49 protein-coding genes and 2 pseudogenes (1 of these 51 only partly in view) are annotated in these 57,126 nt (G+C 72.6%); 23 read left to right on the top strand and 28 right to left on the bottom strand.

Features of this window, described 5'->3' with window-relative positions:
- Both AMA02S_RS37740 and AMA02S_RS37745 read right to left on the bottom strand, forming a co-directional pair.
- The coding region (locus tag AMA02S_RS37740) for a HAMP domain-containing protein (RefSeq protein WP_157431096.1) at positions 1–754 on the bottom strand (754 nt) is incomplete at its 3' end.
- Positions 751–1,440 (bottom strand): winged helix-turn-helix domain-containing protein, encoded by a 690-nt coding sequence (locus AMA02S_RS37745; RefSeq protein WP_067469211.1) that lies wholly within the window; start codon positions 1,438–1,440, stop codon positions 751–753. The genes AMA02S_RS37740 and AMA02S_RS37745, both read right to left, overlap by 4 nt.
- A 101-nt stretch (positions 1,441–1,541) precedes the next feature.
- Here AMA02S_RS37745 and AMA02S_RS37750 point away from each other — a divergent pair, with 101 nt between their 5' ends.
- Positions 1,542–3,320: a hypothetical protein gene (locus tag AMA02S_RS37750; RefSeq protein WP_067469214.1), complete on the top strand. Its 1,779-nt coding sequence runs from the start codon at positions 1,542–1,544 to the stop codon at positions 3,318–3,320.
- Between the two features lie 3 nt (positions 3,321–3,323).
- Here the strand turns inward: AMA02S_RS37750 and AMA02S_RS37755 are convergent, their stop codons facing one another.
- From AMA02S_RS37755 to AMA02S_RS37795, 9 genes and pseudogenes are all read right to left on the bottom strand, one after another.
- Positions 3,324–4,418, bottom strand: a complete 1,095-nt coding sequence (locus AMA02S_RS37755) for a baeRF3 domain-containing protein (protein WP_067469217.1) — start codon at positions 4,416–4,418, stop codon at positions 3,324–3,326.
- Between the two features lie 69 nt (positions 4,419–4,487).
- Entirely contained in the window at positions 4,488–5,426 is a 939-nt protein-coding gene (locus tag AMA02S_RS37760) for an LLM class F420-dependent oxidoreductase (RefSeq protein ID WP_067469220.1), read from the bottom strand.
- A gap of 18 nt (positions 5,427–5,444) precedes the next feature.
- Positions 5,445–6,101: a response regulator gene (locus tag AMA02S_RS37765; RefSeq protein ID WP_067469223.1), complete on the bottom strand. Its 657-nt coding sequence runs from the start codon at positions 6,099–6,101 to the stop codon at positions 5,445–5,447.
- Positions 6,098–7,336: a sensor histidine kinase gene (locus tag AMA02S_RS37770; RefSeq protein ID WP_245668014.1), complete on the bottom strand. Its 1,239-nt coding sequence runs from the start codon at positions 7,334–7,336 to the stop codon at positions 6,098–6,100. The genes AMA02S_RS37765 and AMA02S_RS37770 overlap by 4 nt, the downstream gene beginning before the upstream one ends.
- 70 nt (positions 7,337–7,406) lie before the next feature.
- On the bottom strand, positions 7,407–9,482 hold the full coding sequence (locus AMA02S_RS37775) for a bifunctional copper resistance protein CopD/cytochrome c oxidase assembly protein (protein ID WP_067469226.1): 2,076 nt from the start codon (positions 9,480–9,482) through the stop codon (positions 7,407–7,409).
- Between the two features lie 27 nt (positions 9,483–9,509).
- A complete protein-coding gene (locus AMA02S_RS37780) occupies positions 9,510–10,175 on the bottom strand; it encodes a copper resistance CopC family protein (protein ID WP_067469229.1) in 666 nt (221 codons plus the stop codon).
- Between the two features lie 113 nt (positions 10,176–10,288).
- Positions 10,289–11,539 (bottom strand): DUF5685 family protein, encoded by a 1,251-nt coding sequence (locus AMA02S_RS43305; protein WP_067469231.1) that lies wholly within the window; start codon positions 11,537–11,539, stop codon positions 10,289–10,291.
- Between the two features lie 113 nt (positions 11,540–11,652).
- Complete coding sequence (locus tag AMA02S_RS37790; protein WP_067469234.1) at positions 11,653–12,951, bottom strand: helix-turn-helix domain-containing protein; 1,299 nt, start codon at positions 12,949–12,951, stop codon at positions 11,653–11,655.
- A 14-nt stretch (positions 12,952–12,965) separates the two neighbouring features.
- Positions 12,966–13,283 (bottom strand): annotated as a pseudogene (locus AMA02S_RS37795) (PucR family transcriptional regulator); the annotation flags it as partial.
- A 180-nt stretch (positions 13,284–13,463) separates the two neighbouring features.
- Between AMA02S_RS37795 and AMA02S_RS37800 the strand changes: the two are divergent.
- From AMA02S_RS37800 to AMA02S_RS37820, 5 genes are all read left to right on the top strand, one after another.
- Complete coding sequence (locus AMA02S_RS37800; RefSeq protein ID WP_067469241.1) at positions 13,464–14,909, top strand: NCS2 family permease; 1,446 nt, start codon at positions 13,464–13,466, stop codon at positions 14,907–14,909.
- Between the two features lie 239 nt (positions 14,910–15,148).
- On the top strand, positions 15,149–16,330 hold the full coding sequence (locus AMA02S_RS37805) for a glycerate kinase (protein WP_369688430.1): 1,182 nt from the start codon (positions 15,149–15,151) through the stop codon (positions 16,328–16,330).
- Positions 16,331–16,477: 147 nt separating this feature from the next.
- The gene (gene ald / locus AMA02S_RS37810) at positions 16,478–17,593 is read left to right on the top strand and encodes an alanine dehydrogenase (protein ID WP_067469247.1); all 1,116 of its coding nucleotides are present in this window, start codon (positions 16,478–16,480) and stop codon (positions 17,591–17,593) included.
- Positions 17,594–17,617: 24 nt separating this feature from the next.
- Positions 17,618–18,208 (top strand): histidine phosphatase family protein, encoded by a 591-nt coding sequence (locus tag AMA02S_RS37815; RefSeq protein WP_067469250.1) that lies wholly within the window; start codon positions 17,618–17,620, stop codon positions 18,206–18,208.
- Positions 18,209–18,321: 113 nt separating this feature from the next.
- Complete coding sequence (locus tag AMA02S_RS37820) at positions 18,322–18,621, top strand: metal-sensitive transcriptional regulator (RefSeq protein ID WP_067469253.1); 300 nt, start codon at positions 18,322–18,324, stop codon at positions 18,619–18,621.
- A 193-nt stretch (positions 18,622–18,814) separates the two neighbouring features.
- On the opposite strand, the gene AMA02S_RS37825 is transcribed toward AMA02S_RS37820, so the two are convergent.
- The 3 genes from AMA02S_RS37825 to ggt all read right to left on the bottom strand — a co-directional run bounded on the left by AMA02S_RS37825 (position 18,815) and on the right by ggt (position 22,119).
- Positions 18,815–19,711, bottom strand: a complete 897-nt coding sequence (locus tag AMA02S_RS37825) for an oxygenase MpaB family protein (protein WP_245668015.1) — start codon at positions 19,709–19,711, stop codon at positions 18,815–18,817.
- A 135-nt stretch (positions 19,712–19,846) separates the two neighbouring features.
- Positions 19,847–20,206: a divalent-cation tolerance protein CutA gene (gene cutA, locus AMA02S_RS37830; RefSeq protein ID WP_067469255.1), complete on the bottom strand. Its 360-nt coding sequence runs from the start codon at positions 20,204–20,206 to the stop codon at positions 19,847–19,849.
- Between the two features lie 50 nt (positions 20,207–20,256).
- Positions 20,257–22,119, bottom strand: a complete 1,863-nt coding sequence (ggt, locus tag AMA02S_RS37835; protein ID WP_067469258.1) for a gamma-glutamyltransferase — start codon at positions 22,117–22,119, stop codon at positions 20,257–20,259.
- 393 nt (positions 22,120–22,512) lie between these two features.
- Between ggt and AMA02S_RS44495 the strand changes: the two genes are divergently transcribed.
- From AMA02S_RS44495 to AMA02S_RS37875, 8 genes are all read left to right on the top strand, one after another.
- Positions 22,513–24,891: an APC family permease gene (locus tag AMA02S_RS44495; protein WP_067469262.1), complete on the top strand. Its 2,379-nt coding sequence runs from the start codon at positions 22,513–22,515 to the stop codon at positions 24,889–24,891.
- Positions 24,892–25,060: 169 nt separating this feature from the next.
- Complete coding sequence (locus AMA02S_RS37845) at positions 25,061–25,894, top strand: NUDIX hydrolase (protein ID WP_067469265.1); 834 nt, start codon at positions 25,061–25,063, stop codon at positions 25,892–25,894.
- Positions 25,891–26,925: a molecular chaperone DnaJ gene (locus tag AMA02S_RS37850; protein WP_067469268.1), complete on the top strand. Its 1,035-nt coding sequence runs from the start codon at positions 25,891–25,893 to the stop codon at positions 26,923–26,925. Before AMA02S_RS37845 ends, AMA02S_RS37850 begins: the two co-directional genes overlap by 4 nt.
- A gap of 43 nt (positions 26,926–26,968) precedes the next feature.
- The gene (locus AMA02S_RS37855; protein WP_067469272.1) at positions 26,969–27,940 is read left to right on the top strand and encodes a hypothetical protein; all 972 of its coding nucleotides are present in this window, start codon (positions 26,969–26,971) and stop codon (positions 27,938–27,940) included.
- 12 nt (positions 27,941–27,952) lie between these two features.
- Positions 27,953–29,251 carry an adenylosuccinate synthetase gene (locus tag AMA02S_RS37860; protein ID WP_067469275.1) on the top strand — a complete coding sequence of 433 codons (1,299 nt, stop codon included), beginning with the start codon at positions 27,953–27,955 and terminating at the stop codon, positions 29,249–29,251.
- Between the two features lie 7 nt (positions 29,252–29,258).
- Entirely contained in the window at positions 29,259–29,978 is a 720-nt protein-coding gene (locus AMA02S_RS37865; protein WP_067469278.1) for a 3-keto-5-aminohexanoate cleavage protein, read from the top strand.
- 101 nt (positions 29,979–30,079) lie between these two features.
- Positions 30,080–30,793: a neutral zinc metallopeptidase gene (locus tag AMA02S_RS37870; protein WP_067469281.1), complete on the top strand. Its 714-nt coding sequence runs from the start codon at positions 30,080–30,082 to the stop codon at positions 30,791–30,793.
- Positions 30,794–30,903: 110 nt separating this feature from the next.
- Positions 30,904–31,287, top strand: a complete 384-nt coding sequence (locus tag AMA02S_RS37875; protein ID WP_067469284.1) for an STAS domain-containing protein — start codon at positions 30,904–30,906, stop codon at positions 31,285–31,287.
- Positions 31,288–31,333: 46 nt separating this feature from the next.
- On the opposite strand, the pseudogene AMA02S_RS37880 reads toward AMA02S_RS37875, so the two are convergent.
- Both AMA02S_RS37880 and AMA02S_RS37885 read right to left on the bottom strand, forming a co-directional pair.
- Positions 31,334–31,624, bottom strand: a pseudogene (locus AMA02S_RS37880) (MTH1187 family thiamine-binding protein); the annotation flags it as partial.
- Positions 31,625–31,645: 21 nt separating this feature from the next.
- Positions 31,646–32,035, bottom strand: a complete 390-nt coding sequence (locus tag AMA02S_RS37885; RefSeq protein WP_067469290.1) for a DUF7715 family protein — start codon at positions 32,033–32,035, stop codon at positions 31,646–31,648.
- A gap of 217 nt (positions 32,036–32,252) precedes the next feature.
- Between AMA02S_RS37885 and AMA02S_RS37890 the strand changes: the two genes are divergently transcribed.
- On the top strand, positions 32,253–33,026 hold the full coding sequence (locus AMA02S_RS37890) for an enoyl-CoA hydratase-related protein (RefSeq protein WP_067469293.1): 774 nt from the start codon (positions 32,253–32,255) through the stop codon (positions 33,024–33,026).
- A gap of 7 nt (positions 33,027–33,033) precedes the next feature.
- Here AMA02S_RS37890 and AMA02S_RS37895 read toward each other — a convergent pair whose 3' ends face one another.
- The 11 genes from AMA02S_RS37895 to AMA02S_RS37945 all read right to left on the bottom strand — a co-directional run bounded on the left by AMA02S_RS37895 (position 33,034) and on the right by AMA02S_RS37945 (position 47,134).
- Positions 33,034–33,756 carry a carboxymuconolactone decarboxylase family protein gene (locus AMA02S_RS37895; RefSeq protein ID WP_084266016.1) on the bottom strand — a complete coding sequence of 241 codons (723 nt, stop codon included), beginning with the start codon at positions 33,754–33,756 and terminating at the stop codon, positions 33,034–33,036.
- Positions 33,753–35,192: a flavin-containing monooxygenase gene (locus AMA02S_RS37900; protein WP_169806964.1), complete on the bottom strand. Its 1,440-nt coding sequence runs from the start codon at positions 35,190–35,192 to the stop codon at positions 33,753–33,755. The genes AMA02S_RS37895 and AMA02S_RS37900 overlap by 4 nt, the downstream gene beginning before the upstream one ends.
- A gap of 58 nt (positions 35,193–35,250) precedes the next feature.
- Positions 35,251–36,534, bottom strand: coding sequence for a M20/M25/M40 family metallo-hydrolase (locus AMA02S_RS37905; RefSeq protein ID WP_067469301.1), 1,284 nt, complete (start codon positions 36,532–36,534; stop codon positions 35,251–35,253).
- The gene (locus tag AMA02S_RS37910) at positions 36,527–37,735 is read right to left on the bottom strand and encodes a M20 family metallopeptidase (protein ID WP_157431097.1); all 1,209 of its coding nucleotides are present in this window, start codon (positions 37,733–37,735) and stop codon (positions 36,527–36,529) included. The genes AMA02S_RS37905 and AMA02S_RS37910 overlap by 8 nt, the downstream gene beginning before the upstream one ends.
- 168 nt (positions 37,736–37,903) lie before the next feature.
- On the bottom strand, positions 37,904–39,076 hold the full coding sequence (locus tag AMA02S_RS37915) for an SGNH/GDSL hydrolase family protein (RefSeq protein WP_067469305.1): 1,173 nt from the start codon (positions 39,074–39,076) through the stop codon (positions 37,904–37,906).
- Positions 39,077–39,082: 6 nt separating this feature from the next.
- A complete protein-coding gene (locus AMA02S_RS37920; RefSeq protein WP_169806965.1) occupies positions 39,083–40,273 on the bottom strand; it encodes a CaiB/BaiF CoA transferase family protein in 1,191 nt (396 codons plus the stop codon).
- The gene (gene hutU / locus AMA02S_RS37925) at positions 40,270–41,829 is read right to left on the bottom strand and encodes a urocanate hydratase (RefSeq protein WP_245668016.1); all 1,560 of its coding nucleotides are present in this window, start codon (positions 41,827–41,829) and stop codon (positions 40,270–40,272) included. The genes AMA02S_RS37920 and hutU overlap by 4 nt, the downstream gene beginning before the upstream one ends.
- Complete coding sequence (locus AMA02S_RS37930; protein ID WP_067469314.1) at positions 41,822–42,484, bottom strand: PadR family transcriptional regulator; 663 nt, start codon at positions 42,482–42,484, stop codon at positions 41,822–41,824. The genes hutU and AMA02S_RS37930 overlap by 8 nt, the downstream gene beginning before the upstream one ends.
- 89 nt (positions 42,485–42,573) lie before the next feature.
- The gene (locus AMA02S_RS37935; protein WP_067469317.1) at positions 42,574–44,274 is read right to left on the bottom strand and encodes a thiamine pyrophosphate-binding protein; all 1,701 of its coding nucleotides are present in this window, start codon (positions 44,272–44,274) and stop codon (positions 42,574–42,576) included.
- On the bottom strand, positions 44,271–45,704 hold the full coding sequence (locus AMA02S_RS37940; RefSeq protein ID WP_067469320.1) for an aldehyde dehydrogenase family protein: 1,434 nt from the start codon (positions 45,702–45,704) through the stop codon (positions 44,271–44,273). Before AMA02S_RS37940 ends, AMA02S_RS37935 begins: the two co-directional genes overlap by 4 nt.
- A gap of 170 nt (positions 45,705–45,874) precedes the next feature.
- Complete coding sequence (locus tag AMA02S_RS37945) at positions 45,875–47,134, bottom strand: PucR family transcriptional regulator (protein WP_067469322.1); 1,260 nt, start codon at positions 47,132–47,134, stop codon at positions 45,875–45,877.
- A 370-nt stretch (positions 47,135–47,504) separates the two neighbouring features.
- Between AMA02S_RS37945 and AMA02S_RS37950 the strand changes: the two genes are divergently transcribed.
- From AMA02S_RS37950 to AMA02S_RS37985, 8 genes are all read left to right on the top strand, one after another.
- Complete coding sequence (locus AMA02S_RS37950) at positions 47,505–48,404, top strand: ABC transporter permease (protein ID WP_084266019.1); 900 nt, start codon at positions 47,505–47,507, stop codon at positions 48,402–48,404.
- Entirely contained in the window at positions 48,401–49,288 is an 888-nt protein-coding gene (locus tag AMA02S_RS37955) for an ABC transporter permease (protein WP_084266020.1), read from the top strand. Before AMA02S_RS37950 ends, AMA02S_RS37955 begins: the two co-directional genes overlap by 4 nt.
- Positions 49,285–50,445 (top strand): ABC transporter ATP-binding protein, encoded by a 1,161-nt coding sequence (locus tag AMA02S_RS37960; RefSeq protein WP_067469327.1) that lies wholly within the window; start codon positions 49,285–49,287, stop codon positions 50,443–50,445. The genes AMA02S_RS37955 and AMA02S_RS37960 overlap by 4 nt, the downstream gene beginning before the upstream one ends.
- Positions 50,446–50,600: 155 nt before the next feature.
- On the top strand, positions 50,601–51,389 hold the full coding sequence (locus tag AMA02S_RS37965) for an enoyl-CoA hydratase/isomerase family protein (protein ID WP_067469329.1): 789 nt from the start codon (positions 50,601–50,603) through the stop codon (positions 51,387–51,389).
- Positions 51,389–53,632: an acetate--CoA ligase family protein gene (locus AMA02S_RS37970; RefSeq protein ID WP_067469332.1), complete on the top strand. Its 2,244-nt coding sequence runs from the start codon at positions 51,389–51,391 to the stop codon at positions 53,630–53,632. Before AMA02S_RS37965 ends, AMA02S_RS37970 begins: the two co-directional genes overlap by 1 nt.
- The gene (locus AMA02S_RS37975) at positions 53,632–54,792 is read left to right on the top strand and encodes an acyl-CoA dehydrogenase family protein (protein WP_067469334.1); all 1,161 of its coding nucleotides are present in this window, start codon (positions 53,632–53,634) and stop codon (positions 54,790–54,792) included. The genes AMA02S_RS37970 and AMA02S_RS37975 overlap by 1 nt, the downstream gene beginning before the upstream one ends.
- A gap of 78 nt (positions 54,793–54,870) precedes the next feature.
- A complete protein-coding gene (locus tag AMA02S_RS37980) occupies positions 54,871–55,974 on the top strand; it encodes an ABC transporter substrate-binding protein (protein ID WP_084266022.1) in 1,104 nt (367 codons plus the stop codon).
- Positions 55,975–56,033: 59 nt separating this feature from the next.
- A complete protein-coding gene (locus AMA02S_RS37985; RefSeq protein ID WP_067469339.1) occupies positions 56,034–56,840 on the top strand; it encodes an SDR family oxidoreductase in 807 nt (268 codons plus the stop codon).
- Here the strand turns inward: AMA02S_RS37985 and AMA02S_RS37990 are convergent.
- On the bottom strand, positions 56,781–57,126 hold the 3' portion of the coding sequence (locus AMA02S_RS37990; RefSeq protein WP_067469341.1) for a carboxymuconolactone decarboxylase family protein. It continues 269 nt past the right edge of the window; only the last 346 of its 615 coding nucleotides appear in the window; its start codon lies beyond the right edge, outside the window; it ends in the stop codon at positions 56,781–56,783. The two genes, AMA02S_RS37985 and AMA02S_RS37990, sit on opposite strands and share 60 nt — an antisense overlap.

Genomic DNA, 57,126 nt, shown 5'->3' on the forward strand with positions numbered 1-57,126 from the left:
CGAGGTCGGCGAGCTCGTCCCGGCCGCGCACCGACACCCGCGTCTCCAGCTCGCCCTCGCCGAGGGCGCGGGCCGCCGCGCCGAGACGCCGCACGGGGCGCAGCACGCCGCGGGTCGCCAGCAGCGCCAGGACGAGCGCGGGCACCAGGGCCAGCGCGTTCTCGATCACCAGGACGCGGGTCAGCAACGCCAGGTCGGCGGACTCCCGGCGCAGGCTGGCGGTGACGAACACCGTCGGCGGCGTGGTCCTGGCGACCCAGCCCTCCCCGGTCCGGTAACCGGTGACGTGCGCGCCGACCAGCAGGTACGGGGTGCCGTCGCGGATGATGCGCTGGAAGACCACGCCGGTCTGCGCGCGCCGCGCGAACCCGATGCTCACCGGCACGTCGAGCCGTCCCGGGGCCGGAACGGCCGGCGAGCCGTCCAGCGGCATTGGCACGGCCACCGCCTTGCGGCCCGGGGGCGCGGCGAGGGCGTCCTCCAGTTGCGCGCCGAGCAGAGCGCTGACGTCGGGCGGCAGCTCCGGCGGCACCTGCCGGGCGAGGGTCTGGCGGACGTCGCTGAGCACGGCGTCCTGGGCGCGCTGGAGCGTCGCGCGCCGCAGCAGTACGTAGGCGGCGCCGGAGGCGAACATCGACGCCAGCAGCGCGACCGCGGTGAACGCGGCCGCCAGCCGCACCCGCAGCCCGGTGAACCACCGGCTCCGTACGGCCTCGCCGCGCCACCGCACCCGGCTCCGCAGCCCGCCGCTCACGTCGCCGCGAACCGGTAGCCGAAGCCCCGGACGGTCTCGATCAGCCGCGGCTCGGCGGGCTCGTCCTCGATCTTGGCGCGGACGCGCTGGACGCAGGCGTCCACCAGCCGCGAGTCGCCCGGGTAGTCGTGCTCCCAGACCGCCGAGAGCAGGTGCTGGCGGGTGAGCGCCTGTCCGGGGCGCCGGGTCAGCTCCAGCAGCAGCCGCAGCTCGGTCGGGGTAAGGCGGATGTCGGTGCCCGCCTTGGTCACCTTCAGCGACGTCCGGTCGATGACAAGGTCGCCGTGGCTGGAGCGGTCGAGCCGGGTCTGGTCGGTGCGGCGCAAGACCGCGCGGATCCGGGCGTCCAGGACACGCGGCTCGACGGGCTTGACGACATAATCGTCCGCGCCGGCTTCCAGGCCGAGTACCACGTCCAGGTCGTCGCCGCGCGCGGTGAGCAGGATCACCGGGAGTCCCCCACCACCGCACAGGTCGTCGCGGCGGATGAGGCGGCAGACCTCGATCCCGTCGACGCCCGGCAGCATCACGTCCAGGATCGCGATCTCGGGGAGCCGGGCCCGCAGCGCCTCCAGCCCGTCCTCGCCGGTGGCACGGGAGGTCACCCGATGCCCCAGGCGGGTGAGCGCGAGCTCCAGTGCCGCCCGGGCCGAGGGATCGTCCTCGACGAAGAGAATGCTCGCCATCCGGACATTATTGGACACAGGTGGTACCGCTCCCCTCCATGTCACGAGATCCAGACATTTCCCAGACAAGATCATGACAAGTCGCCGGGACGGTGGAGCGCATGTCGCTCGCGATCGTCCCGCCCCGGCGGTCAGCCCCGCCCGCTCCCCCGCTGCCCGCGCGCCCGCGGCCGACCGCCCTGCCGTGGCTGCTGGCCGCGGGGGTCCTGGCACAGGCGGCCGTCCGCCTGTGGTTCGCCCGCGCCCGGACGGCGCCCGCCGCCAACCCCGACGAGACCGGGTACCTCGTCGCCGCCCGCTGGCTGGCCGGCGGGCCTGGCGGCGACCTGTCCGGCAACACCTTCTACCAGGGCGGATACCCGCTACTGCTCACCCCGGCGTACTGGTTCAGCCATGATCCGGCGACGGTCTACACGACCGTTATGGTGATCAACGCGGTACTCGGCGCGGCACTGTTCCCGCTGGGGTACGCGGCGGCCCGGCGCTTCGGGCTCGGCCGGCGGCCCGCGCTGCCGCTCGCCTGGGCCACCGCGTTGCTGCCGGCCACCACGTTCTTCGGCGCGTTCGCGCTCACCGACGCCGTCCTGCCGACGCTCGTCCTGGCGTGGCTGCTGACCCTCGACCGCTTCGTCCGGGACGGGCGGTGCTCCTGGGCCGTGCTCGCGAGCCTCCTCGCGTCCTACACCTCGGCGGTCCACACCCGGGGAACGGTCGTGCTCGCCGTCCATGTCGCCGCCCTGACCGTGCCGACCGTGATCACGTTCTGCCGGGTCCTCCGCCGAAAGGGCGCGCCCGGACCGGGAGCGCTACGGGGGGCCGGGGCGGCAGCGGCCGGAATCGCCACCGCGGGCGCCGGGTACGCGGCCGGGGCGGCGCTGAACGCGCGGGTGCGGGCGGAGTTGTACCCGGACGGCGTGCGGGACCTCGCCGGGATCATGGGATCCCGGCTCACCACGACCGCCGGGCAGCAGTGGGCGCTGTCGGGTGCCGCCGGCCAGTTCTGGTACCTGATCGTCTCCACCTGGGGCCTTGCCGGGGTGGGGCTCGTCGCGGTCGCCGCGTCCCTGGCGCGCCGCCGGACGCCGACCCCGCAGCGGACCATGGCGGCCGTGCTGCTCGCCGCCACCTGCGGCATCTCCTACGCCTCGTCCGCCGCGCTGCCCGACGAGCACCGCGTCGGCAACTTCGCCTACGGCCGCTATCTGGCGTGCCTGGCGCTGGTGTACGCGCTCGCCGGGGCCGCGGTGCTGCTGCGGTCCCGGGCGCGGGAGGCGACCCGGCCGGCGGCGGCGGCCGTGCTGCTGCTCGCCGGTGCCGGGGCGTGGGTCACCGCCTACGCGGGCGACCGCCTGCGCACCCATACGTTCATCGCGTTCGACTTCCCCGAGACCACGTTCCTGACCCACGACCGCGGCGCGCTCGACCTGCCCGCCGTCACGCTCACCGTCACCGGGCTGCTCTGCGGCCTGCTGGTGCTGACCCGGCCGCGCCTACCGCGCGGCGCCGCCGCGACCGCCGTCGCCCTCGCCGGGATCAACGTCGCCGCCCTGACGTTCGCCATGGGACCGGCCCCGAAGCGGGTCCGCCCGGCGGCCCCGCTGCCCGGCCCTGCGGCGGGCGGGGTCGTGGTGGACCGGTCGCTGCACTGGGCGGTCAAGACCATGCTCCTGCACCCGGTGTGGTGGACCCGGGTCGGCGCCGTCGACATCCGTCAGGGCCGTCCGCCCGCGCCCGGAGTGTGCACGGTCGTGGTGCCCTTTCCGGATGGGACGTCCCCCGAGGCGTCTTGGCCCGCCCGCCCGGCAGGCTGGATTCCCCACCCGGGACACGCCTGGTCGGTCGGCTGGGTGAGCTGGCACGACCCGTCCTGCGACCGCTAGGTCTCAAAAGCGCGTGACGAGCGCGATGCGTTCGTGGTCGATCAGGAAGCCGTCGGCCACGAACGTGACGTCGCCGCCGTACTCCAGTGCGGTTTCGATGACGTCGTCGACGGCGTCGTCCACGACGTCGGCGCCGTGGAGCACGCCCGGCATCCCCTCGACGGGCACGAGTTCGCCTTGGGTCTTCACCGCGGGCGCGTAGTATCCGCGCTCCACGACGAGGTGTTCGCCGCGCCCCTCCGCCACCAGCCGCGCGACCTCGCACAGCCCGCCGCCGTAGCGCTGGAGACTGCGGGCCGCCTCCAGCTCCGCGAGCACGCCGACCTCGCGCAGGTCCTCGTAGGCCGCCAACGCGGGACGGGCCGCCTCGACGAGCGTGCCGGCAGAGGCGCCCTCGTAGCTGCCGTCTACCCGGCCCGCGACGGCGATGTGCTGTCCGGCCGCCTCGTCGAAGAACGCCTGGTGCCGGGTGACCCCCGCGACGATCAGGGGCCTGCGGTCGCGGGCGAGGACATGGTCGAGGGCGGCGGAGACCTCGCGCATCATCCGGCGGTGGCGCTCATCGCCGTTCTGGCCGCCGTGCCGTGAGTGCCGTCCCGAGCCCTCGTCCGCGGGCGGGGCGTAGTCGACGGGGAAGCCGTCGCGGGTGTGCTCGGTCAGTTCGGCGCCCTGCCCGTCCCAGAGCCGTGACCGCTGGTCCGACAGCGACAGCAGCCAGTAGCGCGGGAGGCGCGTGTAGGCGGCGACGAGGTCGCGGGTCGCGAACCCGGTGTCGACGATCACCCGTTCGTCCACGTGCTGGCCGATCGCATACGCGTGGTGCTCACCGCCGGGTGCGGCGAACAGGACCAGGCCGTCCGCCGCGTGACGCGAGTCGTTCTCCTGGACGGCCTGCTCCAGGCCGTGCATGACCTCCTCGGCGGTGTCCGGCGCGACCCGGACGTCCTCGTGCAGGCGGCGCCGTGCCTCGGCGAGGAGGTTGCGGAGCCGGATCGGGTCCTGGCGGTTGCCCGGGGCGGTGCGGTGGGTCGGCATCAGCACCGAGACCGCCGGGTAGGTCCGCGGCTTGCGCAGTTCGGACAGGGTGGCAGAGTCCATATCCCATTTCTACCGAACCATTGGTAAATGAGGTGCAAGCGCCGGTTGAGTTCTGGACCGTCCGATATATCAGCGCAGCCGGGAGATGATCGGGCCGAGCAGGTCCATGAACGGGGAGTGCACGGTGACATAGGTGAACCCGAACCGGTCGCGCCGCTCCTGGAGCTGCTCGGCGATCTGCGCCTGGGTGCCGATCAGCACGAACGGGGTGTTCAGGATCTCCTCGACGGTCAGATCCCGCAGCTGGGTCGTGTGGAGACGCTCGGCCTCGGCGCGACGGTCGGGGGTTACCGCCACATGCTGGACGAGGACGTTCCACTCGATGCCGTCGACCCGGGCCCCGGCATGCTCCCGGACGAACAGGACCCGCTCGGCGGCCTGCTCCGCCGTCCCCAGCCGGAACGTCCCGGGCGGCGCCCCCTTCACCTGGTAGGCGCCCGCGATCCCGACGATGTCGGCGTGCGCGGCGGCGGTCCGCAGCACCGTGTCGCCGGTGCCGCCGACGAGCAGCGGCGGCCCCGCCCCGTCGAACCCGGTCCGCTGGACCGGGGTGAGCGCGGCCAGACCGAAGTGCTCATCCAGCGCCTTGCGCTGCTCGTAGCCGCCGGCACGGAATAACCGCCCCAGCTCCTCGACCGTTTCGGCCAGCCGGGAGGCGCGCGCACCGAACGGCTCCCACTTGATCCCGGCCGCGTCGAACTCCCACTTCATGTGCCCGGCGCCGAGCCCGAGCTCCAGCCGTCCGCAGGTGAGGCGGTCGGCGGTGGCGACCTCGCGGGCCAGCAGGTGCGGGTTCCAGAAGGGAACGTTCAAGACGAGCGTGCCGACGCGCAGCCGGCCGGTCGCCTCCGCGGCGGCGACCATGGTCGGGAACGGCGCCGGGGAGCCCAGATGGTCCGGGACGAGGGCGACGTCGTACCCGTACCCCTCCGCCCGGCGGCACCGTCCGGCGAGGTCCGCACGGGAGCCGACGTCGAAGAGGTTGAATCCGAAACGGAAGTCCCTCATGGCATCATCCTGCACCGTTCAGCCCGGGGTGATAAACCCCGTCTCGTAGGCGAGGATGACCGCCTGTGTGCGGTCGCGTGCCTGGAGCTTGCCGAGGATGTTGCCGACGTGCGTCTTCACCGTCTGCGGGCTGACGAACAGCTCCCCGGCGATCTCCGCGTTGGAGTGGCCCTTGGCCATCAGCCCCAGCACGTCCGCCTCCCGCTCGGTCAGCTGCCCGTGCCAGCGGACGGCGCGCTCGACGCCCGCGGCGGGCCCGTGTGAGGCCGCCAGCGCCCGGATCGCGGCCGGGAACAGCAGGCTGTCGCCGTGCGCGACCATCCGGATCGCCTGGAGGATCTCCTCCGGCCGCGTCCGCTTGAGCAGGAAGCCGTTCGCGCCCGCCTTGAGCGCGTCGTAGACGTACTCGTCGTTCTCGAAAGTGGTGACGACGATGATCCGCGGCGGCTCCGGGACGGTCTCCAGGATGCGCCGGGTGGCCTGGATGCCGTCCAGCCTCGGCATCCGCACGTCCATCAGGACGACGTCGGGGCGCAGCCGGGCCACCTCGCCCGCCACCCCGGTGCCGTCCTCGGCCTCGCCGACCACGGTGAGATCGTCCTCGGCGTTGATGATGGCGGCGAGACCCGCGCGGATCAGCCGTTCGTCGTCGACCAGCAGCACCGTGACCGTCATGCTCCGGACCTTAGCGGGAGCGAGACGCGGACCCGCCAGCAGTCGGCGTCCCCGTCCGGGCCCGCGGCCAGATCGCCGCGCAGCACGGTGACGCGCTCGCGGATGCCGTCCAGCCCGCGCCCGCCGCCGTGTCCCCTCCCCTCCCCGTCCGGCGCGCCCAGCGGGTTGCTGATCTCCATCTCCAGCCGCTCCCCCACGACGGCCAGGCGCAGCCGCACCGGGACCTTGCCCGCGTGCCGCAGCGCGTTCGTCAGCCCCTCCTGGACGATCCGGTACGCCTCCCGGGACACCGCGGCGGGCACGTGCCCGACCTCCGGCGCCACGTCCGAGTCGAGCTTCACCCCGGCGATGCGGGTCTGCTCCAGCAGCCGGCCGAGGTCGGCGAGCGTCGGCTGCGGAGCCGTGCGGGACGGGTCCTCCCGCAGCAGCCCGAGGACGTGGTCGAGGTCCTCCAGCGCCGCGCGGGCCGACTCCTCGATCGCGCTGAGCGCCTCCCGGGCGAAGGCCGGATCGCTGTCGAGCACCCGGCCGGCCGCGCCGGCCTGGAGCGTCACCACGCTGAGCGCGTGCCCTACCGAGTCGTGCAGCTCGCGGGCGAGCCGGTTCCGCTCGGCGAGCTTGACGGCTCGCGCCTGTACGTCGGCCAGTCTCTCGGCGGCCGACGGCCCGAGGAACCAGGGCGCCAGCCGCGCCAGCAGGCCGCCCGCCAGCACGATCACCGCGAGCAGCGCGGCCAGCGACGCCAGTCCCGCGATCGGCATCGTCCACAGCGGCCAGGTGTCCCGCATCCCCCAGCTCTCAAGGAACTGCGCGTCCCAGCCCACCAGGGGGCCGACGACCAGGACGAACGCGAACGGCGGCACCGTCAGGCTGAGCCCGCTGATCACCACGCCCGCGAACAGGTGCAGCCCGAACCAGGCGCCGGTGCGCACGCGGCTCTCCCACGACCGCGCCGAGCCGGGGACGAGTGCCGCCGCGGGCCCCGCCAGCAGCTCTCTGGCCAGCGAGGCCTCCAGCAGCCGCACGGTCGGGACGAGCCCGGTGACGAACGTGGCCGCGCCCGGCAGTACCAGCAGGATCAGCAAGATCTTGACGACCTGGGTGCCGATCGTGAGGACGGGAGTGAGGCTGATCGCGAGGAACCAGTACGGCATGAGCAGCGCACCGCCCACGACCAGATGGGACCACCGCCGCCAGGTCGTCCGCTCGATCAGCGGCCGCAGTAGACGGATCACGTCCCCGATTTTCGCAGATCAGCGCCTCGCGCCATTCCCCCGTGCGAGGGAGATGGGCTGGTTCACCCGCTCAGGACTTGGCCTTCCCGCCGTCCTCGTCCTTGGCCAGCCGGTCCCGCTCGGCGAGCTTGGCCAGCCGTGCGTTGTAGACGGCCAGCTCGTCGTCCTCGGGGTCCCCGCCGCCCTTCTCCGCACGGTCGGCCTTGCGGTCCATGCGCCGGGCCTGCCGCTGGTCGTCGAAGTACCACTGGAACGCCAGGAAGAGCAGGACGATGAACGTGGGGATCTCGCCGAAGCCCCACGCGATGGCGCCGCCGGTGTGCTGGTCCCGCAGTGCCGTGGTGCCCCACGGCGGGTCGACGGCCGTGTACCAGCCGCGCGCCAGCGGCTGGCTGAGGTTCATGAGCGCGATGCCGAAGAACGCGTGGAACGGCATCGTCACGAACAGCAGCAACAGGCGTCCCGGGTAGGGCAGCTTCCGCGGCGCCGGGTCGACGCCGAGCAGCACCCAGAAGAACAGCGATCCCGCGAGCAGGAAGTGCAGCGTCATCGCGATGTGCCCGAGATGGTTGCGCATCGCGGACTCGAACAGCGAGGTGAAGTACAGCGTGAACGTGCTGGCCACGAAGATGATCGTCGCGACCGCGGGATGCGCGACGAGCGCGGTGAAGCGGCTGTGCAGCGCCGCCGTCAGCCACTCGCGCGGGCCTCGGTCGCCGCGGACCGCGGCGGGTTTCAAAGCCCGCAGCGCGAGGGTGACCGGCGCGCCGACGACCAGGAAGATCGGCGTCAGCATGTTCAGCACCATGTGCTGGGCCATGTGGACGCTGAACAGGATCGGCGCGTACTTGGCGATGCCGGTCTCGGTGACGGCCACGATGGTGATCAGGCCGACGAACCAGGAGACGGTGCGTCCCAGCGGCCAGGAGTCCCCGCGGCGCCGCAGCCGGACGACCCCCGCGAGGTAGATCCCGCCGAGGACGGCGACCAGCACCGCGAAGAAGAAGTCGAACTGCCAGAGCGTCGCCAGCCGCGCCGGTGTGAGCGCGGGCGGCATGTCGTACCCGATCAGCGCCTTGACGGGCGTCTCCTCGCCGGCGGGCGCGGGCGGCGCGGTGCGGGCCAGCGCGACGGCGAGGCCCATCGTGGCGCCCATCACCGCCACCTCGACGCTCGCCAGCCGGGTGAACGCCCACGGCCGGCGGTCGGCCAGGGCGGGGAGCGTCCGGCTCCGGTGCCACCAGCCGAACCAGCCCAGCGCGGTGAACAGGACGATCTTGCCGAGTGCGAGCCGCCCGTAGTCGGTGTTCAGCAGCTCGGCCGGGTCCGGCAGCCGGGAGATGACGTTCACCATGCCGCTGACGCCGACGGTGACGTAGCACCACAGCGCCATGCGGCTGAACCGCTCCGCCATCACGGGCAGCTTGTCGCGGCCGAGCAGCGCATGCGTGCCGACCAGCGCGAGGCCGCCGACCCAGGGGGCGATGGCGGCGACGTGCAGCGCCACCCCGGTCACGGCGACGGAGTGGTTCGCGGCGGACGCCGAGTGCCCGGTCAGCGGCGGCGGCAGCAGCGCCACCCCCGCCATCGCCAGCAGCCCGAACGCGGCGGCGGGCGTCACGGTGGTACGGGCCAGCAGCGCGACGACCACGGCGAGCAGCACCACCAGCATCAGCGCGGTGCCCTGCGGCAGCGACCCGACGTAGCTGCTCAGCTCGCTGCCGGTGAGGACCTCGCCGACCGGCTGGCCGAGCACGTCCGCGACGGTGAACACCAGCGTGGCGGCCGCCGCGGCGGCCCAGACGGAGGCGAGCCAGGACGCGGCGCGCAGGTAACCGATCGCGTCCGCCGACAGCGCGCCCGCGCCCTGCCGCCCGCCGCGCCCGCCCTCCAGCGGGAGCAGCGCGGCGGCGGCCAGGAGGGCACCGACGGTCAGCGCGGCCCCGAGGTCCATCGCCATCCGGGAGGCGGGCAGCCCCCACCGGGTGACGACGCCCGCGTCGCCGAGCCCGGGGATGACCTTCTCGGTGACCGACCCGCCGAGGACGAGTCCCGCCACCAGGAGGGCGAGGGCCGCGACCACCGCGATCACGGCGGCCCAGGCGACGCCCAGGCCCCCGCTCCTACTCACCGCTGTCTTGCTCATGCACCGCTGCCTTCTCTCACCGCCGCCTCACTCACCGCCGGCGGCCACCGGGTGCTTGCGCTTGGCGCGCAACACGATGGCCACGCCGATACCGATGCCGACCAGCACGCCCGCGCCGATCAGGACCCACAGCACCATGCCGGAGCCGCCGTCGTCCTTCTTCGCCTGCTCTTGGTCGATCTTGAGCGGCTGCTCGTTGGACGTGGCGGCGGGCCCGGTCTGCTCCTGGGCGCCGACACCGCCGGTGGTCGGCGCGGCCTGGGGCTGCTCGCCCGTCCCGCCGTCCCCGGCACCGCCCGCGGCGGTGGCGGTGAAGGTCAGGCCGTCGCCCTCGATCGGGTGACCGTCCTCGCCGACCACCCGGTAGGCGACCGTGTAGGACCCGGCGGGCAGCGCGCCCGTCAGCTTCTGCGTGACGGTCGTCCCCGCCCGCGTGGCCTCGCCCGCCTGGAACGTCTTGTTCGCCTTGTCCTTCACGACGACCTTCGCGACGCGTATCTGGTCGCTGAAGACGAGCTTGATCTCCGTGACCGGACCCGCGGTGGCCCCCTTGCCAGGGGTGCTGCTCACCAGCTTCGTGTGGGCGAGCGCGGGGGGCGCGCTGACGGCGCCGAAGACCAGGGTCGCGCCGAAGGCGAGGGTGGCGGCGAGGCCGAGCCGGCGCAGCGAGCGGCGGGGCGTGTGGGTATTCATAGGGGCCGGGTTCTCCAGAGGTTTCGGGGTGGCGGCCCCTAGCCTACTGACGCCCCGACGCTGAAGCGTCCAGGGCCGGCAAGTGCCTGGTCGGTCCGGTCAGGAGTCGCCGGTCAGCAGTCGCACCCGCAGTCACAACAACCGCAGTCACAGCAGTCACAACAGCCACAGTCGCAACTGCCGTCGCAATGACGGGTGCACCAGCAGCGGTCGCTGCAACTCTGGGCGTGGTACTTGCTCCATTCGGGCTGGAACAGCCCACAGGTGATGCAGACGCCCGTCCCGGTGAAACAGGGGACGGGCCAGCCAGGACGGCGTCCCGGCGGCCGGTGCCCGTAGCCCCCGCCACCACCCCAGCCGCCACCACCGCCACTGCCACCACCCCAGTCGCCCCCGCCGCCGGAGCCTCCGTGCGGCGGCCGGCCGGGCGGCGAGTACTGACCTGGCGGCGGATAGTGGCCGGCCGGGCCGTATGGAGCGTTCCCTTGCGGAGGCTGCCCGGGCGCGGGTGGGTAGGCGGCGAACACCTGGTCGACCGAGCGGCGCACCTCGCGTCCGAGCAACGCCCTGACGAGCCGGGGGTTCCGCATCTCCACGTCCGCCAGCGCGAGCCGCAGCCCGTGCAGGGCGTCGTCGGCGTACAGACGCGCTTCGGCGGGGGTGGTGCCGGTCGCGAGGAGAGGGTTGTAGGCGCCCGACGCCCGGTCGTCCGCCACGTCCTCGACGGCGTCGATCAGGTGGGCGAGGCGGCCGAAGAACCGGCCCGCCTCCGCGAGGGAGTCGGCGTTGCTCTCCATGCCCGCGAGGACGGCGGTGTGCGCGAACACGGCCCCGACCGCGGTCTCGGTGGGCTCGGTCAGCGCGGGCAGCCCGAGGCCCGGCGTGGTCTCCAGGGCCGGCTGCCGCGCCACCGCGTCGCGCAGGACGGACGGGTCGAAGCCGACCGCGGTACCGGTGCGACCGCCCGCGGCGTCCCAGCGGGCGGCCATTCGTCCGGCGGCCGCGGCGACCAGGCGGCGCGAGTACGGGCCGTCACCGTCCTGGACGTGGTCGCGGGTCTTGCCCGCCGCGAGCAGCAGCGACGTCGCCGCGGCGAGCTGCGCGCCCTGCGCCCGGGCGGTGACGACCTCGGCGGTCTTCAGCCCCCGCAGCGCGCACGGCCCGGCCTTGCGACGTGGGGACCGCTCCGGTGCCTGCGCCTCCACCAGCACCGACACCAGCAGCCCGTCATAGTTGGTGACGAGCCGCGCGGCGTGGCCGTGCTCGGTGCGCAGCGTCAGGCAGAGCCCGCACAGGTGCGCCATCCAGTCCTTGAAGAGCGACCCGCACAGGACATGCCTACACGGACGTACGACACCGAACATCTCCGGATAACTCCCCACCTCAGGCGACTCGCGGCAATAATCATGGACGCCGTAAGGCCCAAGCCGGTTCACACCGGTACGGTCGGTTCTTCACACCCGCCTCGGCCGTCGCGCTAGACACCTACGCAGGTGAGGGCGCGGCGATAGGCGGCCATGCGGGGCTCACCGACCGATCCGGTCTCCGCCAGCACCTCGGCGAGGTCGAACCACGCCTGCGCGGCCTCCCGGGAGGACTCCATCTCCTCCAGGCAGGTCGCGGCCCGGGTGAGCACCTCGGCGGCGCGTTCCTGCCGCCCGAGCCGGACGCACGCTTCGCCGAGCACGGTCAGCGCCCCGGCGGTGGCACGGCGCGGCGCGTCCCCGAGCAGGTCGATGGCCTCCTCGGCGAGCCGCACCGCCTCGGCGGGACGGCCGAGCACGGTCTCGGCGCGAGCCAGCTCGGTCAGGCACCAGGCGACGTCGATCTCCCCGGCGGAGCTGGCACTGATCTCGGCGCGCACCCGGCTGAGCAGCTCGCGGGCGCGGGCGGCCTGGTCGGGGCGGGCACGCAGCAGCAGCCCGGCGTAGATGACACGGAGCCGGTTGAGGTTGCGGGGGTCCTCGCCGTCCCCGGCGAGCATCAGCGCCCGCTCGGCGAGCGTGACGCCCTCGTCGTACTCGCCGCGGATCTCGGCGACGTAGGCGGCCTCCCAGTACGCGACCATCCGGGCGCGGGGGGTGCCGATCCGTTCGGCCCGCTCGATGAGCTGCGCGGCCAGGTGCCGGGCCCGGACGAGGTCGCCCCGCTCGATGAACGCGGCGAGCAGCGCGGCGCCGAGGTGCACCGCGGCGTCGGTGGAGTCGGCGCCGGTCGCGATGAGGTGCCGCAGCGCGCCCTCGGCGGCCTGCACGCCCGCGCTGATGTCACCGCGCTCGCGCAGGCAGCGGCTGAGCGCGACGTGGACCTTCGCCCAGTGGTCGAGGTCGGCCTCGGCGGAGGCCTCCTCGGTCAGCTCCAGCAGCCCGGTGATCGCCTCCTCCAGCTCGCCCGCGGCCTCCAGCGCCAGCGCGTAGCCCCAGCGGGCCTGGTGCAGCATCTCCGGCAGCGCCACCGCGTCGGCGTTGGCGAGCACCTCGGCGAACCGGGCCCGCGCCTCGGCCGCCGCGCCGTTCTGCAGCGCGATCTCGGCGTAGTCGAGCGTGACGCGCAGCTCGTCCACCACGTCCTCGCTGACCCCGCTGACCAGGTACGTCGCCGAGCAGTTCAGCTTCGCGGCGAGCAGGTCGACCACGCTCGGGGCGGGCACCCGCTTATCGCTCTCGATCAGTGAGATGTAACTGTCGGACAGTTCGGGGAAGGCGAGCTGCGCCTGGCTCACACCCTGCCTGATCCGTAGGGCGCGGATGCGCTGCCCCAGTGTCTCCCGGTCCATCGTTTGACCACCGCCTACCAGGTGCTCGCCAGGCGCGTCGCGCGCAAGGCGAGGAAGAAGTCGACTCGATCTTCTAGTGTGCCGAGGTCCCGGCCTGTCAGATCCTCGATTCTGCGGATCCGGTACCGAAGTGTGTTCACATGGACGTGCAGCCGTGTCGCGCTCCGGTTCCACGACCCTGAGCAGGCGAGGAAGACCTCCAGTGTATGGACGAGATCGGACTGCCGGCTGGTGTCGTACTCCTCCAGCGGCCCGAGCATCCGCTCGCGGAACGTCCACCGCGTTCCCTCGGGGACCGACGCCAGCAGGAGCGCATAGGAATCACAGGCCGCCGCATCCGCCGAGTCTCGCATTCGCACCTCGGCAGGCTATAGCGGACGCCATGGGTCACGCAGCGCAGGCCCGGAATCACCCTCGTGGAATCTCGGGCCGGTTCCGGCGCGACGGGTGACGGGCAGTTAACCTGTGCTCGCCCCTTTCGAGATCATGCCGCTGGAACCGGAGCTCCCGCCATGTCCCAGTCCACGACCTCCCAGGCCGACGATTCCCCGCCTGGGGGCGGGCGCGGGCCGCTGGACCGGCTGTTCGATCTCACCGGCCGCCGGACGAGCGTCGCACGGGAACTGCGCGGCGGCGTCACGACGTTCTTCGCGATGGCCTACATCGTCCTGCTGAACCCGATCATCCTCGGCGGGGCGAAGGACGTCACGGGCGCGACGCTGTCGATCCCGCAGCTCACCACCATGACCGCCCTCTCCGCGGCGGTCGCCACGGTCATCATGGGCCTGGTCGGCAACGCGCCGCTCGCCCTCGCCGCCGGTCTCGGCGTCAACGCGGTCGTGGCGTTCCAGGCCGCGCCGGTGATGACCTGGCCACAGGCGATGGGCCTGGTGGTGATCGAGGGTCTGATCATCGTCGTGCTGGCCCTCACCGGCGTCCGCGAGCGCATCATGAACTCGATCCCGCTCGCGCTCAAGCACGCCATCGCCGTCGGCATCGGCGCCTTCATCGCCCTCGTCGGCCTGTACGACGCGGGGTTCGTCACCTCCAGCGACACCAGCCCGCCGCTGTCGCTCGGGACGGGCGGGCACCTGGAGACCTGGCCGACGCTGGTGTTCGCGCTGACCCTGCTCCTGATGATCGTCCTGTACGTCCGGCGGGTACCGGGCGCGATCCTGGTCAGCATCATCGCCGGGACGGTCGCCGCCGTGCTCATCCAGGAGAACGTGTCGGTCCCCAAGGGCGGCTGGGGTGTGGTCACCCCCGACATGCCCGACAAGCTCTTCGCCACACCCGACTTCGGGCTGTTCGGCGAGGTCGACCTGTTCGGCGGGTTCGGCAGGGCCGGGATCATCACGGCGCTGGTCGTGCTGTTCACGCTGGTGCTGTCGGGGTTCTTCGACGCGATGGGCACGATCCTCGGCATCAGCGACGAGGCCGGCCTGGTGGGCGAGCGCGGCGAGGTGCCCAGGCTCGGGCGCATCCTGTCGGTGGACGGGATGTCGGCCGCGTTCGGCGGGCTCACCAGTTCGTCCGCCAACACGGTGTTCGTGGAGTCGGCCGCCGGTGTCGGCGAGGGTGCCCGCACGGGCCTGGCCAACATCGCCACCGGCCTGCTGTTCGGGGTGACGCTGTTCCTCACCCCGCTGGCGGCGGTCGTCCCCGCGCAGGCCGCCGCCCCCGCGCTGGTCGTCGTGGGGGCCCTGATGATGACGCAGGTCGCCAAGGTCGACTGGGACGACCTGGAGATCACGATCCCGGCCTTCCTGACCATCGTCCTGATGCCGTTCACCTACTCCATCACCACGGGGATCGGCATGGGCATGGTCAGCTACGCGCTCATCAAGCTCGCCCGCGGCAAGGTCCGCGATGTCTCGGTGTGGCTCTGGCCCGTCGTCGCCCTCTTCCTCGTCTTCTTCGCCATCCACCCCATCGAGGAGTGGCTCGACGTCACGTGACCGTCGAGAGTCGTCCGACCACGAGGAGTTGCCGCCAGGCGGCCATAGTGCCGACTGTGACCCATGGTGCTGTTGTTTCTGGTGTTTGTTGCGATTCGCGCCGTCGAGGAGTGGCCGGACGGGAGATAACGGTCCTCACGACGCGGGTTCTCCGCCGGTTTCGGAGTCCCGGAAGCCGTTCCGGGTGTCAAATAGTGCCGTCATGGCGTAAGCAGAAGGTAGAGCCTTACCTCCCCGGCGTGAAAGGCGTGGCTGTGGCGTCCGCGGACTCTTTCCCCCCTCCGCCCCCGCGCGGTCACGTCCTGCTGGCGCCCGACAGGTTCCCGGGGGCGCTGACCGCCGCGGAGGTGGCGCGGCATCTGGCGGTCGGGCTGCGCCGCGCCCGTCCGGACGTCCCGCTGGTCGAACTGCCCGTGGCCGACGGCGGTGACGGCACCGTGGACGCGGCCGTGGCGGCGGGCTGGCGGCGGGTCGAGGTGGAGGTGTGCGGGCCGACCGGACGGCTCGTCAACGCACGGTTCGCGCTCAACGGGCGCAACGCGGTGGTGGAGCTGGCCGAGGCGTCCGGGCTGCGCCGGCTGCCGGACGGCAGGCCGCGCCCGCTCGTCGCCTCCAGCGTCGGGGCGGGGCAGTTGCTCGGGCACGCGGTGCGGCTCGGCGCCCGCCGCATCGTGCTCGGCCTCGGGGGCGGCGCGTGCACCGACGGCGGGGCGGGCCTCGTGCAGGGGCTCGGCGGGCGGCTGCTGGACGCGCTCGGCAAGGACCTGCCGCCCGGCGGCGCCGCGTTGCGCTCGCTGCACGCCCTGGACCTGCGCGGCCTGCCCGACATGTCGGGGATCCAGGTGGTGGTGGCGGGCGACTCGGCCGGACCGCTGCTCGGCCGCGGCGGCGCCGCCGCGGTGGACGGGCCGCGCCGGGGCGCGAGCCGCGACGAGGTCCGGCTGCTGGACGCGGGGCTGCGCCGCTGGGCCGACCTCGCCGAGGCGGCGTCCCGCCGGGCGGCGCGGGACCTGCCGGGCGCCGGAACGTCGGGCGGTGTCGGGTTCGCCGCGCTCACCTTCCTCGGCGCGACGATCGAGCCCGGCGCCTCGCTGATGCTGGACCTGCTGGGCTTCGCCGAGAAGGCGCGCGGCGCGCACCTGGTCGTCACCGGTGAGGGCACGCTGGACACCCGCTCGCTGCGCGGCACCACGCCGATCGGCGTCGCGCGCGCCGCGGCCCGCGCGGGCGCCCCGGTCATCGCGGTCGCCGGGCAGCGCGGCCTCACCGGCGAGCGGTTGCGCAAGGCCCGCATCCAGGCGGTGTACGCGCTGGCCGACATCGAGCCTGACCCCGTGCGACGCGTCCGCCGGGCGGGGCCGCTGCTGGAGGAGTTGACGGTCGCGATAGCCGACGAGTGGCTTCCTCCGGCCGCATCGTAGCGGCATCGCGTTCACGTGCGATTTACATAGTGTCATCGAATTCTCGGATGACTTTCCAAACTGCGAATGGCGGGGTGCCCACGCCCGCCCGCACGCTGGAGGCGTACATACCGGTCACCCCTGGTCAGCGTTGGCGGAGGAGCTCCCGTGAAGATCGGCGTCCCGAAAGAGATCAAGAATCATGAGTACCGGGTGGCGATCACGCCCGCGGGCGTGCACGAGCTCACCCGGCACGGGCACGAGGTGTTCGTCGAGCACGGTGCCGGCCTCGGCTCGGCCATCCCCGATGACGACTTCACCGCCGCCGGCGCCAAGATCTTGGACGGCCCGGAGGCGGTCTGGGCCGAGGGCGACCTGATCCTGAAGGTCAAGGAGCCGATCGCGGCCGAGTACCACCGGATGCGCGCGGGCCAGACGCTGTTCACCTACCTGCACCTGGCGGCGTCCCGCGAGTGCACCGACGCGCTGCTGTCGGCCGGTGTGACCGCCATCGCCTACGAGACGGTCCAGCTCCCCGATCGCTCGCTGCCGCTGCTGGCCCCGATGTCGGAGGTCGCCGGGCGCCTGGCCCCGCAGGTCGGCGCGTACAACCTGATGGCCTTCAACGGCGGGCGCGGCGTGCTGCCCGGCGGGGTGCCGGGCGTGGCCCCGGCCAAGGTCGTGGTGATCGGCGGCGGCGTGTCCGGGCTGAACGCCGCCCAGATCGCCGTGGGCATGGGCGCCGAGGTGACGATCCTGGACGTCAACGTCGACCGGCTCCGCCACATCGACGCCATCTACCAGGGCCGGCTGAAGACGCTGGTGTCCAACGCGTACACGGTCGAGCAGCAGGCGCGCGAGGCCGACCTGGTGATCGGCGCGGTGCTGATCCCGGGGGCGAAGGCGCCCACGCTGGTCTCCAACGATCTCGTGGCCAGGATGAAGGCCGGCTCGGTGCTGGTGGACATCGCGATCGACCAGGGCGGCTGCTTCGAGGACTCCCGTCCGACCACGCACGCCGACCCGACCTACCGGGTGCACGACTCGATCTTCTACTGTGTCGCCAACATGCCCGGCTCGGTGCCGAACACCTCCACCTACGCCCTCACGAACGTCACGCTCCCGTACGCGGTCGCCATCGCCGACAAGGGCTGGCGGCAGGCGTTGCGGGACAACGCGGCGCTCGCGCTCGGTCTCAACACGCACGCGGGCGCCCTGGTCTACGACCACGTCGCCGAGGCACACGGCCTCCCCCACACCTCGCTCGCCTCGATCTTGGACTGACGCGCCGCCCTCTACAGTGGGCCCATGGGGCAACTGATCATCCTGCGGCACGGGGAGACGGAGTGGAGCCGGGCCGGCCGGCACACCGGGCGCACCGACCTGCCGTTGACCGCGCGCGGTGAGGAACAGGCGCGCGCTCTTCGCGGGCCGCTGGCGGGGCGCCGGATCATCCGCACCGTCTGCAGTCCCGCCGAGCGTGCGCGGCGCACCGCCGAGCTGGCGGGACTGACCGTTGACGAGGTGGATCCCGATCTCTGGGAGTGGGACTACGGCGGTTACGAGGGGATCACCACGGCGGCGATCCAGGAGGGGCGGCCCGGCTGGTTCCTCTGGGACGACGGCGTGGTGCCGGGCGACGTCGAGCATCCCGGGGAGAGCGTCGAGCACGTCGGCGAACGGGTCGACCGAGTGCTGGCGCGGGTGGGGCCGGATCTGGACGGCGGTGACGTCGTGCTGGTCGCGCACGGGCACGTCCTGCGCGTGCTGACCGCGCGCTGGCTCGGCCTGGAGCCGAGGCTGGGGCGGCTGTTCGCGCTGGACACCGGGAGCCTCTCGACGCTGGACACCGAGCACGGCCGTCCGACGATCGCCTCATGGAACGAACCCGCCTGCTGATCGTGCACACGACGAGCGCGGCCGTACGTCCCCGAACACATAGGGTACCCCTAGGGGGATCGCCCCCGAGGGGTACCCCCGGAGCCGCCCCGAGATCGATTGCGAGGACGGAGATGGCCACCAGCGAGACCCCCACCCGCGGGTACACCGCCACCAAGGACCAGCTCCAGACCCGGCTCCGCCGGATCGAGGGCCAGGTTCGCGGCATCGAGCGGATGGTCGAGGAAGACCGCTACTGCATCGACGTGCTCACCCAGATCAGCGCCGTCCAGGCGGCCCTGGACAAGGTGGCGCTCGGCCTGCTGGACGGACACGTCCGGCACTGCGTCGCCGAGGGCGCCGAAGAGGGCAAGGGCGATCAGATGTCCACCGAGCTGATGGCCGCCGTGGGCCGGCTGATGCGCCGCGGCTGACGACGGCGTCCGGCGCCGCGACGTCGACCACGGCGCGGAGGGCGCTCAGCAGCCGGGGCGGCCTCCCACGTAGTCGCGCTCGTCCTCACCGGCCTGCTGATCCTCCCGGCGTTGCTCTTCCCCCCGGCGTGGGGGCCGGTGAGAACGCCGTGCCGGACGCGACTCCTCCCCTCGGTTGAGACCGGGGGCTGGGTCAGGAGGCGACGGGGCAGCTGGCCGGGGCACTCTCGTGCTCATGCGTCAGGCGCCTCGCCCGCCGGGCGTCCGGTGTGTAGCGGTAACGCTCGGGGACGGCGCGGGTGGTGCGATAGAGGCCCTTGAGCGCCAGCGTCGCGGCCAGGTCGGACGTCGGCAGGCCCGGGAGCCCGTACATCCGGCGCGCCCAGCGCGGCAGTGTCGCGACGACCAGCGTCCCGACGCCGGGCGCGGCCAGCTTGAGCGGCAGCAGGTGCCGCGGGACGGCGGGGCTGAACATCCGCCAGAGCCCCTCCCGGGCCTCCCGGCACGCCCAGATCCGTCGGCGCATCCCCTCGTAGTAGTCCCGCATCTCGGCGACGGAGGCGGGCACGTCGGCGGGGTCGAGGCCGACGACGGCGGCCGCGCGGCGCTGCTCGTCCACGAACGCGTCGGCGTCGGCGTCGGTCAGCGGGATGCCGGCGCGACGCCCGACGTCAAGGTAGGAGTCGACCTCGCCCAGGTGCACCCAGAGGAGGTTCTCCGGATCGTCCACCGGGAACGTCTCGCCGGTGCGGTGGTCGAGGCCGGTCAGTCTGGAGTGCAGGTTGCGGACGCGGCGGCCGACCCGCTCGACCTCGGCCTCCGTCCCGTACGTGCGGACGCGGACGAACTCGACCGTCCGCGCGAGCCGGGACCAGGCGGCGTCGGGGTTCATCAGCTCGGAGTTCTGCGCGGTGCCCCACATCGTCCGGGGGTGCAGCGCCTGCAGCAGCAGCGCCCTGATCCCACCGACGATCAGCACCGGCTCACCCATCACCTGCCAGGTCACCGAGCCCGGCCCGAACAGGCCATGGTCCTCGTGCGGCACGTCGTCCCCGCTGTCCCCGCCGTCCACACCGTCTGCACGGTCCACACCGACCCCCTTCCCCCGCACCGGAGGAGTCCACGACCAGGGTAATCAAATACTTATTTCCCTGATATGACGGGCGTCACACCGGGCGCGGGCGCCCTGCCCTGGTCACGGGGCAGGCGCACGAGGCCACCGGGATCAGTCCTCGGGCTCGTCGACCGCATCGTCTGGCTCGGCGGGCTCGGTCTGCTCGGCCAGCCATGCGAGGTAGTCCATGCTGCCCGCCACGACGGGCGTCGCGATGATCTCCGGGGTGTCGTAGGAGTGCCCGTCGGTGATCAGGGAGGCCAGTTCGTCGAACCGGTCGGCGGTGGTCTTGAAGACCACCAACCACTCCTCGGCCGACTCGATCTCGCCCTCCCACCAGTAGGTGCTGGCGACCGGCCCGACAAGCTGGGCGCAGGCCGCGAGCCGCTCGGCAACGGCCGACTTGGCCAGCTCGGCCGCCTCGGGGCGGGAGTCGGTCGTGGTCGTCACCTGAACGTAAGACTGCGCCATGGCACGACTCCTTCCCGTTCACCGTCAGGGCACGCCTCACCAGCGGTTTCCTAGCGAGCTGGGGTCACCACCATCGCGCTGCCGCCACCTCGGCGGACCGGTTCGGCGACCGCCTGGACGAGTTCTGGACCGAGGAACTCCAGCGCGGTCGCGGCCCCGATCACACCGTTCGTGGGGCCGGGGAAGGGCGCCAGCCGATGGCCCCGCGCGGCCAGGGACCTGCCGAACGCGTCGATGAACGCGGGCTCGGCGAACACCTGCGGGGTGTTGCGCTGCGTGGCACGCGGGGCTGCGAGGGCCTGCGGCAGGTCCATGCCGAGGTCGATCCGGTTGAACAGGATCTGCAGGACGGTCGTGATGATCGTGGACCCGCCGGGCGTGCCGACGGCGAGCCGCGGCCGCCCGTCCTGGAGCACGATCGTCGGCGCCATGCTGCTGCGCGGACGCTTGCGCGGGCCGGGCAGGTTCGGGTCGGCCGGCGAGCCGGGCGCGGGCGGCTGCAAGGTGAAGTCGGTCAGCTCGTTGTTGAGCAGGAATCCGCGTCCGGGAACGGTGAGGGCGCTGCCGCCGAACTGCTCGATGGTGACGTTGTAGGCGACGACGTCACCCCACTTGTCGGCGACGACCAGGTGGGTGGTCTGCGGGCCCTCGTAGGCCAGCGCGCGGGTCTGGGTGCCCGGCGGGACGCAGGGGGCGTACCGTCCGTCCGGGGTGCCGGGGGCGACGGGCGCGGCGGCGGCCTGGTCGGGCTTGATCAGGCAGGCCCGTTCGCGGGCGAACCCCGACGAGAGCAGTTCGTCCAGCGGCACGTCCACCTGGGCGGGGTCGCCCACGTAGGCGCCTCGGTCGGCGTAGGCGAGCTTGGACGCCTCAAGGTAGTAGTGCAGCGCGGTGACGGGGTCCTTCGGGTCGAGCCGGAAGTTGCCCATGATGTTGAGCGCTTCGCCGACGGTGGACCCGCCGGACGAGGACGGCGGCTCGCCGTACACGTCCAGTCCCCGGTAGGCGACGTGGGTGGGCTCCTTCGGCAGCGCGCGGTAGGCGGCGAGGTCGCTCTGCTTGAGCAGGCCGGGCCGGACCTTGCGCGTCGCCGCGGGATCGACCGGCGGCTTGGCGGCCGTCCGCACGACCTCTCGGCCGAGCCCGCCCTCGTACATCCACTCCGGCCCTCGTTCGGCCAGCTCGCGGTAGGTGCGGGCCAGGTCGGGGTTGCGGAAGACCGACCCCACCTCAGGCAGCTTCCCGCCCGGCAGGAAGAGCTCCCGGGTGGGCACGATGTCGCGGAACCGCGCCTCGTTCTCCGCGGTCTGGGCGCGGAATTCCGCGTCCACCACGAAGCCCTTGTCCGCGATCTTGATCGCGGGCGTGAGGAGGGTGCTCAGGTCGCGCGTGCCGAAGCGGCGGAGCGCGAGGTCCCACTGGGCGAGGGTGCCGGGGACGCCGACGCTCAGCCCGCTGGTGACGGCCTCGTCGAAGGGGAGGGCCTTGCCGGTGGCCGGGTCGACGAACGAGTCCTGCTTCATCGCCTTCGGGGCGGTCTCCCTCCCGTCGAGGGCGTGGACGCGGCGCTTCTTGGCGTCGTAGTAGGTGATGTAGCCCCCGCCGCCGATCGCTGCGACGTAGGGCTCGGTGACGCCGAGCGTCGCGGCGGCGGCGACGGCCGCGTCCATCGCGTTGCCGCCGTGCTTGAGGACGTCGAGCGCGGTCCGGCTGGCGTCGGGGTCGACCGTGGAGACCGCGCCGCCGTAGCCGGTGGCGACCGGCCGCCGGTCGGGTGGGACGGGCTCCGTCGGGGACCCGGGGAGCGGCGCGGCGCCCGCGGCGGCGGGAAGGACGAGCGCGGCGGTCACGGCCAGCGCCGCCGCGGCGGCCGTGTGGCGGAGGGCGAGCGAGGGCGACGTACTGCGGGACACCGAACCTCCTGAGGGACGCGGCGCCACCACAGTTTCACCGATCCACCCCACGCGCCAGCATCCCCACCGGCCGACCCTGGACGCCCTCTCTAACCCTCCTCTCGTGACCCTCGGAGACCCCTCTGGCGCCCCTAGGACGACGCTTCGGACGCTCCGCGAAAAGACAAAGCAAGATCGAAAAGGAGGTGCCGACCGAATCGGTGTTCGCCCAGCGTGAGCAGCCAGTGCCACGTTGAGATCGGGATACGGCCTGTACGCCACCAACGGCATCAAGACGACATCAATCGCGAGGAAATCATTGCGATTATCCCCATACCTGGTGAATTCTTAGGGACTTCGACCAGCCCATCTCTCGCGAACAGCGGCGCGGGTTCCGGCCTGGGGGGACAACCTATGACCTGGGACATCCGCATGCGCAACAACATGTTCCGGCGCCTGCCCGTCGAGCAGGCGACCGGCCGGCTGTACGGGGGCCGGCACCGGCTCCGTGTGGTCTACCGAACGCGCGACCTGATCGTGCTCGGCCTCGGCGTGATGATCGGATCCGGCATCTTCAAGATCGCCGGAGAACAGGCCACCGCGACCGCCGGGCCCGGCGTGCTCGTCTCCTTCCTGATCGCCGGTGGCGTGTGCGTGCTGGCCGCGCTCGCCTACGCCGAACTGTCCTCGATCATCCCGGTCGCGGGCAGCGCCTACTCCTTCAGCTACGTCGCCTTCGGCGAGGTGTGGGCGTGGGTGGTCGGCTGGTCGCTGGTGATGGAGCTGCTGCTCGCGGCGTCGGTGCTCGCGCGGGTCTGGTCGCTGTACGCGACGCAGGCGCTGCACGACTTCGGGGTCCCGGTCCCGGCGTGGCTCGGCGACGTCATCGGCCAGATGAAGGGGCCGGACGTGTTCGCGTTCGGCATCCTGCTGCTGCTCATCGTGATGCTCGCGACCGGCAGCCGGATGAGCCTGCGGACGCTGTGGTTCATGGTCATGGGCAAGATGATCGTGATCGGGCTGGTCATCGCCACGGGCATGAAGTTCTTCCACCCCTCCAACCTCACCCCGTTCGTGCCGCCGGCCAAGCCCGCGCCCGAGGGGGACCAGACGGTACTGGACGCGCTGCTCGGCGCGGTCGGCGGCGGCACCCCGCACGTCTTCGGCGTCTGGGGCCTGTTCGCGGCGGCGCCCGCCATCGCGTTCGCCTACATCGGGTTCGACCTGATCGCCACCGCGTCCGAGGAGACCGACGACGCGCCCCGCAAGGTGCCGCGCGGCATCCTCACCGCGCTGATCACCACCATCGTGGTGTACGCGGCCGTGGCGGTCGCGTTCGTCGGCATGGTCGGCATGGACGGCTTCGCCAAGCTCAACTCCGACAAGCTGCTGCTCGCCGCGGCGTTCGACTCGGTCGGCGCGGGCGCGATGGGCAAGATCGTCGACGTGGGCGCGATGCTCGGGCTGACGACCGTGATCCTGGTGCTGCTGGTCGCCCTGAGCCGGGTGGTGTTCTCGATGTCCCGGGACGGGCTGCTGCCGCGCCCGCTCGCCGAGATGAGCCGCTACAAGGTGCCGTCCCGCGCCACGCTGCTGTCGGGCGCCGCGGCCGTGGTGGCGTCGCAGACCCTCGACGTGCTCACCCTGGAGCAGCTCGTCGTGATCGGGACGCTGTTCGCCTTCCTGTTCGTGGCGGCGGCGGTGCTGGCGCTGCGCCGGGACCGGCCCGACCTGCACCGCCCCTTCCGGGTGCCGGCGGCGCCGATCACCGCCGTGGTGACGATCGTCGCGGTCGGCTGGCTGATGCTGAACCTCAAGGTCCAGACATGGGGCTACTTCACGATCTGGATGGTCGGGGGTCTTCTGCTGTACCTCGTCTACGGGCGCCGCAAGAGCCAGATGAAACTGCTGCTGGAATCGCCCCCGGCCGCGCGTCCGGTGGCCGCTCAGATGGCGGCGCCTCCGCCGCCCGGCTCCGCCCCCTTCCCCACCGGGTCGCAGTCCGCCCCCGCGCACGCCGCGCCCGTCCCGTACGGATCGGGGCAGTACACCCCACAGCAATACGGCGCACAACAGAGCGGTGCACACTACGGCGCACAACACGGCGCTCAGCGGAGCGGCGGGTACCCCGGGCTCGGGCAGCAGGGAACGGGCCAGTATCCGGCGGGACAATCCGGGGGGTTCGGCGCAGAGCCGTCCGCGTCCGGCACGTACGGAACCGAGGGGTACGGGTCCGGAGCATACGGGTCCGGGGCACACGGATCCGGTTCCTTCGACTCCGGCAGAGGGGCCTTCACTTCCGGGTCCCACGGCGCCGGATCCGGATCCTACGGTTCCGAGACCTCCGGTACGGGGTCGTACGAGTCCAGGCCGTACGGGTCGGGCTCTTATGGGTCGGGCTCTTATGGGTCGGAATCGTCCGAGTCCGGGACGTTCGGATCCGGCGGGTCCGGGGCCTTCGGATCCGAGGCATTTGAATCAGGAGCGTTCGGGTCAGGGACGTTCGGCTCAGGCTCGTCCGCGTCGGACGCGTTCGGGTCGGGGCAGCAGCCGGTGGACCCGTGGCAGGGCCCGCCGCAGAGCGGGGAGTATCCGGGCAGCCGCTACTCCTCCGGGCAGTTCGCGGCCGATCAATCCTCCGCCGGGCGGCAGCAAGGCGAGGGGTACTCGCGCGAGCCGGACGCGTCCGGCGGGTACGCCGCCGACCCTCGCCGCCGCCGCGGCGGCGGCTGGGACGACGAGGAACCCCAGGAGCCGCCGCCCGCCCCCGGCGGTGGACGCCACCGCCGCTGACCGGACGCCCCCGCGCCTGAGAGCGCCGCCTCCCCTCCCCGGGAGGCGGCGCTCTCGCCGTTCCCAGGGGCTGGACAGCGGGGGCGGTGTCCGTTATGTTCTTCTCATAGCGAGATGAACTCAACTTGAGACTGACTCATATTGAGCCTGACCGAACGGGAGGAAGCGGATGACCCCGGCCCCCGGGCACGACGAGAGCGAGTTCCTCGCGAACTACGACCCGCGCGCCTATGACCCGGTCGCGGTGACCGTGGACGTCGTCGCCCTCACCATCCGCGACGGCGCCCTGCACGTGCTGCTGGTGCGGCGCGGCAACGCCCCGTACGCGGGGATGTGGGCGCTGCCCGGCGGGTTCGTCCAGGCCGGCGGGGCCGTCCGGGGCACCGAGGCCGAGGATCTGCCCGAGGCCGCGGTGCGCGAGCTGGCCGAGGAGACCGGGCTCAGCGCGAAGGGCGGTGCGCTCGGCCGCGTCCACCTGGAGCAGCTCGGCACGTACGGTGCTCCTGGACGGGACCCGCGCATGCGCGTCATCTCCGTCGCCTACCTGGCGTTCGCACCCGAACTGCCCGATCCCGAGGCCGGCGGCGACGCCGCCGACGCGGCCTGGGTCACGGTCGACGCGCTGGGCCTGACCGAGTCGGGCGACCAGCGTCCGGGCACCACCCGGCGGCTCGCCTTCGACCACGCCCGGATCCTGTCGGACGGGCTGGAGCGGGCCCGCGCGAAGCTGGAGTACGCGCCGCTCGCCACGGCGTTCTGCGGCGGCGAGTTCACGATCCCCGAGCTGCGCGCCGTCTACGAGGCGGTGTGGGGAGAGGAACTGCACGCCGGCAACTTCCACCGGAAGGTGCTGTCGGTGCCCGGCTTCGTGGAGAGCACGGGCGCGACGTCCGACAAGGGCGGACGGCGCGGCGGCCCCCGGCCCCGCCTCTACCGCGCGGGCGACGCCCGCCTCCTGCATCCCGCCCTGCTGCGCCCCAGCCGCGAGGAGGAGATCCGATGACCGCGCAGGCCGACGCACTGGACGATGCGCTGGCCCGGCTCGACCGGGTGCGCACCCCCGGCGACCTGTTCGGCGGTGACGCCGCCGAGGCCGTGCGGCGCTACCGGCGGCTGGCCCGGCTCGTCCACCCGGACGCGACGGGCGGCCGGACGCGTGAGGCGTTCATCAGGTTGAACGCGCTCTGGCGAAATTACAACGGGGCCGACCCGTCCGTCATCACCACCCGCCGCCACTCCTACCGCCTCACCGGCGACCCGATCGGCGGCGACCTCGCGGAGCTGTACGCGGCCGAGCCGGGGACCCCGCCGCGGCGGGTGCTGCTGAAGATGCCGCGCGACCCACGGGACAGCGACCTGCTGGAGCGCGAGGCGGTGGCACTGCGCCAGCTCCCCAAGGACGGCGACGGCCGGTTCCTGCCCTACGTACCGCGGATCGTCGAGTCCTTCCGGCATCGCGACCCCGTCACCGGGGCGCAGCGACAGGTGAACGCCATGGTCGCGCTGGACGGCTTCCACAGCCTGACCGAGGTCGGGCGCGCCTACCCGGACGGGCTCGACCCGCGCGACGCGGCCTGGATGTGGCGGCGCCTGCTCGTCGGCCTCGGGTTCGCGCACCGCGCCGGCGTCCTGCACGGCGCGGTGCTGCCGGACCACGTCCTGATCCATCCCGGCGAGCACGGCCTCGTCCTGGTCGACTGGTGTTACTCGGTGCCCGGGTGCTACGCGAGCACCGACCCGTCCGGGCGGGTTCCCGCGCTGGTCGACCGGTACGCCGGCTGGTACCCGCCGGAAGTGCCGGGGCGGCGGACGGCGTCCCCGGCCACCGACATCTTCATGGCCACCCGGTGCATGACCGAGCTGATGGGCGACAAGGCGCCCAGGGCGATGCGCTCGTTCGCCCGCGGCTGCCTGCTGCCGGCGCAGAACCGGCGCCCCGCCGACGCCTGGCGGCTGCTGACCGAGCTCGACGAGCTGCTCGAACGGCTGTACGGCCGGCGCCGGTTCCGCCCCTTCCATCTGCCCCACCACTGAGCCCCACCACTGAGCCCCACCACCACCATCGAAGGAGACGATCATGGGAAGCGGGACCTGGTCCACCGACGTCTACGCCGCCCGGCGGAGCTACCGCGCGGCGACCGGGGCGAGCGCCTTCGCCTACAGCGACGGCGGCGCCACCACCGTCCACCCCGACCTCGACCCGAACGGTGTGACCGTCCGGGAGAGCCGGGACTCCGACGACCATCCCGAGTCGCTCGCGATCGCGGTGCTGTTCGATGTGACGGGCTCGATGGGCGGCGTCCCGCGGACCCTGCAGACCAAGCTGCCCAACCTGCTCGGGCTGCTGCTCCGCAAGGGGTACGTGGAGCACCCGCACATCCTGTTCGGCGCCGTCGGCGACGCGACCTGCGACCGGGCGCCGCTCCAGGTCGGCCAGTTCGAGGCCGACAACCGGATGGACGACGACCTCGGCAAGATCCTGCTGGAGGGCGGGGGCGGCGGCCAGATGACGGAGTCCTACGAGCTGGCGATGTACTTCATGGCCCGGCACACCGCGATCGACTGCTTCGAGAAGCGCGGAAAACGCGGCTACCTGTTCATGATCGGTGACGAGCTCGGCTACCCGAAGGTGTCGCGGCGCGAGATCGCGAAGGTCATCGGGGACGACGTCGAGGCCGACGTCCCCATCGCCGCCATGGTCCGCGAGTTGCAGCGGATGTACGAGGTGTACTTCATCATCCCCGAGGGGGGTTACCACGCGGGCAGCCGCAAGCTGAAGGACTTCTGGCAGGAGCTGCTCGGTCAGCACGTCCTCTACCTCGACGATCCGGCCGCGGTCTGCGAGACGATCGCGCTGACCATCGGGCTCGGCGAGGACGCGATCGACCTCGACGAGGGCCTGGAGCATCTGGAGGAGGCCGGGTCCGACGCGGGCACGTCGGTCGCGCGGGCCCTGGCCCGGCTGGACGCCTCCCGCGCGCCGGTCGCCGTGTCGGCCGCGCCGCCCGGGCTGAGCGCGTCCGGTCCGTCCGCGACCACCCGCCTCTGAGTCCGTCCCACGATGGGAGGGCATGTCATCGTCGTGGACCTCGGCTTCGGGGACGCCGGCAAGGGCACGGTCGTCGACCACCTGTGCGCCGCGTCGCACGGGGCACGGGGCGCGCAGGTGGTCGTCCGGTTCAACGGCGGCGCGCAGGCCGCGCACAACGTCGTGACGGGGGACGGCCGGCACCACACGTTCGCCCAGCTCGGCTCCGGGATGTTCACGCCCGGCGTCCGGACGCACCTGGCGCGGTTCGTTCACCTCGACCCGCTCGCGCTCGCGGTCGAGGCCGACCACCTGCGGGCCACCGGCGTGCGCGACGTGCTCGAAAGGCTGACCGTGGACCGCGACGCACTGCTGACGACGCCCTACCACCGGGCCGCCAACCGGTCGCGGGAGATCGCGCGCGGCGCGGCCCGGCACGGGTCGTGCGGGATGGGGGTCGGCGAGACGGCGTCCTACGCCCTCGGGCACGACGACGCGCCGCGCGCGGGCGACTGCCGGACGCCCGCGCGGCTGCGCCGCCGGCTCGCCGCGCTACGCGACTGGTACCGCGACACCTTCCCATCCGGCGAGGACGTCCCGGACGTGGACGCCTGCACGGAGGCGTTCACCGCGTTCGCGGAGCGCGTCCGCATCGTCGGCGGTGAGCACCTCCACGCCCTGCTGCGGGAGGGGCGCGCGGTGTTCGAGGGTGCGCAAGGGGTGCTGCTGGATGAGCGGCATGGTTTCCATCCGTACACGACCTGGTCGACGACCACGTTCGCCAACGCCGAGACCCTCCTGGCGGAGGCGGGCGAGACCGCGACCCGGCTCGGTGTGCTGCGCGCGTACGCGACACGCCACGGTCCCGGGCCGTTCGTCACCGAGGACGCGGCGCTGACGGCCGAGCTGCCCGACCCGCACAACGGGACGGGCCCGTGGCAGGGCGCGTTCCGCGTCGGCCACCTGGACTCCGTCGCGCTCCGCTATGCGCTGGATGTGACCGGCGGTGTGGACGGCCTGGCGGTCACGCATCTGGACATCGCGGGGGCGCGTCCAGACCTGCGTGTCTGCCACGCCTACGAGATGGACGGCGAGCAGGTCGCGCGCCTCCCGGTGGGGCCCGCCGACCTGGACCGCCAGGCGGCGCTGACCCGGCGCCTGTTCGCCGCCCGTCCCGTCTACCGCCCGCTCGGCCACCCGGTGGAAACGGTGGAGAACGCGCTGGGTGCCCCCGTGATCCTCCGCTCGTACGGCCCGACGTCCGCCGACAAGCGAACGGTCGCCGACGACACGGCCCCCGCGTCGGCGCGGCTGGAACCGGGTTTGAGATGATCGGTTCATGTTGCAGGTCTGCCCGAACGGAGCGCGCAGCAGGACCGACCATCTCGGCGTGCCCATCGCCCCGGAGGAGGTGGCCGCCACCGTCCGCGCCGCCGCCGACGTCGGCGTGCGGGACGCGCACATCCACTGCAAGGACGACGCCGGCGGCGACACGATCCAGCCCGTGCACGTCGCGGCGGCCGTCACCGCCGTCCGCGCCGCCGCGCCGGAGATCACCGTCGGTGTCACCACCGGCGCGTGGACCGCGCCCGACCCCGCCGAGCGCGCCGCTCTCGTCCGATCGTGGACGGTGCTGCCCGACCACGCCTCGGTGAACTTCCACGAGGACGGCGCGGAACTCGTCGCCGAGACCCTCCTCGATCGCGGCATCGGCATCGAGGCGGGCATCTTCTCCGGCACCGACGCCGCCGAACGCTTCCTGCGCTGGCGGCACGCGGGCCGCGTGCTGCGCATCCTCGCCGAGGTCACCGACACCGGGCCGGAGTCGGCGAAGGAGACCGCCAAGGCGCTGCTGCACGCCCTCGGCACCGGACACGAGCGCCCGATCCTCCTGCACGGCGAAGAGGGCGGCGCCTGGCCCGTCCTGCGCCTCGCCGCCCGCCTGGGCCTGGACGCCCGCATCGGCCTGGAGGACACCCTCGCCCTGCCGGACGGCTCCGCGGCCGCGGACAACACCGACCTCGTCCACACGGCCCAGACCCTCATCGCCTCGGTCTGAGGGCCGCTGCCGCGGCCCGAATCGGCCGTGGCTCGACCATCCGGGGGCGCCGCCGCGTACCCCCGGGTATGACCGAGACGGCTCAGCACACCCGAAGACGAGTGCGAAGGCGAGCGGCCGCCGCCGCGGCCCTCGCCGTCACGCTCGCCCTGACCGCCGCCTGCGACCTCGACGGCGCCCTGCCGGGCACCCCGCGGCCGGCCGCCCAGGCCACCGCGGACGGGGTCGGCGCGCAGCAGTATCGCGACTTCGACGAGAAGGAGTTCCAGGAGGATCTGCGAAGTGCCGCGACCGTCACCAACGGATTCTGGCGGCTGCATTGGCAGGAGTTGTTCACCGGCACCTACCGGCCCCCGCGCATCCGCGGCCTCTACAACGGCCGCGACCCCGCGTCGGCCCCCCGCTGCGGCGGCAAGCCCCTCGAACCCGGCAACGCCGCGTACTGCCCCAGCGGGGACTTCGTCGCCTGGGACGCCCAGCTGATGCGGTCCGGCTACGCCCGCGGCGACGCCTGGGTCTACCTCGTCGTCGCGCACGAGTGGGGGCACGCCATCCAGAACCGGCTGCGCCGGAGCCTGGTGTCCGCGGCCTCCGAGCTCCAGGCCGACTGCCTGGCGGGCGCCGCGCTGTACGGCGCGGCCAAGGACGACAGGCTCACCTTCGAGGACGGTGATGAGCAGGAGATCGCCGCGGCGTTCCGCGTCATCGGCGACAAGGCGCCGTGGACGAGGCCCGGTGACCACGGTTCGGCCTCGCAGCGCCTGCGGAGCTTCTCGCGCGGCGGCAACGGCGGCGCCAAGGCCTGCTTCAGCTGACCCGCCCGCCGACCGACACCGACCGACTTCCGCGAACGGCTTGGCAACGGTGAGTATTCACGCGATGCTTCTGGGTCACCGGCTGCCGGCCACCCGGATGCGAGGTCATCATGCAGGAAGCCACCGTCGACATGATCGTCGTGAACGCCGAACAGCACACCGTCGTGCTCCTGACCGGCGAGATGGACCGGGCGTCGGCGCCGCGCGTCCGCGACCGGCTGCGGGACCTCGCGTGGCGGCCCGTCGTCCTGGACGTCGCGGGCGTCTCGTTCTTCGACGCCGAGGGCGTCCGCGCCGTCTCGGCCTGTGCGCGCGAGTGCGAGGCGCACGGCGCCGCCATGGCGATGGTGGGCGTGCGCCCATTCGCCGCCAAGATGTTCCGCGTCCTCGGCCTGGAGGAGCGCATCCCGCTGTGCGCCACGACGGACGAGGCACTGTGGTGCGTCCTCCCCCGCACCGACGCCGAGATCGGCGCCTGGCTCGCCGGCCAATGACGCCGGGCCCCGGTGAGGACCTCCGTCGGCTCCCCGAGAATCCCGCTCAGGCCAGATACCGCTCCACGGACGCGACCTTGGCGTCCAGCGCCCCCGTCACACCGGGGCGCACATCCGCCTTCACCACCAGACTCACCCGGGGCGCCCGCGCGGCGACGGCGTCGGTCGCCGCCTTCACCACCGCCATCACCTCGTCCCACTCCCCCTCGATCGTGGTGAACATCGCGTCGGTCCGGTTGGGCAGCCCGCTGGCCCGCACCACTCGCACCGCCTCCGCGACGAGTTCACCGACGTCCTCCCCCGTGCCGAGCGGGGTCACCGAGAACGCGACGAGTACAGCCCACCTCCTGAACGACGCCTACACCACCTGTTGCCGTACCACGATCTCATTCAGCCGCCGCTCCACGATCACCCCCACCGGCCAGTCGCGCACCAGGCAGCGCAGCAGCGCCGCCTCGTGCTCGGCGTAGGAGGGGTCGCAGCCCTGCTGCTCCAGGCTCGACCGGATCGCCTCGACGTAGTCGTCGTCGGTGAAACCCGGCACCTCCCGCACCATCGCGGTGGTCGTCGCGCGGTGCGAGTTCAGCCCGGCGAAGGAGCGGCCGCAGCCGCAGCCGCCGTCAGGGTCATCCCGGTCGCGGGCGCACACGATCCCGATGTGCACCAGCTCCCCCTCGACGCACCAGTCGAAGTCGTTGTCGCGGTATCCCTGGCTGGAGTCGGTGGCGGTGAGCAGTTTCAAGGCCATGCCTCCTCGGCAACCCCGTCAGCGCGTCCGTGGACCCGGCCACGGTACGCCGCGGGTCCGACATCCGGCCCCCCTTCTCGCCCAGTTCCGGCCAGGTTCCATCCCGTTACGGGGGTGAGGGGGTCGTGTTCCTCGGAGACAGACCCGGTTTCCGGCCTCGCGTCCGGGCCCTCCCCGGCCCGTGCGCCCGCCTCGCCCGTGACGTAACGTCGCGAACATGAGCGAAGTCAGCGATGTCCTCGTCCAGCGCGACGGCGCGTTCACCACGATCACCATGAACCGCCCGCGCCGCCGCAACGCCCTGTCGCGCCCGTTCCTGCTCCAGCTCACCGCAGCGTTCCGGGAGGCCGCGGCGACCGACGCCCGCGGCATCGTGCTGGCCGCGAACGGCCCCGTCTTCTCCGCCGGGCACGACTTCGCGGACGTGGCCGGGGCGTCCCACGCCGACGTCCGCGACCTGCTGCGGACGTGCACCGAGCTGATGCGGACGATCCAGTCCGTCCCGCAGGTCGTGGTCGCCCGGGTGCACGCCCTCGCGACGGCGGCGGGCTGCCAGCTCGCCGCGAGCTGCGACCTCGCGGTGGCGGCCGAGAGCGCCGGGTTCGCCGCGCCCGGCGGCAAGGGCGGCTGGTTCTGTCATACGCCGCTCGTCGCCATCGCCCACAACGTGGGGCGCAAGCGCGCCGCGGAGATGGCGCTGACCGGCGAGATCGTGGACGCCGCCACCGCCGCCGACTGGGGACTCGTCAACTACGCCGTTCCCGACGACGACCTCGACAAGGCCGTCCTCGATCTCCTCCAGCGCGCCACCCAGGGCAGCCCGCGCAGCAAGGCCCTCGGAAAGCAGGCCATGTACGCCCAGCTCGACCGCACCGAGGAGGACGCCTACGGCTACGCGATCGAGGTCATGGCCGCCTCCAGCCAGACGCCCGAGGCGCAGGAGGGTGTGCGCGCGTTCCTCGACAAGCGCCGCCCCGACTGGCCCGCCTGAAGGTCGCTCAGTCCCCGCGCGCCCGCCGGTCCAGCTCGTCGAGGAGGATCGGGACGCCCACCTCCAGCGTCTGAAGCCCGATCGTGCTCGCGATCTCCAGGACGCCGGCGATCTCGTCCGCGGTGGCGCCGTGCCGGACGGCGTTGCCGATGTGGACCTTCAGCCCGGCCGTGAACAGGTGCGTGGCCGAGGCGTCGATCGCGATGTAGATCAGCTCCTTCACCTTCGGCTCCAGCACGCCCGGGCTCCACGGGATCGCGGAGAACCGCAGGTAGGCCGCGAAGAACTCCGGCGCGTGGCGGAGTACATCCGCCCAGGCGGCGTCCCAGTAACCGCGCCGCCGGACGAACTCGGCCTTGATCTCCTCCCGGCGCCGTGCGGCGTCCGCGCCGTCCCGCCCGGTGTTCTCAGCGGGTGCCGGGAGATCGCTCAGCAGCGGAAAGCCGGTGCTCGCCGCGTGCACACCGAGGGTCGCGGCGAGCTGGAGGGTCTCCATGACCTCCTCGCGGGTCGCGCCGTTGTCGAGCGCGCCGCGCACGTGCCGCCGGATGCCGGGCTCGTGCAGGTGGGTGACCGCCGCGTCCACGGCCAGCGCCACCAGTTCCCGGGTCTTGGCGTCCAGCGCGGCCCGCCGCCGCGGAACGTCGGCCAGCGCGGCGGCGGCCGCGGAGAGTTCGGGGTCGACGTCGCCCGCGAGGAATCCCGCCGCGGGCCCCACCGGCGCGCTCACCGCCGTCCGACGAAGCCGAGGAACGGCAACGCCTTGGTCAGCAGGTAGTACTCACCGTGCGGCTTCGGCCACTGGGTGACGTTCCGCCCGGTCTCGGAGTGGTAGTAGTTCGTGCAGTTCGCCTCCATCGCGGACGCGTGCCGGGCGAGCTGCCGGTCGACCCACCGCACCCAGCGCTCCGCCGCGGCCGGACGGGTGTCGACCGCGCGCAGCCGCCGGCGCCGCATCCGGGCGACCAGCCGCGCCGCCACCTCCGCCTGCCGTTCCAGCTGCGCGATGATCGAGAAGCCGCCGTTGGTGTTGGGCCCGTACAGCATGAAGAAGTTGGGGTAGCCGGGGACGGTGATGCCGAGGAACGCCTTCGGGTCGTTCTTCCAGGTGTCGTGGATCGCGACGCCGCCGATCCCGCGCACGTCCAGCGACGCGAGGAAGTTCGTCGCTTGGAACCCGGTAGCCATCACGAGCGCGTCGATCTCGCGTTCGGTGCCCGTGGAGTCGACGATCCCCTTGGGCGTCATCCGCGTCACCGCGTGCGGAACGAGCTGGACGTTCGGCCGGTTGAGCGCGGGATAGAACCCGCTCGCCAGCACCGGGCGTTTGCATCCCCACGGGTAGTCGGGCGTCAGCCGCGCGCGCAGCTCCGGGTCGTCCACCGTCCTTTCGATGTACTCGCGGCATTGGCGCAGGTTCTGCTTCTGCCGCTTCCCGTGCAGGTCATAGCCCTTGAACGCGACGCGGAACCCGTAGAACAGGCGGGCCCGCCGGAACTTCTGCGCGATGGGTAGCCGCCGGAACACCTCGCGTTCGCGGGGGGTGAAGTCGCGCTCGCCCTTGGGCAGGATCCAGCCGGGCTGCCGCTGGAAGACATAGAGCCGCTCCACCTGTCCGGCGATGGCCGGGACGACCTGCGTCGCGGTGGAACCGGTGCCGACGACGGCGACGCGCTTTCCGGTCAGGTCGTGCTCGGGCTCCCAGCGCGCGGTGTGGAACTTCGGCCCCTCGAACTCCTCCAGGCCGGGCCAGTCCGGGTACCGGGGGTGGTTGAGCAGGCCGAGACAGCTGATCACCACGTCGAACGGCTCGGTCTCGCCGTTGTCCAGCCGCACGTCGTAGCGCGCCGCGTCCTCGTCCCAGATGGCCGCCTCGACGCCGACGCCGAACCGGCAGTGCCGCCGCAGGTCGAACCGGTCGAGCACGTGCTCGGCGTACTGCTGCAACTCCTGCTGCCCGGCGTGGGTGCGCGTCCAGTCGTAGGTGAGGAAGGAGAAGGAGTACGCGTGGGAGGGGATGTCCACCTCGCAGCCGGGATAGCGGTTGTCCCACCAGGTGCCGCCCGGTCCGTCCGACCGCTCGAAGATGGTGAAGCGCGTGATGCCCTTCTTCCGCAGTTTAACGCCGGTGGCGATACCGCCGAACCCGCAGCCCACTATCGCCACCCGCGGGCTCGTTTTCCGTGGCCCGTTCCCTTTCCGGCTCATCGGGACCTCACCAGCCTCATAGAGATATCAGCCTCCGCATGACCCGTACGCCGAATCGCAATGCCTCCACCGGGCAGCGCTCGTCCACGCCGTGGAACATCGCCGGATAGTCGTATTCGGGGGGCAGCAGCATCGGCGTGAATCCATAGGTCTCCATGCCGAGTGTGCGGAACCATTTGTTGTCGGTGCCGCCGCTGAACACGAAGGGCGCGACCTCGGCGCCGGGGCATTCCTGCCGCAGCGCCTCGGTGAGCAGTCCGAACCACTCCCCCTCGTGGTCGGACAGGACGGGCGGGCTGCGCCGCAGCAGCGACACCTCGGTGCCCTCGCCGTGACCGGAGGTGAGGTGCTCGTGCAGTTCCTCCTCGTGGCCCGGGACGAACCGGCAGTCGAACCGCGCCCACGCCTCCCCGGGGATAACGTTCTCCTTGTGGCCCGCTCCGACCCGCGTCACGTTGACGGTGCTGCGGATCCCGGCGGCGAGCATCCGCCCGAACGGGCCGGTCCGTGTCGCGAGGACGTCCGCGACGTCGGCGTCCTCGGTGACCGGGCGGCCCGCCAGCCGTGTGGCCAGCACGCGCATCGGCTCGGTGACCGTGTAGGGCCGCTCCGCCGACACCAGCCGCAGCGTCGTCTCCGCGAGCCGGGGGATCGGGTTGTCCCGCGCGATCATGCTGCCGTGCCCGGCGACGCCCCGCTCCCGCACCTCGTACCAGCGCAGGCCCTTGTCGGCGACCGAGACGGCGAAGACCGGCGGGCCGGACGGCGTCGGCACGTTGAAGCCGCCGACCTCGCCGATCGCCGCGCGGCACCCCTCGAACAGGTCCGCGTGCTCGGACACCAGGTGGCCGGCGCCGTGCCGCCCGCCGGTCTCCTCGTCGGCGAGGAACGCCAGCACCAGGTCGCGGCGCGGGCGGTGGCCCTCGGCCAGCTCGGCGCCGACCGCCGCGAGCGTCATCGCGACCGCGTTCTTCATGTCCACCGCGCCGCGGCCCCAGACGTGGCCGTCCGCGATGTCGCCGCCACGGGGGTGCCGGGTCCAGTCGGCGGGGTCGGCCGGGACCGTGTCGAGGTGCCCCTGGACGAGCAGGGCGGGCGCGTCCGGGTCGGTGCCCGTGATCCGCGCGACGACGTTGGAGCGTCCGGGCTCCGCCTCGATGATGCGCGGGTCCAGCCCCATGTCGGACAGCAGCACGGCGACGTACTCGGCGGCCTCCCGCTCCCGCCCGCCCGGGTTGCTGGTGTCGAACCTGATCAGGTCGGAGCAGATCTCCTCGACCGGCGCGGGCGGCTCAGCCATCGCTGTTCTCGTCCGCGTTCGCCGTGGAACCCAGCGTGAGGGCGGCGACGGCGTAGGTCCGCACGGCGGCGAGGTAGTCCTCGACGACCACGGACTCGTCGTCCCAGTAGCAGTCCATCGAGCCGGGCCCGTACGTGACGGCCCTGATGCCCGACTCCCAGAAGATCGGCGTGTCCGGCCAGGCCTGGTGGACGTCATAGGCGGCGGCGCGCCCGGTGCTGCGGCGGTGCGCCGCGGCGACGTCGGCCAGCAGGCTCTCCCCGTCGGGCACCTGGAGCGAGCTGCGCGGGTTCTTCAGGCATGTCGCCTCCAGCGCGACGTCCACGGGGAACTCCGCGAGCCGGTCGACGGCACGTTCCACGGCCGCGCGCACGTCGCGCAGGACGTCGTCCTGCGTCTGCGCGGGCGGGAAACGGAAGTCGAACGTGACGCCGCACAGCTCCGGGACGAGGTTGTGCGCCACCCCGCCGGAGATCTGCGCGACGTTGCAGATCTTCACGTCGGAGAGGACGCGGCCGTCCGCAGCGGTGATCGGCATCGCGAGAACCTCCCGCACGACCTCCGTCGCCCGCGCGACGGCGTTCACGCCGACGTCGAGCGCGGTGGTGTGGGCGGCGCGCCCGCGTACGTCCACGTTGACGTAGGCGATGCCGCGCTGCCCGGTGAGGACGCGCAGTTCACTCGGCTCGCAGTTGATCGCGTACGCGCCGCGGAGCCCGTCGCGCAGCGCCTGCCGGGTGCCCTCGCCGCCCTCGAAGTGGTTCGGGACGGCGAGGACCACGACGTCGCGCGGCAGCGGGACACCGGACCTGGCGAGCATCACCGCCGCCATCGTCATCGCGGCGGTCCCGGCCTTCATGTCCGCGACACCGACGCCGTAGATGCGCCCGTCGTCGATCTCGCCGCCGAAGGGGTCGCGCCGCCACGATTGCGACGGCGGATAGACCTCCATGTGGCCGTTGAAGATGAGGGCCTCGCCCACGCCGGCCGCACCCGCGTCGGCTCTGGCGAGCACGTTCGGCATGCCGTCGGTCCCCGAGTCGGGGAGCTCGACCGCGAGCCCGGCGTCGGCGAGCGAGGCGGCGAGGTGCTCCGCCGCGGTCGTCAGCGCGGGGCCGTCGCCCCACACGCTGGGAATGCGGAGAAAGTCATGGAGAAAGGCGACGATTTCCGGCTCGTGCTGATCGATGACATCGATCACACGTGCTGCATCGTCTTCCGTTCCCGCGGTTGCCTTGGTGTTCGTCCGTTCCATGGGGTGCGTCCGTTCCATGCGATTCCGTTCGAGCGTAGAAGCGTTTCCCTAGGTGCGTCTTGAGTGCGTCGGACCAAAGAATTCCGGGGACGACTATGGGGTTCGCACAGGCACCTATTCCGATGCGCGCCCCAGCTGTGGCCAAAGTCCGGACGGGCCGAACACCCGCTCGTGAAAGCGCTCCCCGATACGGCGGTATCCGTCCGCGTTCGGATGGAGCCCGTCATAGAGGTCGCCGGCGTCGGCGGGGCCGAACAGCGCGCGCCCGTCGAGGTAGGACAGCCGGGGGTCGCCGTCCGCGCGTACGGCGACGGCCTCCTCGATCAGCTCCCGCATCCGGACGAGGCTGAGCGCCGACGGCGACGTCTCCCCCTTCGCCACGTACCGTCCCGTGCCGTCCTGCACGGTGGGACCGGCGCGGTGCTCGGCCGTGGGGCAGAAGATCGGCGACACCACCAGGAGCGGCGTGTGCGGATGACCGTCGCGCACCGTGTCCAGAAAGCCGTGCAGGACGGGCCCGAACGTGCGGACCTTGAGCGAGTCGAGGTTCTGCACGTTGACGGCGACCTTGAGGGTGATGACATCGGCGGGCAGGTCGCGGATCGTCCGGGCGACGAAGGAATCGAGGTGGCAGTTCCCCGCGAACGCCAGTGACGTCAGGTCGAGGCCGGCGCTCCGCGCGACCCGGGCGGGCCAGGTCCGGGTCGGTCCGCCCGCCTCCGCGCAATGGCTGATGGAGCTGCCGTAGTGGACCCACCTGCGCCGCGGGAGCCGGCCGGGCGTGACTGTCCCATCGGCGCGCAGCCCCCGCAGCTCGACGATGGCCGCCTGGGGAAGCCACACCTCGACGTCCTTCCAGTCGGTGCCGAGCCCGTCGAACCGGATCGTCTCCGGGGCACCGGGCTCCGTCGCGACGACCGCGCCGGCCCGGACGACGCACAGGTCGCCGTGGCGCACCGGACGGGAGATCACCCGGGTCCCGTCGACGACCGCGTCGAACTCGACGGGGAACAGCGGGAAATAGGCGTTGCGGAACCGGGTCACGAAGACGTCCAGCTCCACCGTGTCGGCGTCGGTGCGCAGGACCAGCCGCACCCCGGCCGGTCGCGGGACCATCAGCCGCAGGTACGGGTCGGTGATCCTCGGCCGGGTCCAGGCGGGCAGCCGCCGCGGGACGAGCCCGGTGGCGGTGCGCTCGACGTCGAGCGCGCCCGCGAGGGTCACCGGGCCGCCGGGAAGGTCGAGGGTGTGCGGCACGGTGGGCGGCACGGTGCGCGGCTCTGGCATGGGCGGCTACTCCGTCCGGGTCGTGGCGGACGCGCGGCGCGGCTCCTCGGCGAGCCACCGCTCCAGCAGGTGGTCGTGCTCGCCGTGCGTGGGCGCCGGGCGGAACGCCTCGACCGTCCCCGTCGTGCGGACGCCGCCGGCGAGGGTGCGGAACCCGTCGGGCTCGTCGACGACCAGGCCGCGCGCCAGCGCGTGCGGGTGGGACAGTGCCTCGCGGACGCCGAGGACGGGGCCGCACGGCACACCGCCCTCGGTGAGCCGGTCGAGGGCCTGCTCGCGCGTCAGGTCCGCGAGCGCCGTCTCGACCTCGCGCCGCAGTTCCTCGCGGTGCCGGCCGCGGAGCGCGTCGCTGGCGTACCGCTCGTCGGTCAGCCAGTGCGGGCGGTCGAGGACGGTCGCCAGCCGCGTGAACAGCGCGTCCCCGGCGACGGCGATGGCGACCGGCCCGTCCTTGGCGGCGAACGTGCCGTAGGGCGCGCTGATGGCGTGCTGGCTGCCGGTCGGCCGCACGTCCTCGTCAGTGTGCAGCGCCCGCATCGCGACGGACTCCAGCACCGAGACCAGCCCGTCGAACATGGAGACGTCGATGTGCTGGCCGCGGCCGGTCGTCTCGCGCTGGCGCAGCGCCGACAGCACGGCCACCACCGCGTACAGGGCGGGCACGACGTCGCCGATGCTGACGCCGACGCGCACGCCCGGCCCGCCGTCCGGCCCGGTCACCGACATCAGGCCGGACATCGCCTGCACGATGAGGTCGTAGGCGGCGCGGTCGGCCAGCGGCCCGGTCCGGCCGAACCCGCTGATGCTGACCGCGACCAGGCCCGGGTTCAGTCGCAGCAGTTCCGCGGGCGGGAACCCGAGCCGGTCGAGGACGCCGGGCCGGAAGTTCTCGACGAGGACGTCGGACCGGGCGACGAGCCCCGCGAGGCGATCGCGTCCGGCCGGGTCCTTCAGGTCCAGGACGACGCCGAGCTTGTTGCGGTTCAGGTGCCGGTAGAAGGTGCTCTCACCGCCGGTGAACGGCCCGAAGTGGCGGCCGTCGTCGCCGGCCGGCGACTCCACCTTGATGACCTCGGCGCCGAGGTCGGCGAGCATCCGCGTGCACAGCGGGCCGGACAGGATCCGGCTCAGGTCCAGGACGCGGACGCCCTCCAGCGCTGGCCGCTCCGCAGGGCTCGGGGGCTCGGGTCCGCTCACCCGAACCACCGCAGCCCGCTGTCGCGGACGGCGTCGGCCGCGGCGGTGTACCCGGCGTCGGCGTAGCGCATGATCCCGATGCCGGTGTCGGCGGTGAGCGCGGAGGTGATCCGCTCGGCGGCGGCCTGCGTGCCGTCCGCGACGAGGGTCACGCCGGCGCTCTGCATGTATCCGGCGTATCCGCCGCCACCGGCGTGGATCGCGACGAGGTCGGCGCCCGAACCGGCGGTGAGCAGCGCGTTCAGCAGCGGCCAGTCGGAGACCGCGTCGGAGCCGTCCGGCATGTTCTCGGTCTCGCGCAGCGGCTGCGAGACCCCGCCCGCGTCGAGGTGGTCGCGGGTGAAGGCGACCGGCCCGCGCAGCTCGCCCCGCCCGACGGCCTCGTTCACCAGCAGCGCGAGCCTGGCCCGCTCGCCGTGCGCCAGCCAGGAGATGCGCGAGGGCAGCCCGGCCTGCCGCACGTGCTCGCGCGCCACCGGGATCCAGCGCTGGACGAGCGGGTTGCCGGGGAACTCCTCGACGACCATCGCGTCGATGAGGTCGATGTCGGCCTGCTCGCCGGACGTGGCCACCCACCGGAACGGCCCGAGCCCGCGGCAGAACAGCGGCCGGATGTAGCGCTCGATGAAGATCGGGATGCGGAAGGCGTCGACGCCGTTCTCGGCGGCCTGGGCGCGCAGGTTGTTGCCGTACTCGAAGACGACGGCGCCGTCGTCCTGCCAGGCGAGCATGCACTCCACGTGGGTGGCGATGGACGCGCGGGCCAGGCGGCCCAGCTCGCCGGGGTCGCTCTCGCGCAGTGCGGCGGCCTCCGCGGGTGACATCCCGGCCGGGACGTAGCCGTACAGCAGGTCGTGCGCGGACGTCTGGTCAGTGACGACGTCCGGGACGAGGCCGCGGGAGCGCAGTTCGGGGAGGACCTCCGCGGCGTTGCCCAGCAACCCGATCGAGCCGGGCTCGCCCGCCCTGGCGCGCTCGCGCGCCCACGCGACGGCCTCGTCGATCGACTCGGTGCCGCGTTCGAGGTAGCCGCTGTCGATCCGGCGGGCGATCCGGCCCTCGTCGACCTCCACGCACAGCGCGACGCCGCCCGCCATCACGGTGGCCAGTGGCTGGGCGCCGCCCATGCCGCCGAGGCCGGCCGTCACCACGAGCCGCCCGGCCAGGTCGCCGCCGAAGTGCTCGTCGGCCACGGCCGTGAACGTCTGGTAGGTGCCCTGCACGATGCCCTGCGAGCCGATGTACTGCCAGTCGCCCGCGGTGTAGCCGCCCCAGGCGATCAGTCCGCGCCGTTCCAGTTCGTAGAAGTGCTCGCCGGTGGCCCAGCGCCCGATCAGGTTGCTGTTGGCCATGACCACTAGCGGCGCCCGAGTGCCGGTGGGGAACACCCCGATCGGCTTGCCGGACTGGATGACGAGGGTCTCGTGCTCCTCCATCTCCGACAACGCCTCGATGATCTTCTCCAGCGCGGCGTGGTTTCGCGCGACCTTGGCCAGCCCCGCGTACACGATCAGCTCGTCGGGCCGCTCCGCGTGCGCGAGGGTGTTCTCAAGCATCCTCAGCAGCGTCTCCTGGCGCTGGCCCCGGCATCGCAGGCTCCTGCCCTGCCCCTGCCCCTGCCCTGCGACGTCCATCATCACCATGCCGGTCTCCTTCTGCTCCGCTGCGGGCGAGCGCTCCTGCCACGCCCGCCTCACCGACGTCGCGCCAGAACGACAGGCACGCCGCCTCGATCCGGACGCCCAGGACGAGCGGCGCCACTCGCTTCTCCAGGTCCGGGACGATGGCAAGCCGCTCCAGCGTCTTCTGGAACTCCTCCAGCCGCTCCTGGTGGTAGCGGACCTGCGTCTCGGCGAGCCGCGGCACGGTCGTGTCGTCGCCCAGCTCGCTGAAGAACAGCTTCAGCTCCGCCTCGTTGCGCACCTGGAAGACCTCGGTGCCGGGATCGCCGAGCCACTCGCGCAGGGCCTCCCGCCCGAGCGGCGTGAGCGAGTACGTCCGGCGTCGCCGCCCCTCGGTCTCCGCCGATTCCTCCAGCAGGCCGGCCTCCGCCAGCCTCTTGGGCTCGACGTAGAGCTGGCTGTGCGGGAACGGCCAGAAATAGCCGATCGAGCGCTCGACCGCCCGCTTGAGCTGGTACGACGAGCTGGGTCCGCGCAGCCCGATCAGCCCGAGAACGAGGTAGGAGCTGGACGAGAGGTTGATCGTCATATTCCGAACTGTACCATCCATTATGGACGGTCATGGGACACGGTCCTTCCACGGACGCCTTCCACCGCCGGCGCGCTCTCGGGGTCGTCTCAGCTCAGCAGCCGCTGGCGGCCGGCCCGGCGCTTCATCGGCGCGAGGGCGGTCAGGTCGATCTCGATCAGGTAGGGGCCCGGCCCGGTCACCGAACGGGCGAACGCGCGGTCGAACGCGGCGGCGCCGGACACCTTCTCGCCGGGCACGCCCATCGCCTCCGCGAGCGCCACGAAGTCGGGCGTGTGCAGGTCCACGTCGTTGCGCGCGCCGTCGAAGGTGGCGGACTGCACGTCGCGCAGCACGCCATAACCCCGGTCGTTGAACACGCAGACCGTCACCGGCGCCTGGACCTGGACGAGCGCCGCCAGCTCGCCGATCGACAGCATGATGCCGCCGTCGCCGTGGACGACCACGGTGCGCTCCCCGCTGCCCACGGCGGCGCCGAGCGCCAGCGGCAGCCCCGGCCCGATCGCGGCGGAGGCCGGGTGCAGCGACGTGCGCGCCGCCAGGATCGGCAGCAGCCGGTCGCCCCAGGCGTAGGCGGGCACGGTCGAGTCGCGGACGACCACGCCCTCCCGCGGCAGCGACCGGCGGATGGACTCCACGAGCGCGCGGTGGTCCGGGCCGAGCGCCTCCAGCGAGGTCTCCCGCGTCTCGGCGGCGGCGCGCCGTCCGGCCGCCGTCCATCCGGGGTCCGCGGCGCTCGTGACGACCCGCGCGTCCAGCGCGCGCAGCGTCTCGCGGGCGTCGCCGTGCAGCGCGATCTCCGGCGGGTACGTCCGCCCGAACACGCTCGCGTCGGCGTCGGCGTGGATCAGCTTTCCGCCGATCCGCAGCCGCCACTGGTCGGTGGTATACATCTGGAAGCGGGCGCCCACGGCGAGGACCACGTCGGCCTCCTCGACGATCCCGCGCAGCGGCGGCGTGGTGACCAGCGGGCCGAGGCAGAGCGGGTGGTCCTCGGGCAGGGCGCCGCGTCCCTGCACGGAGGTGACCACCGGGATCTCCAGCCGGTCGACGAGCCGGCGCAGTTCGGGCCAGGCGCCGGCGCTCAGCACACCGCCCCCGGCCCAGAGCAGCGGACGGGCGGCGCCCGCGAGCAGATCGGCCGCGGCGCGGACGCGATCCTCGGGCGGCGCCGGACGCGGGACGGGGACGGGGTCCGGCACCGTCAGGGTCGCGGGCACCCGGGCGTACTGCAGGTCGATGGGGATCTCCACCGCCGTGGGCCGCGGCGGCCCGGTCCCGGCGGCGCGACCGGCCGCGACGACGGTCTCGCCGGCGTCCTCGGCGCGGCGCACCGTCCACGCCTCGCGGGTGAGGGTGCGCAGCATCGCGAGCTGCTGCTCCGCCTCGTGCAGGTAGCCCTTGGACCGGCCGTAGTAGCGGGTCTCGATCTGGCCGGTGAGGAGCAGGACGGGCGAGCCCGCGAACTGCGCCTCGAACAGCCCGCCCATCGTGTTGGCGGTGCCCGGCCCCGTCGAGGCCAGCGCGACGCCGAGCCGGCCGGTGGCGCGGGCGTAGCCGTCCGCCGCGTGTACCGCCGCCTGCTCGTGCCGCACGTTGACGACGGTGATGCCCCCGAGGCGGCGGATCGCGTCGAGGATCGGCAGGTTGTGCACGCTGGCGATGCCGAAGACGTGCTCGACGCCGAGGGCCCGCAGCGCCTCGGCGACCAGGTCGCCGCCGGTCCGTCCACTCTCGCCGCCGGGGCCGGTGTCGTGGCCGCGAGCGGTGTCGTCGCTCCGGGCGGTCATCGGGCGGTCGCCGTCCGCCGCTGGATCGCCTTCAGCTCGGTGAACTGCGCGATGCCGTGCGCCCCCAGTTCGCGCCCGTACCCGGACTGCTTGTAGCCGCCGAACGGCGCGAGCCCGTTGAACGGCGCACCGTTGATCTCGATGCTGCCGGCCTCCATCCGCTCGGCGACCCGCAGCGCATGCTCCTCGTCGGCCGACCAGACCGCGCCGGCCAGCCCGTACTGGGTGCCGTTCGCGATGGAGACCGCCTCGTCCTCGCCGACGTAGGGGATCACCGCGAGGACCGGCCCGAAGACCTCCTGCTGGGCGAGCACGATGCGCGGGTCGGAGACGGCGAACGCGGCCGGCCCGGTGAAGAACCCGGCCCGCGGCAGTTCCTCCGGCGGGTACGCCCAGATCGTCCGGGCGCCGTCGACGAGCGCGCGTTCCAGGTGGTCGTTCACGCGGTGCCGCTGGTTCGCGCTGGCCAGCGGCCCGATGTCGGCGTCGGGGTCGCCGGACGGACCGACGCGGTACCCCGACATCGCGAGGGCCACCAGGCCCTCGGCGTCCGCCATCGCCTCGAAGGGCACCAGCAGCCTGGTCAACGCGGTGCAGGTCTGCCCGGTGTTGATCGACACGGTGCGCACGCACCGCTCGACAGCCGCCTGGAGGTCGCCGTCCGGGAGCACGATCGCCGCCGATTTGCCCCCGAGCTCCAGCGTCACCCGCTTGATGGACGCGGCGGCCAGCTCGGCGACCCGGCGCCCGGCGCGGGTCGAGCCGGTCAGCGACACCATCGCGGTGCCGGGATGGCGGGCCATGTACTCCCCGACGTGCAGGCCGTTGCCGAACAGGAGGTTGAGCGCACCGGGCGGGGCACCCGCCGCGTGTACCGCCTCCGCGAGAACGAACGCGTCCAGCGGGGTGATCTCGCTGGGCTTGAGCACGACCGGGCAACCCGCGGCGAGAGCCGGGCCGATCTTCGCGGCGGTCTGCAGCAGCGGGAAATTCCACGGGGTCATCGCGGCCACCACACCGACCGGCTCGCGGAGCACGTCGGAGCCGCCGAGCCGCTCGCTGAAGGCCACGTCTGCGACCGCCCGCGCGGTGTTGCGGAACGTTCCGATCGCGGTCCGCACCTGGTAGTCGGCACAGTACTTGCGCGGCATCCCCATCTCGCTGGAGATCAGCTCGGCGAGCCCGCCGGCCCGCGCCTCCAACTCGTCCGCGATGCGCCCGAGCAGTGCCGCACGCTCCCCCGGCGGCATGTCCCGCAGGACGGGCCGGGCGCGGCCGGCGGCCTCGATGGCCGCGTCCATGTCGCCGGTGGACGACTCGCGGACCGTGGCGACGCACTGCCCGGTCGAGGGGTCGATGACCGCGATGACGTCATCGCCATTGTTCTCGACCCACTGCCCGTCGATGTATGTGTCCGCACGATGGTCCATGTCGCTCCGCTCACCAGTCCTGGGCGATGGGATTCGAAGCCTAGGATCAACCGGCGAATACCTGATCGGCCTGTGCCACCAAAGAATCCGGGCGGCCATTATGGGCACGGCACAGGACGTTCGGCATTGAGCCGCCACGGGTCAGCCGAACACTGGTCAGCCAACTCCGGTCAGGCGAACAACCGCGCCCGCAGATCCGTGCGCGCCTCTTCCCTGTCCCGGCGCATCTGAATCGCGTCGTAGGCCATCAGCGCGACATTGAGGTCGCCGATGTCGGTGATGCGGCGCATATCGCGTCCGGTCAGCGTGGCGATCTGCCGCAGCCGGTAGGCGACCGTGTTGGGATGGACGACGAGTTCCTCCGCGGTCCGCTGCAGCGCCATATCGCAGGCGATGTAGACGCGCAGGGTGTCGAGCAGGTGCGGTTTCTCGACCAGCTGCCCGATCCGGGTCTCGATGAGCCGTTTCGACACCCACCGGTTGTGCGCCAGCAGAACCTCCAGGATGACGTCGGTGCACTGGGTGACCTGCCCGCGCTGGTCGCGGTAGATGCTGATCTCCAGCGCCGACAGTGCCTGCCGGCAGCTGTGGCCGGCGGCGGGCAGGGACCCGCCCGGCTCCCCCGCCGACACGAACAGCGCCCGGCCCGGCTCGTCGTCCAGCATCCGGGTGAGCAGGTCGACCAGGCCGGGTCCCTCGCGGTCGATGGGCACCAGCGCCAGCAGCAGGCCACGGCGCTCGCGGATGAGGATCTCGCGGCGCGGGTCGTGCCGCCACAGCACCTCCATGATCCGCCGCCGGGCCCGCATCCACTGCTGCGCGGTCGGCGCCGGGTCGTGGTAGGCGGCGACGGCACGGAACCGCTGGTGGGGGTTGATGTTGAGCATCCGGGCCTGGTCGTTGACGGTGCTGGCGTCGACGGCGGGCCCCGCGATCAGGCAGCTGAGCAGGTCGGTGCCCACCCGCGCCTGCCAGCCGGCGAGCTCGTTGTAGGTGCTGGTGAACGACTCCAGCTCGCGGGTGCAGAGCACGTCGAACAGTTCGGCGAGCCTGCCGAGCACCGCGCGGATCTCGTCCATCCCGGCGGCGGCGTGGCCGAGCACGTGGTCGGCCACGACCCGTTCCAGCAGCCGCAGCCACTCGACCGCCTCGGCGACGGGTCTGCCCTGGAGGGCGACGCGGGCGCCGCGGCCGGCGGGCAGGTCGGCGCCCGTCCCGCGGTCGGCGAGGCCGTCGGCGCACAGGCCGATGACGCGGACCGCCATGTCGAACGCCTCGACCGGCGCCTGCCGGTCTACCGAACCCGATTCTGTGGACGTGACGTACTGGCGGACGAACTCGTTGGCGAGCGTGGTCGACGCGGATTCCAGGTCGCGGGCCACGGCTGTCATGTGGTCGGAGATGGTGGCGGACGTATCGGATGGTGCCATGATCACCCTCCAGAAGGCCGGGTCGTGGAGAACTGCATCACCCTCCGGACCCAGGTCGTGGACATGTACCACGCGATGTCATCCCACGTCAACGGCGTGTGAGGGGACGCGGGTCGCGGCGGGCACCGGGCCGTTCCGGCGAACTGTGTGCCCGGCACAGGGGGCCCCAGGGAGTTTTGTGATCGGGCCCTCATGACATTGAGCACGCCTAAACGTTGACTGTGTCGACATGCGGCGTGGGCCCTCCCGGCCCCGATGGAACCGCGTGTCGCCCGTTCCGAGTGGACGGAGGAACGGGTGCACGGAAGAACAGTGCTCGGAAGAACAGTGCACGCAGAGCAGGGCACGCAAGAGCAGGGGACGGTGAGCCATGACAGCGCGTACCACCGTCACGAGACGGCCCCCGGGCGGTGATCTCCGCCCGGAGAAGGTCGCGCCGAGAAGGCGCACCCGGCGTCCGGACTTCGTGACGATGGCGCTCGGGCTGCCGGTCGCCTTCATGGCGATCGTCTATGCCTACCCGGTCGGCGCGATGCTGCTGAAAAGCATCACCGAGCCCAAACCCGGCTTTGGAAATTTCACCAGGGCGGCCACCGACGGCGCGATCTGGGAAGTGCTGTGGATAACCGTTCGGCTGTCCTTGGAGGTGGCCGTCCTCACCGTTGTCCTCGGCTTTCCGGTGGCCTATTTCCTGGCCCGAACCTCACCACGCCGGGCACGTTTCCTGGCCCTTCTCGTCGTCATCCCGTTCTGGACGAGCATTCTCGTGCGGTCGTTCTCCTGGATCGTGCTGCTCGGCGACAATGGGCTGGTGACGCGGCTGCTGGAGCCGCTGACCGGGAACTCGCAAGGGCTGCTCTACAGCGAGAGCGCGGTGGTCATCGCGATGACGCACATCCTGCTGCCCTTCCCCATCCTCATCATCAAGGGGACGCTGGATCAGATCGACGCCTCGCTGCCCCGGGCGGCGCGGTCCCTGGGGGCCGGGCCGCTGCGCGCGTTCGCGCTGGTCTACCTGCCGCTGGCCGTACCGGCGATCGTCAGCAGCGGCATGCTCGTCTTCATCATCGGGCTCGGCTTCTACGTCACGCCCGCGCTGGTCGGGGGCCCGAAGCAGAGCACGATCGCCGTGGTCATCGCCCAGAGCGTCCAGGTGAACTTCGACTGGGGGCTGGCGGCGACGCTGGCGACGATGCTCCTGCTGCTGGCGACCGCGCTGACGCTGATCGTGCGGAAGCTGACCAAGGTGAAGGGGCTGGTGTCGCTGTGAGCGCGACGGACGTGGGCGCGGTCGGCGCGCCGGCGCGGGCCCGTCCGGCGCCCCCGAGGCGGCGCCGGAAGCGGCTGCCGGCGACACCGATGGAACGCGCGCTGCACTGGGCCCTGGTGGGCGTGGTGACGCTGGTCTTCGCGTTCCTCGTGATCCCGATCCTGATCGTGATCCTGGAGTCGTTCAACAGCGCCGACTACCTGTCGTTCCCGCCGGAGGGCTGGTCGCTGACCCACTACCGGCGGTTCTTCGCCGACTCGGCGTGGGTGGACGCGACGCTGCTCAGCGCGAGGATCGCGCTGCTGGCCGCGGCCATCGCGACCGTGGTCGGCACCGTGGCCGCGTGGGGCCTGGCCCGCAGCACCAGCCGGGGCAAGGGGCTGGTCTTCGCGCTGCTGTACTCACCGCTGGTGATCCCGATCATCGTGCTGGCGATGAGCTACTACTTCACCTTCGCCGACTACCGGCTGATCGGGCAGTGGCAGATGGTCGCGATCGCGTACTCGGTGATGGGCATCCCGTACGTCCTGGTGTCGGTGTCGAGCGCCCTCCAGCAGTTCGACCCCGAACTGGAGAACGCGGCACGCACGCTCGGCGCCGGGCTGCCCCGGACGCTGCTGCAGATCACGTTGCCGTCGCTGACCTCGGCGATCTCGGCCGGCGCGCTGTTCGCCTTCGTGATCGCCTTCGACGAGGCGGTCATCATCCTCTTCGTGGCCGGCAACGACTCGGTCACCCTCGCGCGCAAGCTGTGGGACAGCGTGCGCTACGACCTCACGCCCACGCTCGCGGTCGCGGGCACGATCCTCATCGCCGTCTGCGTCGGGCTGTTCGTCCTCTCCGAACTGATCAAGATTCTCCGCGAACGGCGGGAGCGCCGATGACCGAGCAAGGACGCGCCGGGCTCCGCGCGCCGGTGGCCGACGAGCGGCCGACCGGGCCGGACCCCGACGCCGGGACCGACCAGGTGGTCTTCCAGGGCGTGCACAAGTGGTACGGCGACTCGCCGGCCGTGCACGACTTCAACCTCGCCATCCGCAAGGGCGAGTTCGTGACCCTGCTGGGGCCGAGCGGCTCGGGCAAGACCACCAGCCTGCGCATCCTCGCGGGCCTGGAGTCGGCGACCGCCGGCGAGGTCTTCCTGGCGGGACGCGCGGTCACCGACGAGGTACCGGAGAAGCGCAACATCGGGCTGGTGTTCCAGAACTACGCGCTCTTCCCGCACATGACCGTTGCGCAGAACATCGCGTTCCCGCTGCGGATGCGCCGGATGAAGAAGCCCGAGGCGCTGCAAGAGATCGAGCGGGTGCTGACGATGACGCAGCTCACGCCGTTCCGGGACCGCTACCCGCGGCAGCTCTCCGGGGGCCAGCAGCAGCGGGTGGCGCTCGCGCGGGCGTTCGTGTTCGACCCGAGCGTGCTGCTGATGGACGAGCCGCTCGGCGCCCTCGACCGCAACCTGCGCGACCATATGCGCCTGGAGCTGAAGTCGCTCCAGCAGCGGATCGGCGCGACCGTCCTGTACGTCACCCACGACCAGGACGAGGCCCTGGCGCTGTCGGACCGGATCGGCGTCATGCACCAGGGCGTCCTCCAGCAGACCGCGCCGCCGGACGAGCTGTACGAGGAGCCGGTGAACTCGTTCGTCGCGCGGTTCCTCGGCCAGTCGATCTGCCTGCCCGCCACGTGCGTGGAGAAGGGCCGGCACACCATCGTGGAAGTGGAGGGGATGGCCGGGCGCGTCCTGGTCGACAAGGACAACGACTGCTCGGCGGACGCGAGCGGCGAGTTCATGATCCGTCCGGAGCGGCTCCGGATCGGCGCGGACCGTCCGGACGCGGCGGAGCGGAACGCGGTGCGCTGCTCGGTCGTCGCGCAGGTGTATCTCGGCCCCCAGATCGAGGTGCACCTGCGGACCGACGAGGGCGCCGAGTTGCAGATCATGACGCCGTCCGAGGCCAGGGCCGAGTTCGCGGCGGGCACGTCGCACTGGCTGAGCTGGACCCCGGGCGACTGCCGCTTCCTCGCCCGGGTGGACTGAGACGGCCCACATGAACTGAGACGTCCGCGTGAACTGAGACGGCGGCCCCGGACCCGGAGCCGTACCCCTCCCCCCGCCACGACCTCTGTTCGTCATGCCCTGATTCGCACCGAAAGGCGCGGTCCCGACAAGCGAAGGCACGGAAAGGCGAAGTCATGGAACTGCCGGCACTCACGTGCTGCACCTGGCACATGGACGGCGACGTCGGTGTGCTCACCCTGAACCGGCCGGATCGGCTCAACGCCATCGCCAACCGCGACATCGACGAACTGGACCGCGTCATCATGCGGGCGGGCAAGGATCCCGGCGTCCGGGCCCTGGTGATCACCGGGGCGGGGCGCGGGTTCTGCTCCGGCGCGGACGTCAAGGAGTGGGCCGCCCGCACCGACGCCGACGAGGAGTCGTGGCCGGCCAAGATGCACCGTACGATCGCGCGGCTGTACTGGCTCCCCAAGCCGGTGGTGGCGGCGGTGAACGGGGTCGCGGCAGGGTCGGGCTTCGACATCGCGCTGACCGCCGACATGCGGTTCGGCTCGACGACCGCCCGGTTCGGGCAGGTCTACGCGCAGCGGGGCATCTGCCCCGACGCCGGCGGCTCCTACCTGCTGCCCCGGATCGTCGGCGAGACCCGCGCGGCCGAGCTGATCTACACCGGCCGCATCATCGACGCGGACGAGGCGCTGCGCATCGGCGTGGTGAGCGAGGTCGTGCCGGCGGAGAGGCTGATGGACCGCGCGCTGGACCAGGCGCGGATCTTCGCCGCCGGCCCCACCGTCGCGATCGGTGAGGCCAAGCAGAACATCCGGCTGGGCCACGGCATCGGCATCGAGGAGGCGCTGCGCAACGAGCAGCGTGGCGCGCGCATCTGCGTGAGCACCCAGGACAAGGCCGAGGGCCTGGCGGCGGCGATCGAGAAGCGCCGTCCCGTCTTCGTGGGGCGATGATGACCGGGCAGACGAACGGGCAAACGAACGGGCAGACGGGCGCACGGACCGGCGGACACCGGCTCGACCGGCTGTTCCGGCCGGCCAGCGTCGCGGTCGTCGGCGCCTCCCCCAAGGGCGGGTACGGGCTGCGGACGCTGCGGAACACGCGCGGCGCCGGGTTCGGCGGGCGCCTGTACGCCGTCCATCCGTCCCGCGCCGAGGTCGACGGTGTGCGCGCCTACCCGTCGCTGAGCGACCTGCCCGAGGTGCCCGACGCGGTGGCCGCCGCGATTCCGGCGCCGGGCATCCCGGCGCTCGTGGCGGAGGCGGCCGGCCTCGGCGCGGGCTCCATGGTGGTGTTCGGCGCCGGATTCGGGGAACGGGACGCGGCCGGGCGCCGCCTCCAGGACGAGATGGTCGCCGCCGCCGGCGGTCGCCTGCCGTTGATCGGGCCGAACTGCCTGGGCGTGGCCAGCTTCCGCGGCCGCGCCGCCCTCTGGGGCATCGAGCTGCCCCTGCTGCACGCGGAGGCCGAGGGGGTCGTGGCGCTCGCGGCGCAGAGCGGCAACATGGCCCTGACCACGATGCTCTCCGGACGGCTCCCGTCGGTCGCCTACGGGGTGTCCGCCGGCAACCAGGCCGTCCTCGACCTGTCGGACTGCCTGGAGTACTTCCTCACCGACCCCGGCGTTCGGGTCGTGTGCCTCATCATGGAGGGCCTGTCCGACCTCACCCGGTTCCGTGTCCTGGCAGAGCGGGCGGCGGCGCGCGACGTCGCGGTCGTCGTGCTCAAGGTGGGGCGCTCGGCCGGCGGCGAGGCCGCGACCATCGCGCACACCGGCACGCTGGCCGGGCGGGACGCCTCCTACGAGGCGCTGTTCCGGCAGACCGGTGTGTACCGCGCCGACGACCTCGACGAGCTGGTGGCGCTGTGCTCCCTGCTGGCCGCGCCCCGCAGGCCGCGCGGCGGCTCGGCCGGCGTCTTCGCCAGCTCGGGCGGCGAGTGCGGGCTGGTCGCCGATCTCGCGGAGGCCACCGGGGTGCGTCTGGCGACCCTCGACACCGCCGCCGAGGACATGCTGTCCGCCGTGCTGCCGCCGTCCATGGCGGTGCGCAATCCGCTGGACCTCGGCGCGAGCGCGTGGGGGGACCGGGACGTCTACCGCGCCGCCGCGCTCGCGATGGGCGAGAGCCCGCAGGTCGACGTCGTCGCCTTCGCGGGCGACGCGCCCACCCACTCCGAGCCGCTGGACGAGGTCGGCTGGCCGCAGATGGTCGAGGGCGCGGGCGAGGCCGCCGCGTCACTGGACGTGCCGGTCGTGCTCATGACGACGACCACCGACGTGACGCCGGGGTTGACCGCGCTCGCCCGGCGGAACGGTGTCGTCCTGCTCGCCGGGGTGCGGCCGGCGCTGCGGGCCATCGCGCTGGCCGGCGCACCGCGTCCGCCGGCACGTCCCGCGTCGGCGGCCGGCACCCCGTCCGCCGACCCGGAACGGCGCCGCCGGGCGGCCGAAATGCTGGGCCCGCCCGGCTCGGCGCCGCGGGCGCTGTCGGAACTCCAGGCCAAACGCCTGCTGTCGCTGTACGGGGTGACGTCGCCGGCCGGCGAGGTCGCGACGGACGCCGACGCCGCCGCCGCGGTCGCCGACCGGATCGGCTACCCCGTGGTGTGCAAGCTCCACGCGCCCGGCATCGCCCACAAATCCGACATCGGCGGCGTGGAGATCGGGCTGGACGGCGAGGAGGCGCTGCGCGGCGCCTTCCACCGGATCATGCGCCGCTGCGCGGCCGCCCTCGACGGCCTCGCCGACCGGGACGGGAACCGGCCGCCGCCCGGAGTACTCGTCGAGCGGATGGCCGGTCCGGGCACCGAGCTGATCGTCGGCGGCCGCAACGACGCCGCCGGTTCGCTGGTGGTCATCGGCGCCGGCGGCGTGCTCACCGAACTGCTCGGGGACTCGGCGGCCCTGCTCTGGCCGTTCGGCCGCGAGGACGTGCTGGCCGCGCTCGGGCGGTTGCGGATCGGCGCGCTCCTCAACGGCTACCGGGGGGCGCCGGCGGGCGACACCGAGGCGCTGGCCGAGACGGCGGTGCAGGTGGGACGGCTGCTGGCCGAACTTCCCGAGGTCGCCGAGATCGATGTCAACCCGCTGCTGTGCGGACCCAAGGGCGGGGGATGCCTGGCGCTGGACGCGCTCGTCGTCTCCGCCGGGCCGGACGGCGGTTCCGAACAGACCCGGAAAGGACGGCAGGACTGATGGACTTCACGATCCCCGACCACCTCGTGGAGTTCCGCGAGACGGTCCGCAGGTTCACCGAGACGGAACTCATCCCGCACGAGGACTACGTCGAGGAGCACGACGGGCTGCCGGAGGAGGTCGAGCGCCGGATCAGGGAGCGGTCCCACGCCATCGGGCTGAACTCGATGGGCATGCCCGAGGAGGTCGGCGGGGCGGGCATGGACGTGCTCTCCCAGGTCCTGGTGACCGAGGAGCTGTTCCGCGCGCTCGGCGGCGTCGCCGAGGCCGTCCCGACGACGCCCAGCGTGCTGCTGGCCTGCGCGGGCGAGCAGCGCGAGCGGTTTCTCATCCCCTGCGTCCGCGGCGACCTCCAGTGGTGCTTCGCGCTGACGGAGCCGGACACCGGCTCGGACGCGGCGGGCATCACCACCCGCGCCGAACTCCGGGACGGATCGTGGGTGATCAACGGCCGCAAGCGGTTCATCAGCCACGCCGACTCGGCGGACTTCGCCATCGTCTTCGCGCTCACCCACCCCGACCGCGAACAGGACCGGATCACCGCTTTCCTGGTGGAGAAGGGCACGCCCGGGTTCTCCGTCGGCCAGCTCCACAAGACGATGGGCCACCGCGGCTACCGGCAGGCCGAGCTGGTCTTCGACGACTGCGCCGTCCCGGAGGCGAACGTGCTGGGCGAGCCGGGGCGGGGCTTCGGCATCGCGCACGGCGGGCTGAGCAGCGGGCGGATCATGACCGCCGCCCGGTGCCTCGGCCCGATGGCCCGGCTCATCGACGACGGTGTCGAGTGGGCCAAGCAGCGCGTGCAGTTCGGCCGTCCGATCGCCGAGTACCAGGCGATCCAGTTCATGCTCGCCGACTGCGCCACCGACCTGCACGCCGCACGCCTGATGACCTACAACGCGGCCTGGGCCGCCGACCAGGGCGAGGCGCCGAAGGCGGTGCACGCCAAGGCGTCGGCCGCGAAGCTGTTCGCCAGCGAAGCGCTCGGCCGGGTCGCCGACCGGGTGCTGCAGATCTTCGGCGGCACCGGCTACATGAACGAGACCTTCGTCGAGCGCGCCTACCGCAACGCGCGGATCGAGCGCATCTGGGAGGGCACCTCCGAGATCCAGCGCATCATCATCGCCCGCAACCTGCTCAAACGCGGCATGTTCTCCTGACCCGCCCCCTGATCCGGTCACCACCCCGAGGTCACCACCACCCGATCCCCGCGCCCACCCCACGAAGGACGACCGACCATGAAGATCTCCGGCAGTCACCAAGGTCCCTCACTCTCCCGCCGCGGCGTCCTCAAGGGCGGCGCCCTGCTCGCGGGCGGTCTCGCCGCAGCGCCGGTGCTCGGCGCCTGCGGCGGCGGCTCCTCCGGCGGCGGCGGCAGCAAGCGCGTCGTGGTCGCCGACTGGGGCGGCGCGCTCGTCGAGGCAGAGAAGAAGTACATCTTCGAGCCGTTCAGTAAGGAGACCGGCATCGAGGTCGTCGTGGCGGGCCCGCCGACCGGCGCCAAGATCAAGGCGATGGTCGACACCGGCAACATCGAATGGGACCTCATCGCCGGCGGGCCGGGCACCGTCCTGCCGATCGGACGCAACTACTTCGAGCCGCTGCCCGACTCGCTGCTCAACATCCCCGGCATCGACCCGTCCTACGTGGACAAGAACTGGCTCACCTACTACCTGTTCTCGGTCGTCATGGCCTGGAACACCTCGGTGCTCGGCGCCGGGAAGAAGCTGACGGGGTGGGCCGACTTCTGGGACACCCAGAAGTTCCCGGGACGGCGGTCGCTGCGCGGCGCCGACAACGGCGTCCCCCCGGACATGGAGTTCGCGGTGCTCGCCGACGGCGTCGACACGAAGTCGGTGTACCCCCTCGACATCGACCGGGCGTTCCGCAGCTTCGGCCGGATCAAGGGCCAGGTGCCCCAGTGGTGGGTGTCGGGCGCGCAGCCCGGCCAGATGCTCGTCAGCAAGCAGGTGGCGGCCACCAGCATCTTCTCCGGACGCATCGGCGAGCTGAAGAAGAAGGGCGCGCCGCTGGACTTCACCTGGAACGGCGGCATGTTCGAGCTCGCGAGCTGGTCGGTCGTCAAGGGCGCGCCGAACAAGGAGAACGCCTTCAAGCTGATCGAGTACTCCGTCCGGCCGCAGGTGCAGGCGACCGTCTGGAGCAAGTACCCCAACGGCCCGGCGAACTCCAAGGCCCTCGAACTGATGGACAAGGAGTTCGCGAAGACGCTGCCGTCCCACCCGGCGAACCTGGAGGTGCAGTTCCTCCAGAACAGCGAGTGGTGGGGCCAGAACCGCGACACCGTCCTGAAGCGGTTCCAGGCGTTCGCGAAGTCCTGACCGGCGCCGCGTCCCCGTCCGTCCCCGCACGCACCCCCGCACGCACCGAGGAGAACCCTGTGGAATCACTGGCAGGCCGCGCCTTTCTCGTCACCGGAGGCGGCACCGGCATCGGCGCGGCCACCGCGCTCCGCCTCGCCGGTCTCGGTGCGTCGGTGACCGTGGTGGGGCGCCGGAAGGACCCCCTGGAGTCGGTCGCCGCCAAGGTGGCACGCCAGGGCGGCGACGCCCTGGCGTGCCCCGCGGACGTCCGCGACCCGGCCGCCGTCGAGGCGGCCGTCGAGGCCACGCTCGACCGGTTCGGCCGGATCGACGGGCTGGTCAACAACGCCGCCGGCAACTTCGTCGCCGCCGCCGAGGACCTGTCGCCGAACGGCTGGCGCGCGGTCGTCGACATCGTCCTCAACGGCACGTGGAACTGCACCTCGGCGGTCGCCCGGCGGCTGATCGACGCGGGCCGGCCCGGGTCGATCGTCAACGTGGTCGCGACCTACGCCTGGACGGGCCACCCCGGCACCGTGCACAGCGCCGCCGCCAAGGCCGGCGTCGTCACCATGACCAGGACCCTGGCCGTGGAGTGGGCGCGGTACGGCATCCGGCTCAACTGCATCGCGCCCGGCCCCACCGAGACCGACGGTGCGGGCAGCGCGCTGTGGGCCGCCCCCGAGGAGCGGGAGCGGGTCATGTCGTCGGTGCCGCTGCGCCGCTTCGCCGGCGCGGCGGAGATCGGGGACCTGACCGGCTTCCTGCTGAGCGACCGCGCCGGGTACGTGACCGGCGCGGTCCTCACCGCGGACGGCGGCCAGTCACTCGGGCGGCAGGTCTACGGCCCGCCCATCGGCGACGGCGCCGCGGCCCGGCGCTGACCGTCCGGCCGGGAAGCCGGGCAGTCCCGGCTCGGGGCGCACGCCGAGGGCGTTCAGCGTCACCGCCACCGTCCAATAGCGGCCGACGACGGCGATCAGGTCGATGACCTGGGCGTCGTCGTAGGCCTGCGCCAGCGCGGCCCAGGTGGGATCGGAGAGGCGGGCGTCGTCGTGCAGTTCGTCCACGGCGCGCAGCAGGAGGGCCTGGAACGCCGTCCAGCCCTCGGCGTCCGGGCCGAGCGTGACGCGCTCGACCTCCTGCGCCGTCAGCCCGGCGGCGATCCCC

This window comes from Actinomadura macra NBRC 14102, assembly GCF_001552215.1.
Classification (GTDB): Bacteria; Actinomycetota; Actinomycetes; order Streptosporangiales; family Streptosporangiaceae; genus Spirillospora; species Spirillospora macra.

Coding starts and splice junctions, on each gene's coding strand:
- AMA02S_RS37975 (WP_067469334.1), top strand. CDS start 53,632: ATGGACTTCACGATCCCCGACCACCTCGTGGAGTTCCGCGAGACGGTC.
- hutU (WP_245668016.1), bottom strand. CDS start 41,829: ATGCTTGAGAACACCCTCGCGCACGCGGAGCGGCCCGACGAGCTGATC.
- AMA02S_RS37850 (WP_067469268.1), top strand. CDS start 25,891: ATGACCGCGCAGGCCGACGCACTGGACGATGCGCTGGCCCGGCTCGAC.
- AMA02S_RS37930 (WP_067469314.1), bottom strand. CDS start 42,484: ATGACGATCAACCTCTCGTCCAGCTCCTACCTCGTTCTCGGGCTGATC.
- AMA02S_RS37775 (WP_067469226.1), bottom strand. CDS start 9,482: ATGAGCAAGACAGCGGTGAGTAGGAGCGGGGGCCTGGGCGTCGCCTGG.
- AMA02S_RS37800 (WP_067469241.1), top strand. CDS start 13,464: ATGTCCCAGTCCACGACCTCCCAGGCCGACGATTCCCCGCCTGGGGGC.
- AMA02S_RS37885 (WP_067469290.1), bottom strand. CDS start 32,035: ATGGCCTTGAAACTGCTCACCGCCACCGACTCCAGCCAGGGATACCGC.
- AMA02S_RS37945 (WP_067469322.1), bottom strand. CDS start 47,134: ATGGCACCATCCGATACGTCCGCCACCATCTCCGACCACATGACAGCC.
- cutA (WP_067469255.1), bottom strand. CDS start 20,206: ATGGCGCAGTCTTACGTTCAGGTGACGACCACGACCGACTCCCGCCCC.
- AMA02S_RS37790 (WP_067469234.1), bottom strand. CDS start 12,951: ATGGACCGGGAGACACTGGGGCAGCGCATCCGCGCCCTACGGATCAGG.
- AMA02S_RS37780 (WP_067469229.1), bottom strand. CDS start 10,175: ATGAATACCCACACGCCCCGCCGCTCGCTGCGCCGGCTCGGCCTCGCC.
- AMA02S_RS37890 (WP_067469293.1), top strand. CDS start 32,253: ATGAGCGAAGTCAGCGATGTCCTCGTCCAGCGCGACGGCGCGTTCACC.
- AMA02S_RS37750 (WP_067469214.1), top strand. CDS start 1,542: ATGTCGCTCGCGATCGTCCCGCCCCGGCGGTCAGCCCCGCCCGCTCCC.
- AMA02S_RS37745 (WP_067469211.1), bottom strand. CDS start 1,440: ATGGCGAGCATTCTCTTCGTCGAGGACGATCCCTCGGCCCGGGCGGCA.
- AMA02S_RS37935 (WP_067469317.1), bottom strand. CDS start 44,274: ATGACCGCCCGGAGCGACGACACCGCTCGCGGCCACGACACCGGCCCC.
- AMA02S_RS37950 (WP_084266019.1), top strand. CDS start 47,505: ATGACAGCGCGTACCACCGTCACGAGACGGCCCCCGGGCGGTGATCTC.
- AMA02S_RS37765 (WP_067469223.1), bottom strand. CDS start 6,101: ATGACGGTCACGGTGCTGCTGGTCGACGACGAACGGCTGATCCGCGCG.
- AMA02S_RS37755 (WP_067469217.1), bottom strand. CDS start 4,418: ATGGACTCTGCCACCCTGTCCGAACTGCGCAAGCCGCGGACCTACCCG.
- AMA02S_RS37855 (WP_067469272.1), top strand. CDS start 26,969: ATGGGAAGCGGGACCTGGTCCACCGACGTCTACGCCGCCCGGCGGAGC.
- AMA02S_RS37815 (WP_067469250.1), top strand. CDS start 17,618: ATGGGGCAACTGATCATCCTGCGGCACGGGGAGACGGAGTGGAGCCGG.
- AMA02S_RS37940 (WP_067469320.1), bottom strand. CDS start 45,704: ATGGACCATCGTGCGGACACATACATCGACGGGCAGTGGGTCGAGAAC.
- AMA02S_RS37760 (WP_067469220.1), bottom strand. CDS start 5,426: ATGAGGGACTTCCGTTTCGGATTCAACCTCTTCGACGTCGGCTCCCGT.
- AMA02S_RS37965 (WP_067469329.1), top strand. CDS start 50,601: ATGGAACTGCCGGCACTCACGTGCTGCACCTGGCACATGGACGGCGAC.
- AMA02S_RS43305 (WP_067469231.1), bottom strand. CDS start 11,539: ATGTTCGGTGTCGTACGTCCGTGTAGGCATGTCCTGTGCGGGTCGCTC.
- AMA02S_RS37905 (WP_067469301.1), bottom strand. CDS start 36,534: ATGGCTGAGCCGCCCGCGCCGGTCGAGGAGATCTGCTCCGACCTGATC.
- AMA02S_RS44495 (WP_067469262.1), top strand. CDS start 22,513: ATGACCTGGGACATCCGCATGCGCAACAACATGTTCCGGCGCCTGCCC.
- AMA02S_RS37865 (WP_067469278.1), top strand. CDS start 29,259: ATGTTGCAGGTCTGCCCGAACGGAGCGCGCAGCAGGACCGACCATCTC.
- AMA02S_RS37875 (WP_067469284.1), top strand. CDS start 30,904: ATGCAGGAAGCCACCGTCGACATGATCGTCGTGAACGCCGAACAGCAC.
- AMA02S_RS37915 (WP_067469305.1), bottom strand. CDS start 39,076: ATGCCAGAGCCGCGCACCGTGCCGCCCACCGTGCCGCACACCCTCGAC.
- AMA02S_RS37980 (WP_084266022.1), top strand. CDS start 54,871: ATGAAGATCTCCGGCAGTCACCAAGGTCCCTCACTCTCCCGCCGCGGC.
- AMA02S_RS37845 (WP_067469265.1), top strand. CDS start 25,061: ATGACCCCGGCCCCCGGGCACGACGAGAGCGAGTTCCTCGCGAACTAC.
- AMA02S_RS37820 (WP_067469253.1), top strand. CDS start 18,322: ATGGCCACCAGCGAGACCCCCACCCGCGGGTACACCGCCACCAAGGAC.
- AMA02S_RS37860 (WP_067469275.1), top strand. CDS start 27,953: ATGGGAGGGCATGTCATCGTCGTGGACCTCGGCTTCGGGGACGCCGGC.
- AMA02S_RS37970 (WP_067469332.1), top strand. CDS start 51,389: ATGACCGGGCAGACGAACGGGCAAACGAACGGGCAGACGGGCGCACGG.
- AMA02S_RS37960 (WP_067469327.1), top strand. CDS start 49,285: ATGACCGAGCAAGGACGCGCCGGGCTCCGCGCGCCGGTGGCCGACGAG.